The following is a 57,671-nucleotide window of genomic DNA, read 5'->3' as shown; positions in this document are numbered from 1 at the left end:
CGACGCCAGGTTCAACAGCCTCTCGAAACCCTGCGCCAGCTCTCGCGACCCGCGACCACGCACGCCGAACTGGCTCACCCTCCTCGGATCAAAATTCATTCCCGCCGCGGCATCAAAGCCCCGCCACTCCGCCTGAAAGTCCGTGAAGTCGTCCTTTCTAACAAACTCACCCCCACCTCCTTTTCGCGAAGCCCAGATCCCCTCGCCCTGCACTGCCGCACAAACAAAGGCCATCTCGGAAACGCAGCCCTGCTCGACACCCGCCATCATCAGCCGCGCAAACCTCGGTTCCAGAGGCAGCGCCGCCATCGCCTTTCCTTCCTCGGTGATGTTCCCCTCCGCATCAGTGGCTCCAAGGTCATGCAGCAAGCCAAGCGCCCGCTCCAAACCCTCTTTCGAAGGTGTCTCCAACCAGCGGAACTCCGCGACGTCCTCGACCCCGCAAGCCAGCAACAGCAGCACCACCTCCGACAAATCCACCCGACGCACCTCGGGCACTTCGAAGCCTTCGCGCCGCGCATGCTCGCTTTCACTCCACAGTCGGATGCAACGTCCCGCCGCGGTTCGTCCCGCCCGGCCGGCGCGCTGATCCGCTGCCGCTCGCGAGATTTTCTGCACCAGCAGCGTCGAAATCCCGCGCCTCGGATCAAAGCCCGACACCCGCGCCAGGCCCGCGTCGATCACCGTCCTCACCCCATCGATCGTCAGCGACGTCTCAGCCACATTCGTCGAAACAATGATCTTCCCCCGTCTGCAAGGTCCCACCGCCGCCTCCTGCGCCGCCGGTGGCAATCCCGAATACAAGGGGAACACCTGACGTTCCCTCGCCCAGCCCGCATTTTCTAACAACTCCACCGTCCGACGGATCTCGTGTGTCCCCGGCAGGAAACAAAGCACGTCGCCACAATCAGGATCTGTTAGAGCCTCCCGACAGGCTGCCGCCACCTGCTCCCAGACCGGCGCCTCCGCCATCCGTCCGCTGCGGTCCCTCACGGGTTTTGACGCCCGATAGGAAATCTCTACCGGGAAGGTCCGCCCCCCTGCTTCCAACAGAACTGCAGGTTCCAGAAACTTCGCAAGTCCACCCGTCTCCAGCGTTGCCGACATCACCACCACCCGCAGATCCGGGCGGGCGCTTTCCTGCAAATCCAGGCAGCGCCCCAATGCCACATCCACCGCCAGCCTGCGCTCGTGAAATTCATCAAAAACCACCGCCGACACCCCACTCAGCTCCGGGTCGTCCTGAAGCCACCTTTGAAACAAGCCATCGGTCAGATAAATGACCTTTGTTTCGCGACCATAGCGCGAATCGAATCTCACCGCATACCCGACCTCGGCACCGACGGTTCCCCCCCTCTGTCGAGCCACCCAACCCGCCAACATGCGTGCCGCCATGCGCCGCGGCTCGATCACCAGAATCCGACCCTCCAGCCCCGCATCCCGCAACATTCCCGGAACCGCCGTCGATTTCCCTGAACCCGTCGGAGCCTTCAGCAGCACCCGCGCGCCCTCAGAAGCCACCGCAGCCCGTAAATCCTCCTCAATCTCATGAACTGGCAAGCGCACGGCCTCATCCAGTGACGGCAGAAACCATCCGCCAAGTCGAATATTCTCCAATTTCCCGTCAGAAATCGGCCGATTCGTGACAAATCCGCCTTTCCGCTGCCGTTATTCCCGTTGCTAAGCCCGGTCAACGGACCTAGCCTCTCTCCATGAATCCAATCCTAGCTTTTATGAATCTCGGCGGCCCTGAAATGATAGCGATCTTCGTGATCATTCTTCTCCTCTTTGGAGCCAAGAAAATTCCAGAACTCGCACGCGGCCTCGGCAAGAGCATGGGTGAGTTCAAGAAAGCGCGCGAAGAGTTCGAACACGAAATCACTCGCTCAGCGGACGAAGTCACCAAGAAGGACGACGATGTGAAAATCAAGGAAGTCGCCGGTAAGGAACCCCGCGAAATCTGAGACATGCGCTTCGGCATCTTCCCCCGCAACGCTCCGAGATTCCTCGGGGCGTTTCTTTTGCCCGCCCTGCTCACCCTTTCCGGATGTGAAAAGAAGAGCAGCACCCCACCCTGGGAAGGTCAGACCGTCGCGGTCGAAACCGAGGCGAAGGAAGCCGAAGTCCAGGGGGCGGATCCCAAGAAGGAGGATGGCGCACGCGCGGCAAGTCCCAAGGAAACCACGACAGGTTCGCTTCGTTTCGTCGCCTACAACCTCAAGAACTGGCTGACCATGGATCGCTACGTCGACCGCAAGCCGGTCGGCTCCACTCCCAAGCCCGAGGATGAGCGCCAAGCCATCATCGAGATTCTCAAGGAAGCCCAGCCCGACATTCTGGGCGTTTGTGAAATCGGCACCAAGGATGACCTCGCCGATCTTCAGAATGATCTCAGGAACGTCGGCATCGACCTGCCCCACCGTTTCCACTCCGGTGGTGTCGACGACACCCGCCGCCTTGCCTTGCTGTCCCGCTTTCCGATCACCGCGAGCCGCGTCCCCAAGGACCTCACCTACAAACTCGGAGATCGCGAACGCGGCATGAGCCGAGGCATCCTCGATGCGACGGTCGACTCTCCCGCAGGCGAACTTCGTTTCCTCGGTGTCCACCTGAAGTCCAAGCGCGAGATTCCCGACGGCGATCAGGAAATGATGCGGCGCGCCGAAGCCCACCTCCTCCGCCGCGAAGCCGATCGCATCCTCTCCGACCAGCCGGACACTCAATTGATCGTCTACGGTGACATGAATGACACCCGTCAGGCTTCCGCCCTGCGCACCATCCAGGGCCCGCGCAACGGCCCAACCTCGCTCAAAATGGCCTACCTCCGCGACTCACGCGGAGAATCCTGGACTCACTTCTGGTCATACCAGGATGTCTACTCCCGTTTCGACTACATCCTCATGTCGCCGCCCCTCGTTTCGAAAATCGCCTGGGATGACTGCCGTGTCCTCGATAGCGAATCCTGGAGCGACGCCAGCGACCACCGGGCCCTGCTCCTCGTGATCGAGTAATACGGAGACGGACTTTGTAAGTCCGTCATGCGCTAACCAGCCTACCCGATCTCCATCATCCTCGCCGACAAAGGCTGGAGACTTGGTAGATTCACTCCTTCCCCTGTTAGGCTTTCTACGGGAACTGACGTGTTCCACTCGTCCACCAATCGCTCGTTGAATCCGAGCTCTGCTTTCGAAGCACCCAGCCAGCGCAGGGCATCCTCAGGGATGACCACCCGCACGCCTTCAAGCGTCCGGCTACCGTGAAAATTCGCCACCACGAGAAATGCCTGCCCCGAATCCTGATCGCGACGCAGGTAGGCATAGAGCCAGTGACCACTCACTGACTCACCGTCGACCCGACCAAATGCCGGATTCTCCTTGTTGGCATGATTCAGCCCATAGAAGTCACCCTTAGTGAAAGCCGGCTGCTTCACCCCTTCTAACAACTTCGCGTACCACCCGCGGAGTTCCTTCTGCTCATCCGACAGGCGCCCGCCATCGAATTTCCCGCCATTCACCCATTTTTGAAACTCCGGCATCGCCCAGTAGTCGAAAATCGAGGTGCGTCCATCATCACCCGCGAAGCCTTCGGCACCGTTCGCTGGTTCACCGACTTCTTGTCCGTGATAGATCATCACCGGCCCACGCCCCATTCCGAACATCACCGCACTCACCGGCCGGCCCACCATCATCCCCAGCGCCGCCCACTCCCGCGGAGTCGCCAGACGCACTTCGTCATGGTTCTCGGCATAGCGCAGCGAGGCATGAAAGCGATCGCCGGTAAACGTCAAGCCATCGAGATCGTTCGCCCACTTGTAGCCGCCCGCGAAATCATCATAGAGCCCCATGCAGGCATCATAAACCGGATCATCGTAAACGGCATCGAAGCCCGCATCGAGCAGGGCATCCAACACATTTCCCTCGGTCAGCTTCGCCGGGTCGCCATCATAGGCTTCGCCGAAAATGTAAGTCTCCGCGTCCCGCTCACGAGCCCGCGTGATCATCCACTTCCAGAACTCCATCGGCACCATGTGCGCCATGTCCACGCGGAACCCCGCCACTCCCATCGCCTGCCAGTGGGCAAACACCTCATCCATTTTCCGCCAGGTATCCGGCACCTCGTCGGGTTTCGCCGAGGGCCCCGGCAGGCTCGAGGTGTCCCGACCCTGCGTGAAATCGTGTCCGTAGTTCAGCTTCACCGTCTCATACCAGTCATGGATGCCCGGTGAAAAACGGATCGAGTTATTGCCCGTCACCCGCACGAACTCGGTCTCCGCTTCGAACAAACCACTGCATCCCTCCATCCCCGATGTTGGCAACTTCAAGGGCGGCCCACCCTCTGCCTGGCCTTCCTGGACGTAGAAGAAGTTGTTGTCCCACTTGAAAAAGCACGCAGGATCGTCGTCGTTACCGAAACTCAGTTCCGGTCGCACGTCCGATGCGTAGCTGCGCGCGACATGGTTCGGCACGAAGTCGATCACCACCTTCAGGCCATGCGCTTCACAGCGCTCAAGCAAGGCCTTGAACTCATCGATCCGCTTCGCTGGATCCACCGCGTAATCCGGACACACATCGAAGTAATCCCGGATCGCATACGGGCTTCCCGCCTTGCCCTTCAAGATATCGGCCGGGTCCGCCGGCCGCCCCGGATAGGCCGTCCCACTCGCCTGCTCATGAACTCCAGTGAGCCACAGGTGCGTCACCCCGAACTTCTTCAGTTCGCCCAGCGCCCGATCATTGAAATCGGCAAACTTTCCGCAGCCATTCTCCTCGATCGTTCCGCCGTGCTTTCGGGTTTCATTCGTATTTCCGAACAGGCGCGGCAGCACCTGATAGATCACCGGACGTATGGCCTCACTCATGATGCTGCCAGTCAATCAAAGCCGGATGACGACCGCAAACCCGATTCCTCAGTACGCACCGCCCAGCATCATCTGCCAATCGCCTGAGTTTCCCTGTAGCAGACCGTTCAGGGGACAGCTTTGCAAATAGGCAGGATCCCAGAAGCCTCTCCCCATTCTCCATCAGTCATTTGTGAAGATGGTGCGCGGTACTGGGTTCGAACCAGTGACCCCATCGGTGTGAACGATGTGCTCTACCACTGAGCTAACCGCGCGTTGCCGTAAGGCGGGGCGCAGGAATTAGGCAAATCCTGCGCGCCATGCAAGCCCGGAGTGAGCGGAGTGCTCCGAAGGAGGACTTTCCAGCCGCCCGAAGCTTCAGAATTCCACGATTTTCCCCAGTTCCGCCACTTCCACATCGCCCTTGTGAATGGCCCTCAGGGCACCGCAGAGTGCCTCCGATCGGGTCGGTTCCCCATGCACCAGCCAGACCTTTTTCTTCGGTCCCGTCATCGCCTGAAAGTAGTCCAGAAGCTCCGAGTGATCCGCGTGGCCGGAGAAGGAATCCACGATCTCGACCGCCGCCTTCACCTTGAACGGCTTGCCGAAAATATTCACCACCTCGTTGCCATCGCGGATGAATCGTCCCAGCGTATTGTCCGCACAGTAGCCGACAAAGAAGATCGTATTTCTCGGGTTCTCGATTCCATTCTTCAGGTGATGCCGGATCCGTCCCGCCTCACACATTCCGGATGCCGAGATGATGATGCATTGCTCGTGCTTTTCATTGAGCTTCTTCGACTCATTGACCGCACGTATCAACCTAAGCCCTTCAAACAGGAAGGGATCCTTGCCTTCCTCAAAGAGGAAATCATAAACCTCTTGATTGAAGCACTCCGGGTGCAGGCGAAAGATCTCCGTCGCCCCCACTGCCAGCGGACTGTCCACATAGACAGGCACCTTTGGCAACTTTCCCTCTTCGAAAAGACGGTTGAGCACATAGAGAATCTGCTGGGTCCGCTCGACGGCAAAGGCCGGAATCAGCACCTTGCCACCGCGCTTCAAGGAGCGATCTAACACCTCCGCCACCTCGTCCAGCGCACCCGTCGGCAGTTCATGTTCACGCCCCCCGTAAGTCGATTCCATCAGCAGATAATCGACATCCTCCACGGCCACCGGATTATTGAGCACTTCATTATCTCCACGCCCGATGTCACCGGAGAACAGCAGACGTTTCCTCTTCCCGCCGTCCTCCTTGTCCTCGATTTCCAGAAGCACCTGCGCCGCCCCGAGAATGTGGCCGGCATCGAAAAATGTCATCGTCACCCCATCAGAAATCAGCATCGGACGGTCGTAGCCCGAGGTCACGAACTGCCTCAGACAGCGCTCGGCATCCTCCTTGCGGTAGAGCGGCTCCACCGGAGGCTTTCCTTCCTTCAGCAACCTCTTGTTCAGCCACTGGACGTCGTATTCCTGAATGTGGGCACTGTCAGCCAGCATGATCGTGCACAGATCGCGGGTCGCGAATGTCGCGTGGATATTTCCCGTGAAACCACTCTTCGTCAGGTTCGGAAGATTGCCACTGTGATCGATGTGCGCATGGGAAAGCACCACCACATCGATTTCCTGAGGATCAAAGTGGGGAAAACAGCAGTTCACCTGGTAGGCATCCTGACGGCGTCCTTGGTAGAGCCCGCAATCGAGCAGGATCTTCTTTCCGTTCACTTCCAGCAGATGCTGGGAACCCGTCGTCGTGCCGGCAGCACCGCAGAATTTCAGTTTCATGGGATTTGTTAGTTCCCATACTCGACCGATCTCCGCTCAACGCAACCTAGAAACGAATCAGGTGCGAGGGTTTGTCACCCCCCACTACAGTCTTGCCCGAAAACCTTCTCAAAAACCAATGAACCCCGACCGCTGTCTTCGAGTTGTTTGCGACGGCTCGCAGGAAGGATCTCCTTCCCCTTCTCCACATACGCCATCCGCTCCCGGAAAAAGTCCGCCGCCCGGTTGGTCAGGGCAAACAACTTGCCGATGCCTTTTGAAACCGCGATCTCTTCGGCATACCTGACGAGATCCGCACCATAGCCGCGCGCTTCGTGCGAGAGCTTCACGTACAGACAGGCCACCTCAGCCGTTTCGTCTTCCGGATACTCGTGCAGCGCCACGCAACCAACCACGTTGTCATCGATCGCCATCACATGATAATCGCCGATCTTTTCCAGGATGTCCTCGTAGTTCCGCGGCACCAGTTTCGTCCGTCGCACCGAACGACCGATCATACCTAACAGCTCGGGAATATCCTCCTCACGCAGCGGGCGGATCTCGCGATACGAGTCGGCGTGAACCATCGTTCCCACCCCTTCGTTGGAGAACAACTCATCGACCAGCACCCCCTGCCGACGCCCGTTGAGCACGTGCACCCGGGGAACGCCGCGACGGCAAGCTTCTGCTGCCGACTTCAACAAGTTGCCACCCGTCACCGATCCCGAATCCGCAAGCTCCACCGCATCCGCCGCTCTAACAGCGGGCACCGGCTCACCATCGATCAGAATTGCCTGCTCCAGAAGCGCGATCAGTTTCACCGCCCCCATTCCGAGCGCGAACTCCACCACCTGAGGGTCGAGTGGATCATTCGATGAAGCATCCGCCACCACCGTCTGCCCCCGCGCCAGAATCGCCTGGGCCTCCTTCACCGCCTGCGGGTCACCGAGTGGCCTTGATAGCCGCGCTGCCTTGATCTCACATTCGAGCGTCCAGTCGTAGAGGTCCTTCAAATCCCCCCCGAGCACCCCGAGCACCAGCTTCACGCCAACATCTTCCAAGGTCGCCAGATCCAGCAAGGTTTCGGCCACCGCCGGCTCCGGCAATAGCCCGGCCTCAATCAGCACGACAAAGGTCTTCCCCTTGAACTGGGGAACATACTGAAGAACGGCCCTGACGTCACTCTGCGCTGCCACGCCCGACTTCTAGCAGCCCGCACGCCCCACGCAATGCCGATATCATGCTCTGCTTCCCGGCACCGCCTTCACTGATCCCACCGAGATCCCTCCATCCACCAGCAAGGTCTGCCCGGTAATGTAGCCACTCGCATCCGAAGCCAGAAATACCACCGGCCCATCCAGATCACCCGAGGCTCCCGGACGACGCAGCGGAATCCGCTCACACAGCGAACTCACCCACTCCACATCCTCATACATCACCGCATTCTGTCGCGTCTTGAACCATCCCGGAGCCAGACAATTCACCGTCACTCCGTGCGGCCCCCAGTCATCCGCCAGACTCATCGTCAACTGCTTCGTCCCACCCCGACTCGCCCCATAGGGTCCGAGTCCCGCGTAACCACTCACGCAGGTTACCGAACCAATATTGATGATCCGTCCGTAGCCACGCTCGACCATCTGCCGCCCGACTTCCTGAGCGACAAAAAACACCCCGCGAAGATTCGTATCCAGCACCGTGTTCCAATCCTCCCAAGTCACATCCGCCGCCGGCTTGCGAACATTGCAGCCCGCATTGTTCACGAGGATGTCGATCTTACCCGCCGCACTCCACGCAGTTTCGATGGCTTTCTTGATGCTCTCATGATCGCGCACTTCGAGCGAAACCATGTGCACCTTCCGACCAAGCGCCTCGACCTCCGCCGCCGTCTCCGCCAGATCATTCACATCCCGCGCCGTGATCACCAGATCCGCCCCCGCCCGAGCCAGCGCCAGACTGAATTGCTTCCCAAGTCCACGACTCGCACCCGTAACGAGTGCCGTTTTTCCGCTGAGATCAAATAAGTTCATCAAATGGTTAGATTAAAAATTCAGGGCTTAAGCAGCACCTTGAGAAGCGGCTCTTTTCCCGACGCCAATCGCGCAAACCAATCCGCGCCTTCTTTAAGAGGCACCACCGCCGATGTCAGCGAAGCCACATTGATCTCGCCCTTCGCGATCGCATCCAGCGCTTCCGGATACTCGCCGGCAATCGCACAGGAGCCGAAGATGCTCAGCTCCCGCGTCACCGCCGCCTGTAGTGGAAACGTCACCTCGGGCGCCAGATTCCCGACAAGCCCCACTTTCCCTCCTTTGCGCACTGACTTCACCGCAAGATTCACCGTCGGACTCGCCCCCACCACTTCCATCGCGATATCGACACCCTTCCCTTCAGTCGCCGCCAATATCTTCTCCGCTACTTCATCATCCGCCAGCCACCCCGCACTCGCGCCCAGCTCCTCCGCCAACTTCAATCGTCCCGCATCACGATCCACTGCATAGACCTCCGCACAGCCCGCCCGCTTCAGCGACTGCACAACTAACAGCCCAATTAACCCCGCCCCAATCACCACCGCCGAATCTCCCTTTTCAGGAGCCACGCGATTCACCGCATGCAAGGCAACGCCCACCGGTTCGGCAAAGGCAGCCTCTTCAAAAGTAATCCCATCCGGCAATCGATGCAGCACCCGCGCCGGCACGGCAACGAACTCCGCAAAGGCCCCGTCCCGACGAAACTCCTGACAACTCACCCCGAGCACCTGACGCGCATCACAAAGATTGATCTGCCCCTTTTGGCAATAACCGCACTCCCCACAGAAAACCGTCGAGTCAAAGGTCACCCGATCACCCTCGATCCATCCTTCAAGCCCAGCCCCCACTTCCACAATCGTCCCGCTCCCCTCGTGCCCCATCACCAGCGGCGGGATCCGGCGACCGCTGCTGCCGTCCATCCCATGAATGTCGCTTCCGCAAATCCCGCAAGCCGCCACCTTCACCAACACCTCGTCCTTCCCGATCACCGGACGCTCCAAATCGCAGTAGGAAAAGGTCGAGGGTCCGATGAGTTGCAGGGCTTTCATGTCTTGAACGGCGGAGATTCCACCTTGTTAGGGGAGCTCCAAGAGATCAGCTTGATCGAAGCATGCGATCCGTCAACCTCCTGATGACCATCCCGAGCCAGACCTACGCGCTGACCGGAGTGCTTCTAGCGGCCATCGCCCTGATTCTTTTCCTGATCCTCAAACTCCGGATCCAGGCCTTCGTCGCGCTGCTCATCGCCAGCGTCTTCGTCGGCATCGCCTCGGGAACCATGCCGCTCACCGAGGTCGGCGGCACCATCGTCGAGGGCATGGGCTCCAGCCTTGGCTTCATCGCCGCGGTCGTCGGCCTCGGCGCGATCTTCGGCCAACTCGTCGAACATTCCGGCGGCGCGCAATCGCTCGCCCAAGGCCTCCTCAAGGTCTTCGGAGAAAAGCGCGCGTCCTGGGCCATGATGCTCACCGGCTTCCTCATCTCGATCCCCGTCTTCCTCGATGTCGGCATCGTCATCCTCGCCCCGATCGTCTACGCGCTCGCCCGCCGCACCGGGAAATCTCTGCTCAACTACGGTCTCCCGCTCGCCGCTGGCATGGCTGTCACCCACGCCTTCGTCCCGCCAACTCCCGGCCCGGTCGCCGTCGCCTACATCCTCGGCGTCCCGCTCGGTCAGGTCATCCTCTACGGCTGCCTCGTCGGCCTCCCCGCCGCCATCATCTCCGGCCCGATCCTTTGCCCGATGCTCGCCAGACGCGTCCACGTCGATCCCCCACCGCTCGATGTCAGCGAGGGCAAAGCGATGACCCTTCCCAGCGCCCTCGCCATCATTTCCATCCTATCCCTCCCCATCGTCCTGATCATCGGAGCCGGCATCGTCGAACAACTCGCTCTCGCCGCCCTACCCGCTGGCCTCGATAAATCCGAGCAAGCCGCCGCCCTGGCCGAGTCCCTCAAAACCGCAGCCCTTCCCCAACAGATCCTCACCTTCATCGGCCACCCGGTCATCGCCCTGCTGATCGCCACCTGCGCCGCGCTCTACTTCCTCGGTCGAAAACGCGGCGTCTCCGGCGAGGAACTCATGACGCTTTCCACCAAAGCCCTCGGCCCCGCCGGCATCATCATCCTCGTCACCGGTGCCGGTGGCGTGTTCAAGAAAATGCTTGGAAGCAGCGGTGTCGGCGACGCCCTGGCAAACCTGTTAGAAGGTGCCGGACTCAGCGCCATCCTGCTCGCCTGGCTCTTCTCCACCATTCTGCGCGTCACCCAAGGCTCCGCCACCGTCGCCATGCTCGGAGCCGCCGCCCTGATGGGCAGCATCGTCGCCGCCGCCGACTTCACCCACGGCCAACTCGCCCTGATCGTCGTCTCCATCGCCGCCGGCGCCACTGGCTTTTCCCACGTCAACGACTCCGGCTTCTGGATCATCAGCCGCTACTTCTGCATGAGCGAAAAGGAAACCCTCAAGACCTGGTTCTTCGTCGGCACCACGATCTCCATCGTCGGCCTGCTCATGTGCCTCGCCCTCTGGTCCATCGCTTGATCAGGACCCGCTCCGTTCAATAAGCATCAGAGTTTCAAAAGCGCGCTCATGTGTTTGTCCGCATGGCAAAGTTCAGCACCATGCCGGAGCGCACAGGCGACAACCAGGACATCCGTCAGCGGACAATTCAGCCCCTTTCGAATCGCCTTCCTTCGCAAGTCGTAACTGCGCTCCCAGCACTCCTGATCACAATCAAGCCACTGGCAGCTCGCCTTCAGTCCGTTAAGAAAACCGTCCTCCCGCTTGGAACTCGAACCACTCCAGAGCTCCGCCCACACCGGCTCGATCAGCCGACTCATGACTTCCGATTCCAGAGTTTTCGCATCTTCTCTTCCTGCGGCTGATCCAGAGCCTCGATCTCATCATTGGTGGGAAAATCAGGAAAGGAACCCGCCAGCTCCTTGCAGACCTTCTTGATCGATTCGATCTCCTTGGGATCCAGATCGGGACCGGGCCTCGTGAGGATGCCGAAGATGGCGAGTTGTTCTTCGCTCACGTTCTCGCGGACGTGGCGTTGCTCTTCTTCGTTGAGGTCCTTGGAAATGTTCACCAACTCCTCGAAGAGCTGCTCGATGCTCATCGCGCCGTTGTTGTATTCCTCGATCATCTTCTGGAAGCGGTCGAGGAAGTCGTAGCGGCTGGCGTTCATGCGGATCATGTTGTCGAGCTTCCGCTCGATCAAAGCACGCAGTTGCTGAGCTTCGATGTTCTTCGTTTTGCTCTTCGCGAACTTCTTCTCCAGCACCGCAAAGTCGACTTGGCTCAGATCCACCGTCTTGGCCTTCGCTCCGGGTTCAACGTGGGGATCGGCGATGATTGGGTCGGGCATCTGGTATTCGCCGTGAAACCATTTGGCGAGCATGCGCGTGGAAATAGTTGTCATGCCGTTTCCAAAATCTCCACGACGTTCGCCGCGATCCTTTCCTCCAACTCCCGAGCTATGGCGTGGACAGATCTGACCATCTTGTTGGCGTCAACAATATGGTCGGAGGCGGAGGGGTTCCGCCCCTTCAGGGCTCGGATTTCTCTGCGGGTGGTGATCCCAGGGCGATGCCCTGGGCTGACGAGTTGGGCACCTTTGGTGCGGCGATTACTGGCGATCCCGGGGCGTTGCTCAGGGCTGACGGGTTGGCTCCTTTGGTGCTGGGATTCCTGGTGACCCCGAGGCGTTGCCCTGGGCTGACGGGTTGGGCACCTTTGGTGCTGGGATTACTGGTGATCCCGAGGCGTTGCCTTGGGCTGACGGTTTGGCTCCTTTGGTGCTGGGATTCCTGGTGACCCCGGGACATTGCCTTGGGCTGACGGGTTGGGCTCCGTTGGTGCTGGGATTACTGGTGATCCCGGGGCGTTGCCCTGGGCTGACGGGTTGGGCACCTTTGGTGCGTGCACTCTTACGCGCCAAAGGCGCATCGACCCACAAGCCCAGGGCAACGCCCTGGGTCTGAATCGTAAAATATTGAAAGCCCTGAAAGGGCGTCACCCCCTCCACTCCGGCCCCTCGTTCCGCATGCTCAATCCCAAACATACCTCTCATCGTATTCCACATGATGTCGTTCCAAAAATGTTCGGTATTCCTCCTGAAACGTCAGCTTCCGGTGATGCTCCTCCTGATTCTTGATGTAATTCACCACGGCCTCCAACTGTGACTCGCTCACCGAAAATGCGCCATATCCCGCCTGCCACGAAAACCCCGGACATCCGCCCTCATTCTTCATCCATTTGGAAGATGACTTCTTAAGCTCCTCAACCACCTGCGCCTGCGTCACCGTGCGACCGAGGGCAAAGCAAATGTGGACATGATCATGAACACCGCCGGTCTGAATCGATGGCGATTGAAGATTTTTCAAGATCCCAACCATATAACCATGAAGCTTCGGCAAGACCTCGGAACCGATCATCGGCTCACGATGTTTGGTGCTGAAAATCAGATGAACAAGAACTCTGGAAAGGGATTGCGGCATGGGGTATTCTAACAAATGACCATTTTCCCAGCATCAGGAAAATGGTCGGCACTGTGATTACATCTCTCGCTCATGCTGTTCGGGCCGATCTTGCCGCGTCCGGTGGACGGGCCGATTTCTTCGGCAGCCGCCGCAAAGCGGGTCTCGGCGTAGCGCAGGAAGATGAGCCCGAGCACGATGGGCGAGAACTCGGAGGGCTTGAGCGCGGCATTGGCCCAGAGGCTGTTGGCAGCGTCCCAGAGGCGCTTTTCAAGTTCGGCGTGGGAGTCGTCGGAGGAGGCGGGTTCGGTCCAGTGCATGAGGTGAAGAAAGGAGTCTCGTCGGCAAGCACCAACGAGGGCCTATTCCCTAACAACTTCAAACTATCTCTGACAAGAAGAAGAACCACCGAAACCAGCCTGAAGCGGCTCGGCTGAACCGCCCCCCTCCCCATCATCCCTCAGGAACCAAGCCTCTCGAGCAAAACATAGTAAGCCCCCCAAATCTGTCCGTCATCGGCGATCATATCGGCCTGCAATCTCGCGGGCCCCTTCTTCAGATCGACTTCAAAGCGGATCACCTTGTCGCTTGGCGTTACTTGCTCAGAAAGATCATGCCCGCCGATCCGCAGACGGGCTTGGGAAATCGGCAGAGCCAGCCCGGCAGGACGAGCATCCGTCAGTCGCTTCCCCTTTCCTTCCACAATCGCCGGCAAGCCCGCACGAATCGCCGTGTCCGCCTCCTTCGGCCAGCGACGCAGCTCGATCCGATACCTTCCCGCCTTCTCCACTTCCACCGGCCAATACGCATCGGAAATCTTCACCCCTTGCCGGATGTGATCCTGATCGTAGCACAAGTCCCTCTGATCGCTGCGCCAGCTATGCGCTGTTAGACGCACCGGATTTTCTTCATCCGAGCCGATCACAAAGGCCGCCACCCGCGCATAGGACGGCTGCATCTCCTCCCACCAATCATCGTAGGCCGCGAGCATCGTCTGAATCCGTTCCGGGTGCTGCGCCGCCACGTCCTTCACTTGCTCCGGATCCTCATCGAGATTGAAAAGCTGGGCATGTGGTTTCCCGTCGCGACCACGGCTGACCAGTCGCCAGCGGTCGTCGAGCACGGCGAAATCCTTGTACTTGATCGGCTTCACCACCTGCATGTTCTGCACCACCATCATCCGCTCCGGCGCCTTGACGGCATCCCCTTTCAACTGCGGCAGCAAGCTCACGCCATCGAGCGGATTCCGCGCCTTCGGCAAGGCGCACCATTCGATCAAAGTCGGCAGCAAGTCCACGTGTGCCGTCACCCCTCGAACCTCGCGACCGCCCGTGACGCCCGACTTCGGATGACGAATGAAGCAGGCATTCCGATGCCCCCCATCGTAGACCCAGGTCTTCTTCCCGCGCATCCCCGCGTTGAAGCCGTCGGTAACAACCCCGTCCGGCCCGAGGTCAAAACCATGGGAGCTTCCGTTATCCCCCATGAAAATCAGAATGGTGTCTTCTGTTAGACTCTTCTCATCGAGGAAGTCCATCAGCCGACCGAGATTCCGATCGAAGTTCGCCACCATCCCTTGAAAGCGCGCCCGCATTTCCGGCTGATCGGCCGCCAAATAGGGAGCTGCATCCCCGGCCGGAACATTGAAGGGCGAGTGCACCGCATTCGTCGCCAGATAGCAAAAGAACGGCCGCTTGTCCGCCTTCCCGATGAAGCCCATCGCCTCGTCGAAAAACACGTCCGTGCAGTAGCCCTCGAAGGCCCTCCACTCGCCGTTCACCAGGTAGTGATCGTCGAAGTAGTCGTTGTTCCACCAATCGGGAATCTCGCCGACCACTCCCGCCTCGTGCCTTACCACATGCTCGAAGCCGCGATGCTCCGCCGCGTAGGGAAAGGTATCGCCGAGATGCCATTTCCCAAACATGCCCGTGCGATAGCCACCCGCTTTAAAGATCGCCGCCATGCTCTGCTCATCGCTGCGCGGAATGTAGCAGCCATTCAAGGTGCTCCACACGCCCGTCCGCGCCGCGTAGCGACCCATCATCAGCGCGGCCCGGGTCGGCGCGCACATCGGGTCCACGTGATAGTCCGCCAGCCGCACCCCTTCATCATGCAGACGGTCCAGATTCGGTGTCTTCAGCAAGGGATGCCCATGGCAGCCCATGTCGCCGTAACCCTGATCGTCGGTGACGATCAGAATAACATTCGGCGCGCCGGAGACCAGCGCCTGACACAGCAGGAAGACCGCCAGGATTTGCCGATGGAATACAATATTCAACACGGTCGAAACCATGCATCCATCGACTCAGGCGATCAAGCTCTTCTCTGGCGCCTCTTATCCGAGTTGCAGATTCGTGGTCGCTTTCGCTGAAACCTCGCGGAAATAGCCAGCGTTCTCCGGCTTGCGGATATCGATGTCGTAAGTCGGAATCATTTCCTTCATCCGCGCCGCCCCCTCCGGGGTTTCAAGCAGTTGAGGGAAGCACTTCTTCAGAACTTCCAACACGATGTGCACCGAAACCGAGGCTCCAGGCGAGGCACCTAACAGCGCCGAGATCGTCTTGTCCTCGTTGGTGATGACTTCCGTGCCGTAGTGCACGATCCCTGCCTCCCCATCGGTCTTCTTGATCGCCTGCACCCGGATGCCGGCATCGATGAGCTTCCAGTCCTTTGCTTCCGCAGCGGGATAGAACACGCGCATCACTTCCATCCGGTCGTTCATGCTCTGGGTGCCCTGTTGGACGAGGTACTTTACCAGATCCAGGTTATGGATCCCGATCTTGATCAGCGTCGCGATGTTGTCCGGCTTCACCGAAAGCGGCAGATCCATGACGCTGCCCTTCTTGTGAAGGAACTTCGTGGTCCACGCGGCGAAGGGCCCGAAAAGAAGCGTCTTTTTGCCGTCGAGAATTCGCGTATCGAGGTGCGGCACCGCCATCGTCGGCGCCGCATCAAGCGGCTGGCCGTAAACCTTCGCCTTGTGGCTTTCGACGATCTCAGGATCCTCGCAGATCAGCCACTGACCACCGATCGGGAAACCACCGAGGCCCTTGGCTTCGGGAATGCCGCTCTTCTGGAGCAGCGAGAGACTTCCTCCGCCCGCGCCCACGAACACGAACTTGGCGGTGTTCCTGCGCGTCTTGCCGGTCTCGACATCCTTGATCTCGAGATCCCAGCCCTTGCCGTTCTTTGTTAGATTCGTCACGCGATGTCCGGTTGCCATGCCGCAGCCGTCCTGTTTCTCAAGCCAATCGAGCAACTTGCGCGAAATGTTTCCGAAATTCACGTCGGTTCCCGAGTCCATCTTGGTCGCCGCAATCGGCACATCACCACGGCCCTTTACGAGCAAGGGAGCCCATGATCCGATGGTTTCACGATCGGTCGAGTATTCCATCTCCGAGAAGAAATGGTGCGCCGCCATCCCTTTGTGACGGGCGTCGAGGAACTTCACCATCTTCTCGCCGTGGACGAAGCTGAGATGCGGCACGGGATTGATGAACTCCTTCGGATGATCGATCATCCCCTCGGACACGGCATAACCCCAGAACTGACGCGATTTCTCGAACTGCTCGAAGATATTAATCACGTTGGAGACATCACAAGTCCCGTCGGGTTCGAGGTGCGGCGTGTAACTCAGTTCGCAAATACCCGCGTGACCGGTGCCTGCGTTGTTCCATCCGTTGGAGCTTTCTTCAGCGACATCATCGGTGACTTCGTAGACCTGGATCTTCAGTTCGGGTGACAAGCGCTTCAAAAGAGCACCCAAATTCGATGACATGATACCGGTGCCGATGAGCACGACATCGGGGTTCTCGATATGGCTGGAATATTTCATACTTAAAATTAGGTTGTTTTTCTAACCGTGGCTCAGGCGCTCTGGGTGATGGCTGCAAATTTCTCGCGAGCCAAAGCCCACACTTCATCGTCGACGTGCTCGAAGTCCTCGACCTCGAACGAGGCCGCAACAATCTCCCGGCCCTCCGCCAACGAGGAGATCGCTCCGTCCGCCAGCATCTGAGCAAGGATGTTGCCAAGGCCCGTCGCCTCAACCGGCCCGGCCTTGACCGTCACTCCGATGGCATTCGCGGTGAATTGGTTGAGCAGTCGATCCTGGCAGCCGCCACCGACCACATGCAGCACTTCCGGTTTCTGATCCGTGTAAGTCATCAGCCGGTCCCAGACTTCCGCGTAGCGCATCGCCAGGCTCTCATTGATACAGCGAACGATCTCACCCGGTGTCTCGGGAACCGCCTGTCCGGTCTCCCGACAGAACTCTTGGATCTTTTCCGGCATCCTGCCGGCGGTCGAAAAGCGCGGGTCATCGGGATTGATCAACGAGCGGAACGGCTCGGCCTCACCCGCGAGTGCGGCGAGCTCACCGAATTCATATTTCTCGCCCTTGCTGAGCCAGAAGCGGCGCGATTCCTGCACCAGCCACAAACCACAGATGTTTTTCAAGAAGCGCACGCTGTTGTTGATCCCGATCTCGTTCGTAAAGGCATCGTCGAACGACTGATCCGAGATCACCGGCTCCGGCAACTCCAGTCCCATCAGCGACCAGGTGCCGCTACTGATATACGCCGGTACGGGAGCATCGCTGGGCACGGCGGCCACGGCGCTTGCCGTATCATGACCGGCGACCGTTACCACTTTCAGGTTTTTGAAACCCGTCAGTTCCGCGACGTTCGGACGCAAGGTCCCCAGTTCCGTTCCAGGCTCCTTGATCTTCTTGAACAGGTGCTTTGGAAGCCCAAGCTTCTCGATCAAATCAAAGTCCCAATCCTTCTTCACCGGATTGTAGAGCTGCGTGGTGCTCACAATACTCCGCTCCTGCGACTTCTCACCGGAGAGCCAGTAGGCCACCAGGTCCGGCATGAAGAGAATATCTTCCGCCTGATCGATCGCGCCATTTCCACCTTCAACTTCTGAAAGCAACTGGAAGATCGAATTGAAAAACATGAACTGGATGCCAGTCGCCTCGTAGATCTCCTTCTTCGGCACCTTGGCGTAAGCCGTCTCCATCATCTCATCCGTTCGGCTGTCACGATACTGATAGGGTAGTCCGAGCATCCCACCCTTCTTGTCGATCAAGGCGTAGTCCACGCCCCAGGTGTCCACCCCCACACTCACCGCCGCGTCGCCATATTCCTTTGCCGCAATCTTAAGTCCTTCGAGAATATTCTGATAGAGGCTGGTGATATTCCAGTGCCAGCCATCAGGAAGCTCCACCGGCGTGTTTTCGAAACGATTCAGCTCACGCAATTCAATCCGCGATCCGTCGAACTCCCCTGCCAGGACCCGACCACTTCCAGCTCCGAGATCCACCGCGAGATAAACTTTTTTCTGACTCATGATTCTAAAATTCTAATGCCGTCGCCCTTCATTATCAGGCCAGTGTGATCTCGCAACCTTCATTCCGCAGTTCATCCAGGATCACGGGATCCGCCGCCTTGTCCGTGATCACTTTGGTGATCGATCTCGTTTCGGCGAAGAAATACTCGGCTCGCTGATTGAGCTTTTTCGAGTCCACCAAAAGCACCACTTCTTCGGCCAGATCGACCAACACCTCCTTGAAGCCTGCCTGTTCCTCAAAGCTCTCGCTCGCACCACGGTTCACGTCCATTCCCACACAGGAGACGAAGGCCACATTGATCTTGTGACGGCGCAGCGCAGCACCGCTGTCGCTACCCACGAAAGTCTGCGACTTCGGTTGATACTTCCCGCCCGTAAAAACCAACTCCATGTGATCCATGCGAATCAGATGATCCATGACCGCATACGCATTCGTCACCACCCGATAGGGCAGATCCGGAAGCATCAGCACCAACTCGAAGGCCGTCGTGCTACTATCAAAGGCGTAGGTCATTCCCGGCTCGATCAACTTGAGGGCCGCCGAAGCAATCGCCCGCTTTTCATCAACCCGAATCGCGCGGCGCTCGGTAAAGGACTGGAGCTTCGGACGACCACTGAGACTCGTCGCTCCGCCATGGGTGCGGGTCAGCTGGTGGGCTTCGGCGAGCGCCTGAAAATCCCGCCTCACCGTTTCATCGGTCACCGCCAGCTCGGCCGCCAGATCGGCGGTGCGCAGAGAGCCCCTTTCATCGAGGAGCTTTAAAATGAGCTGGTGTCGTTCGGAAGCTAGCATGGCTTGGCGATGTGGGTTTTTCTTCGTTTTTCTGGTTTTTCGCAACATTTTTCTTGGACATTCTCCAAATCCGGACGTAAACCCACATCGAACACACAAGAAACCAACATTTACCCAACGAAATGTCCGCACAATATTCCGAATACAAGTTCGTCGACGCCCTCTGGGACGACGCCACCGCCAACGCCCTCAGCCCGGTCGAACGATTGGTCTACCGTTCCAACATCCTCGGTTCGGACCAGCGCATTACCAATACCGGCGGCGGCAACACCTCGGCCAAGATCATGGAAACCGACCCCCTCACCGGCGAAAAGGTCGAAGTCCTCTGGGTCAAAGGCTCCGGCGGCGACCTCCGCACCTCGAAAGTGGAGAACTTTTCCTCGCTCTATCAGGACAAGTTGATCGGTCTTCAGAAAATCTATGCGGACACCACTCCCAATGGTCCCAAGACCGCGATCGAGGATGAAATGGTGAACATGTATCCTCACAGCACCTTCAATCTCAACCCCCGCCCCTCGTCGATCGATACCCCGCTTCACAGCTTCATCGGCGCCAAGCATGTCGACCACATGCACCCGATCGCGTTCATCGCGCTCGCTGCCTGCAAGAACTCGGAAGCCCTCACCAGGGAAATCTACGGCGACGAGCTGGCTTACCTTCCCTGGCAGCGACCCGGCTTCGATCTCGGCCTGAAAATGCAGGCGATCTATCAGACCAACAAGAAGGCCCGCGGCATCAACATGGGCCAACACGGCCTGATCAACTGGGCCGACGACGACAAGGAGTGCTACCAGCTTACCCTCGACCTGATTGAAAAGGCCGGACGCTTCATCGAGACCAAGGACCGCGGTGCGGATACCTTCGGTGGACAGAAATACGGCAAGCTCGACGAAGACACCGCCCGCCGACTGACCATCGAGTTGCTTCCATTCCTCCGCGGACAGGTTTCGCAGCAGACCCGCTTCATCGGAACGGTTCACCGCACCGACGAAGCCCTCGAATTCATCAACTCGAACGACGCCAAGCGCCTGGCCGAGATCGGAACCTCCTGTCCGGATCACTTTCTGCGGACCAAAATCAAACCGCTTTACGTCGAGTGGGATCCCACGACTGGAGACGTCGACTCCCTCAAGGAGCTCATCGTCAGCTCGCTCGAGCAGTACCGCGCCGACTACAGGGAATACTACGAGGCCTGCAAGCACGACAACTCCCCCGCCATGCGCGACCCGAATCCCACGGTGATCCTTATTCCTGGCCTGGGCATGATCGCCTTCGGCAAAAACAAATCTGAGTCACGCGTCACCGCCGAGTTCTACAACTGCGCGATCGGGGTGATGCGCGGCGCAGAAGCGATCGATGAATACATCGGCCTGCCCCGCCAGGAAGCCTTCGACATCGAATACTGGCTTCTCGAAGAAGCAAAGCTCCAGCGCATGCCGAAAGAGCAGGAGTTCGCCCGCAAGGTCGTGGTTGTTGTCGGCGCTGGCTCCGGCATCGGCAAGGAAACCGCCATCCGCTTCGCCACTGAAGGCGCGCACATCGTTTGCGCCGACCTCGATGAAGAAGCCGCCAGGACCACCGCCACGGAAATCGCATCGAAGTTTGGCAAAGGCATCGGCGTCGCCGGCACCGGCATCTCAAGCTGCGGCATGGCGATCGGCTGCCGCATGGACATCACCGACTCCGCCAGCATCGAGGCTTGCTACAATGAAGTCATCTACGCCTACGGAGGCATCGACGTGGTCGCCCTAACAGCCGGCATCTTCCTCGCCCCCACCGCTAACGGCGAGTTCTCCACCAAGCAAATGGAGCTCGTCTTCAAGATCAATGCGATCGGCCCCTACCTCATCGGTCACACCGCCAAACCGATCTTCGAAGCCCAGGGAGCGCACCTGAAAAGCGCCGTGGTCATCACCACTTCGGTGAATGGCGTGGTTTCCAAAAAGGGCTCCGTCGCCTACGACTCCTCGAAGGCCGCGACCAACCACGTCGTCCGCGAACTCGCCGTCGAACTCGCCCCCTTCGCCCGCGTCAATGCCGTGGCTCCCGCCACCGTCGTCAAGGGCTCGCTGATGTTCCCACGCGACCGAGTGATCGCCTCCCTCAGCAAGTACGATATCGCTTTTTCGGAGGACGAGGACACCGAAGCCCTGCGTCTGAAGCTCGCCGAATTCTACGCTCAGCGAACCCTCACCAAGGAGCCAATCACCCCCGAAGACCAGGCCAACGCGATCTTCTTCATGGCCAGCGACAAGGCATCCAAGACCACCGGACAGGTCATCAATGTCGACGGAGGGCTTTACGAAGCGTTTCTTAGGTGATTTCCTAGCGGCCGAAAGGCCATGAAATCATCACAACCTCTGGGTTCTCTCACGAAGTTCATCACGATCGCACTCGTTTGCTGCACGGGTCTTTCTGCCTCGGCGGAAAGGCCTCCCAACATCGTCTTCTTCCTCACCGACGACCAAGGCGTCAGCACCATCGGGTGCTACGGCAACGAAGTCGTCCGGACCCCGAACATCGATCGGCTCGCCGACCAGGGCACTCGCTTCGAGAACGCCTTCGTCAGCCAGCCGATCTGCTGGGTCAGCCGTACCACTATCCTGACCGGCCTAACAGGTCGCAGCTACGGCACACCTAGTAATCCCGACGTCGCACGCCCCGACGCCGTCGAGACACTCTACACCGACATCCTCCGCGAGAATGGCTACCGCACCGCCCACATCGGGAAATGGCACGCCAAGATGCCGAAGGGCTGGAAGGCTCAGGATCACTTCGATGAGTACGACGCCATCGGACGCGATCCCTTTTACAAGACGCTCCCCGACGGAAGCCTCCGCCACGAGACCGACCTGATCGTCGACCGCGGCATCGATTTCATCAAGAGGCAAGGCAAGGACAAGCCCTTCTCCCTCAACCTCTGGTTCAACGCCTGTCACGCCGAAGACAGCGACCGTCGCCCCGGCATCGGCCAGTTCCCCTGGCCGGAGTCCACCAATGGCATGTACGAGGACATCACCATCGCGCCCCCGCGCCTGGGTGATCCCGAGATCTTCGAAAAACTCCCGGAGTTCCTCCAAACCTCCATCACCCGCGAACGCTACTTCTGGCGCTGGAACACCCCGGAAAAGTATCAGACCAACATCCGCGCCTACTACCGCATGGTCACCGGCATCGACAATGCCATCGGCCGATTCCTCAGCGCACTCGATGAAGCCGATCTAACAGACAACACGATCATCGTTTACTCCGCCGACAACGGTTACCTGATGGGAAACCGCGGACTCGCCGGAAAGTGGTCGCATTACGAGGAGTCCACCCACGTTCCCCTGATCATTCGCGACCCTCGTGTTTCAACAGACCATCAAGGGCAGGTCACCGATGCCATTGCGCTCAATCTCGACCTTCCCTCGACCTTCCTCGACTGGGCCGGGATCAAGCCGCCCGAGCGCTACCAGGGCACAAGTCTGAAGCCGATCGTCGATGGGAAGAAACCCGAGGACTGGCGCACCGAGACCTTCCACGAGCACTTCGCCGTTCGCGACCGCATCCCGGCTTTTGAGGGCATCCGCAACGAGCGCTTCAAGTACGACCGCTACATCGATCACGACCAGGAATTCCTCCATGATCTCGAAAAGGATCCCGACGAACTCATCAACCTCGCCAACGATCCCGAGTATGCCGCCATTCTGAAATCCATGCGCGAACGCACCAACGCCGAGGTCGACAGACTCGGTGGTCCCCTCGATCCCCTCAAGGGAGGCTTCAAAGCATCCACCGCCGCCCATCCGGAATCCACCGCCTCGGTCAGCTTCAAGGCCGGCAAGGATGGCTTCGTCCGACTTTTCAATGGCAAGAATCTCAACGGCTGGACCGGCGAGCCGAAGTACTGGTCCGTCAGGAACGGTGCCATCACCGGCGTCACCGACGGAAAGCTGAAACGCAATCATTTCATCTCCTGGGAAGGCTCCACGATCCGGAACTTTGACCTCCGAATGAAGGTCAAAATCAGCAACGGCGGCAACAGCGGCATCCAGTACCGCAGCACCCCCCGTCCGGAGATCGGACTCGATGTCGTCTCCGGCTACCAGTGTGATGTCGTTTCTAACAACTCCAACTACAACGGCATGGTCTACGAGGAAAGACAGCGCCGGATCCTCTCCCACGCCGGCGAGAAAGTGATCGTCGACCCCAAAGGGCAGCCATGGGTTGTTGGCAAGTTCACCACCAAAGACCCCGCTCCCGACAAGTGGCACGACTTCCGGATCCTCGCTCAGGGCAACCGCATCCAGCATTGGATCGACGGCCACCCCACTGCCGAGCTCATCGATCTCGATGAAAAGGGCCGCTCGCTCGATGGAGTGCTCGCCATGCAGGTCCACGTTGGCCCCGCGATGGAGGTTCAGTTCAAGGACATCCGCATCAAGCACCTCCCTGACAATCTTCCTCTCATCACTCCCGACAAGGCTCCGATCCCCGCAACGGCCTACGGCGTCCGCCCGCAAGCAAAGCTCCCGAAAGATTGGAAACCACCCGTCTACGGCGAGCAGTGAGAGGTCCGACAAAAGCCCAGCAAGAACCGTTTCTTTTTATTGTAAGATGACGGTCCTCGAGGCGTATTCGCCTCATCTTGATCAGACTCATCTTCATCCTTCTCGCGACCCTGTCCGCCCTCACATACGGGCAGGGTTTCACGCTCCGCATTCATTCGGAAACTCCCAACGATCCTCGGGTGAAAATCGAGGAGAGAGGAACCGTTATCATCTCCGAAGGGGGGCCCATTTCCCTGCGATTCGTCCCCTCTTCTTCGTTCCAGCCCAAGGCGAGCGTTCTCGAATTTGAAGTCTTCTCACTCGGTGGCTGCGAGAACATCACCGCCACCAAAATCCTCCATTCGGGTTCTTCAAAGGATCACGCCCTTCCAGCCATTGATCACAGCGAAGCCTGGACGCGCTATTCCGCCCCGCTCGAAAAAGACCCATCGAACCCGGCACCTTGGAAATCCCTCACGCTCCACTTGCCTCTCGCCAAAGGCGCCACACTCAACATCCGCAACGCCCGTGTCCGCCCCCCGAATGCGAATGATTTCGCCTCCACCCATCACCCGACGGTCGCCAAGCGAAACGAGCTGATCAGGCACTATCTCGGATCCTCGCCCGAGGCCCGCATCGACGAAGTGGCCCTCAGCGAGTCCGAAGTCAGCATCACCTTCACCGCAGGCAGCGATGTGGAAAATCTCTTCCTCGCCGAACTCCCCATCCACCGGAGCATCGATGAGCCGACCCGCTTCGAGTTCATGCAAGCGCTCACCGTTGAGCCGGGGAGCAGCGCGACCCTCAGCTTCCCCCGCATTCGTGAGCGGCTGGGTCGAGACTACGACCGACTCACCTCACGTTGGCAACTTGTCAAAGTCGACGATGGCGAGCGACTCGCCCATTCCCACGCGCGCTATCCGGATCGTTTTCCCAGCGCTCACCCCGAGCTCCCCGCCGCGAAGCCGCGGACAAAAAAAGGCCTCGGCGGTTGGGCGGCCCACCGTCAGCCACAAGGCGACCTTGAGAAACTCGACATTGCCGCCGTCACCGTGAACGTCATCGTCGACAGCCTGATCTCGACCGTCCCCGGCAAGAACACCTCACCGATCCAATGGCAAGGGCGAAGCTTTCACGCCAATCAGAACGCGCTCGCCAACTTCGACAGAACCTTCCTTGAAGCCGCGAAGAACGACGCCGTTGTCAGCGTCGTCCTGCTCATCTCAAACGCCAACAAATCACGTGTTAGTAACCCTGACAGAAAGCCATCGCCAAGCGCCGAACTCATTGGCCATCCGGACGCCGATCCCTCCGGCGTCTATGCCATGCCCGCCATGGATAGTGAGGAGGGCGTCGCCGCCTATGGAGCCGCGCTTCATCTCCTTGCCACCCGTTACTCGCGCCCTGACGGAAAATACGGCCGCATCCACCACTACATCGTCCACAACGAAGTCGACGCGGGTTGGACCTGGACAAACTGCGGCGTGAAACCCCTGGCGTACTTCTTCGACCTCTATCATCGATCGATGCGTCTCGTTGATCTCATCACCCGCAGTCAGGACCCGCACGCCCGTCCCTTCATCACCCTCACCCATCATTGGGCGGATCCTGGCAATCCGAAATTTTACGGGTCCAAGTTCATGCTTCTTGAACTCGCCAAATGGACGAAGGTCGAAGGTGACTTCCCCTGGGCCCTCGCCCATCACCCCTACCCCGCATCGCTCAGGAAACCCCGCACCTGGGAAGACAAGGTCAGCTTTGACTTCGACAGTGATCGCATCACTCCGAAGAACATCGAAGTCCTCGACGCTTGGATGAAGCGCCCCGACATGCTCGATGGCCAAGGCCGGACCCGCCCGATTCACCTTTCCGAAAATGGATTCAATTCTCCTGACTACACCGCCAAGTCTCTAACAGACCAAGCCGCCGGCATGGCCTACGCGTGGAAAAAGATCGCAGCTCTCGATAGCATCGAAGTCTGGCACTACCACAACTGGATCGACAACCGCCACGAAGGTGGCCTGCGCATCGGCCTGCGGAAATTCCCGGATGAAGCGAATGATCCTCTTGGCGAGAAGCCCATCTTCAAGCTCTACCGCGAACTTGGAACCGAAGGGGAAGACGCCGCGTGCGCGCCCTATCTTCCCGTCGTCGGACTACCCGACTGGTCGAAAGTGATTCATACGGGCCCGATCCACTGAGCACTCAAGGATCAGCCGCCTGATCCCAGTTGCGGGAATGATTGACCGTGGAGCAAGGAGCGGTTGCTTGCAGCTACCGGACAAGCCCGGCGAAGCACTCTCGATTTCTCACCATCGAAGGACGCGAAGCCATCAACCCTCGGGGATTGCCTATTTCGCTGAAGCTACGGAGGCCAAGGTAAGTCCCCGCTCCTTGCTCACTTCCCGGCAACCTTGGCGAGCATCTCTTTGAGCGCCTTGGCAGATGCCTTGAGTGCTTGTTCTTCCTTCGGCCAGAGCTTCAGCTCGATGTGCTTTTCGGCACCGCCGCGACCGACGATGGTCGGCACGCTAAGGCAAACATTCTTCAGGCCGTAGCAGCCGTCCTGAAGCGAGGAAACCGGCAGGAGTTGCTTGCGATCCAGAGCAATGGCGTGAACCACTTCCGCAATCGTCGCACCGACCGCCCATCCGGCACCACCCTTGCGGCTGATGACTTCCGCGCCGCTCTTCTTCGTGCGTTCGAAGATCTGACGCTGGTAGTTGGCATCGCAGCCGGGAATTTCTGTTAGAGGAAGTCCACCAACGGTGGCGGATGACCAGACGGGAAGCATGGTGTCACCGTGCTCACCGAGAATCAGCGCACGCACCTGAGTCGGCGCGAGATTGAGGTCGTTCGCCATCAGCGAACGGAAACGCGCGGTGTCAAGCATCGTGCCGAGGCCGATGACCTGATTCGTCGGCAGTCCGAGGAAGCTGGCGGCAAGATGGGTCAGGATATCAACCGGATTGGAGACCACGAAAACGATCGCGTCCTTCTTCATTCCGGCCTTTTTCACATCACTGATGATCTGGGAAAAGAGACCGACGTTGCGGTTCACCAGATCAAGGCGGCTTTCATCCGGCTTGCGACGCAGGCCGGCGGTGATCACGAAAATGTCGGAGTCCTTGGCACGAGCATAGTCGCCCGAGTAGATCCGCTGGTCGGCCAGTGCCGCCGCACCATGAAGCAGGTCCAGCGCCTCGCCATCGGCGAGGTCCTGATTGTTGTCGAGGATCTGAATCTCCGAAACAATCCCCGCGCATTGAAGACAGAAGGCTGCGTTTGAACCCACCCGTCCGCCGCCGCCAATGATCGTGACTTTCATGGTCGTTGTTAGAGCTTGAGTTGCTTGAGGACTTCCGCGGTCACCGCATCGACAACCTTTTCCGCATCAGGGTTACGCGCCGCACCTGTGGGAGCGGAGGCGGTTTCCTTGGGAACCTGACAAACAACGCCTGGCTGGAAGTCCGAGTTGTCGCAAAGTTCGCATTCCTTCCAGTTCTCACGCTTGTCCTGCATGCCGAGCACGCCGCGAAGCTTGATGAGTTCCTTGGCCTGACCACCGGTGATGGTCAGAAGATCCGTGCCCTTCAACTGAGTGGCGAGCAGCACCGTTTTGCAGTAGGCATCGGTGTTCTCCATTTTCCAATAGGCATCCTCGATGTCCTTGCCCCAGGTGATCACCCCGTGGTTGAGCATCAGCACCGCCATGTGATCCACGGCAGCGTCACCAACGACCTTCGCATTCTCCGGAGTTCCAGGAGTCTGATACTGGGCCATGCCGATCTGACCAAGGAAGACCTCGGCTTCAGGAATCATGCAGGTAGGAGGCTGAACGCCAGCTACGGCAAATGCCGTAGCATTCGGCGGGTGAGCGTGACAGCAGGCCTTGGCCTTGGGCTGGCGCTTCATGATGGCAAGGTGGGTCATGCACTCGCTGGTGCGCTTGTACTTGCCCGCAAGCTGAACGCCTTCCATGTCGACCAGGCACATCTGCTCCGGCTGCATGAAGCCTTTCGAAATCAGTGTCGGTGTGCAGAGCACGAGATTGTCACCCACGCGGACGGTCAGGTTGCCGCCGTTGCCGTCGGTGTAATCCTTCGCCCACATCCGGCGTCCCATATCGCACATGCGCTCCTTGATCGCCTCGATCTCGGGAGAGTGGAAGAAAGCCTGGATTTCCGCCGGAGTCTTCGGGTCGTTGCCGGACTTCCAGTGAAACTCGTAGTCGGGAATGATCGGCTCGCCGAAAGCCTCAGGAGCAGGAGCCGCATTTGCCGAAGTGGTCGCTGAAAATCCGCCTTTGAGGAGATCCTTGGCCGAGGGAGTCAGAAGCACGTCCTTGGGAATCGCTGACGCGCCCTTTCCCTGTTTGATCAGGGCTTCCACATCTTTTGCGGTGAATACTTTCTTCATGAGTTTGAGTGGTTTCAGCCCTTGTAAGGCTGGTAGTTGATTTGATCGAAAAGTGCGACGGTGATGGCGTCGATAGGAGTGGGCTCGTCGAAGGGAGCGGTGGCTTCCGCACCTTCCACAAAACCGACAATGTCATGGGTGCCTGCGCCAAGCCGGTCGTAAACGACCACGGAAGGCTCCTTACTCAAGCGTGGCGCCTTGTTGCAACAGGTATTGAGGTCCTGGGCCTCCACGGGACTAACCATCAACCAGCGCGCCGCCTTGAAAGCGGGATCCTGCCGGCTCATGGTGATTTTCCCGATGACTTGCCCGATTCTCATTAGTCGTCGAGAGCCCCCTGAATGTAGTTTCTAACGGGTGAGTGATCGTCGTGAACGATGCCGCGTGCGCCGATGCCATCCGTGCTGACGAAAACCCGCTGATGCATGCCTGCCCCGAAGAGATCAATCGCGATGAAAGGCGCCTCCGAAGTGGCGTTTCCCTCGTTATCTTCTCTCTGACAAAGCAGCATCTTGAATCCTTTCAAACTTGGATGAGCGCAGGTCGCGACTGCATTTCCCACGACACGGCACAGCAACATGACCTCAGACGATTCGGAGGTTTTCGACCATCACGCAGCGGCGGATGCGCGTGAAGGTCTTTGGAGTGGTGATTCCTTCGCCAGTCGTCGTCGCGATGGAGTAACTGAGGTAACCTTCGCCACCGAGACCGAGACCAGTCACGCAGGCGCCGTTCTTGACGAAGAGCGTGGTGTCCATCTCGCGACCCATGTGAGTCATGTGGGCGACGTTGGTCGAGTGAATGATCGCCGAGTGGCGGTAGCCGTGTTCGGCCTGCTTCGCGAGTTGCACACCGGTTTCGAAGTCGGGCACGGAAACGATCGGCATCATCGGCATCATCTGTTCTTCCTGCACGAATGGATGGTCCGCATCGGTCTCGGCAAAGAGCAGTTCGCAACCCGCAGGGATTGAGGCTCCGGCATGCTGGGCAAGCACCGCGGCATCGGCACCGATAAGCGCGCGGTTGACTGCAGGATGCGAGCAACCTCCATCGTCTTCCTTGTAGGTAAAGGCGGCCTTGGTGAGCTGCTCGAGCTGTGAGGAGTTCAAGCGACCGGCTCCGGCGCGCTCCATTTCGGTGAGGAACTTGCCGTAGACCGAACCAACGACGAACACGACCTTCTCGCCAATGCAGAGAAGGTTGTTGTCGAAGGCACCCCCTTCGATGATCGAACGGGCGGCCTTAGCGAGGTCGGCGGTTTCATCGATGACGACCACAGGGTTTCCTGGGCCGGCGCAGATCGAACGCTTGCCGGACTTCATGGCGGCTTTCACCACGGCCGGGCCGCCGGTGATCGCCATGATGGCAACTTGTTCGTTGCTGCAGATTTGATTGAAGGACTCGATGGACGGCTCCTCGATGGTGCAGATCAGGTTCTCGATGCCGAGCTCGCGCTTGATCGCGCGGTTGTATTCCCTAACCGCCATGGCTGCGCTTCTCGCACCGCCAGGATGGGGATTGAAGAGCACGGAGTTTCCGGCTGCGACCATGTTGATGACGTTGCCGGTCAGCGTGGGAACCGAGTGAGTCACCGGCAGGATCGCGCCAACCACACCATAGGGAGCGAATTCTTCGAGCGTGATGCCGAAGTCGCCGCTCATCGCATCCGGACGGAGCCACTCCACACCCGGAACACGGTCCATGATGTCGAGCTTGCCGATCTTGTGGTCGAGACGACCAATCTTGGTCTCCTCGAGCTCGAACTTGCCCCAGGCTTCCTTGTTCGCGGCGCAGAGTCCCTTGACGATGTCGATCGCCCGCTTTCTGCCATCGACACCGAGTGCCTTGAGCTGATGGAAAGCGTGATCGGCAGCTTCGGCGGCCTTGTCCACACAGGTGAAGACGCCTTCCTTGCCGGTGCCCGATCCATTGCAGGAACAGCCACAATTTTTCTTTTCCGCTGGAGGAGCAGCCGCCGCAGGAGCGGCCGCCGTGGTCTTGCCCAGTTCCGCAAGAACCCTTTCCACCACCCCCTGAAGGGCTGCCTGGTCGAGTGTCGTCATATTATTTGATCAGCTAGCTTATCCGTGGATTCGTTTCCCAAGAATGTCCACGCTGTCGACGATCGCCACGACGGCGGCATCGACCGGGAGCATCTTCATTCCCTGCGCCTGACGCGCCGAGCTGCCTTGTGCAAACATCACAAGCTCTCCCTCGCCTGCTCCGACCGTATCGACAGCCACAATCGTGTTGCTGCCGTTGCGGAACTTCGCGGGGTTGGCCTCGTCCACCAACTGCGGACGGAGAATCAGAAGCTTCTGCCCCCGCATGCTCTCGTCCTTCTTGGTGGCCACGACCTGGCCGATGACTACTGCCAAAAACATCTCGGTGAGTGCTTGAGCAGAATTATTTCCTCGCAGCCGGAGCCTTTGCCTTCGGGCTGGAAATCACCGCATCGATCGCTTCGTCGGGACGGGCGATGACGTGAGCGCTGACCACTTCTCCCAACTGGGATGCGGCTTCAGCGGCGGCGTCGATTCCGGCCTTCACGGCGGCGACATCACCGACGATGACGGCGTTGCACAGAGCGCTGCCGACGTTCTTCATCGGGCCTGCGAGTTTCACGTTAGCCGACTTGAGAGCGGCATCGATGCCCGCAACGAGACAGCAAAGTCCGCGCGTTTCGAGTAGTCCTACTGCTTGTTTTGACATGGTTGTAGTTGGTTGATTTTGAATTAACTGAGAGATGAGATCTTGCGAGTCACTTCGCGCGCCAGCACGAGTTCCTCATTTGCAGGAATCACGAAGACTTTCACGGTCGAGTCCGCCGTACTGATCTCCGTTTCCTCGCCCTTGCAGGCGGCATTCTTTTCAGGGTCGATCTTCAAGCCGAAGCCTTCGAGGCCCTCGCAAACCGCAGCACGAAGCTCCGCTCCATTTTCGCCGATGCCGGCGGTGAAGACAAAGCCATCGAGTCCTCCGAGATCAAAGAGGAAGGATGATGCCCAACGGCGGGTTTCGTGAATGAGCATGTCGATCGCCAGCTGGGCGTTCGCGTTGCCATTGTCCGCGGCTTCCTTCACATCGCGGAGGTCATTGCTGACACCCGAGACGCCGAGCAAACCACCTTCCTTGGTGAGTTGGCGTTCGATTTCGGGAAGCTCCAAACCGAGCGCTTTCGCCGCATAGGGAATGGCTCCGGAATCAAGGTCACCGACCCGATTGTTTTGCGGGAGTCCGCTCTGCGGCGAGAATCCCATGCTGGTTCCGATCGCGACACCGTTGCGGATGCCGGTCACCGAGCTGCTGCCACCGAGATGGCAGGAGATCACGCGCAGCGGCTTATCAACCGCCTGCGGACCGTTCTGATAGAGTCCCCTCACCACTTCTGCGACGTCTTCACGACCGAGAAGTTCTGCGGAACGCTCCGCCACGAACTTGTGGCTGGCTCCATGAAACCCGTAGCGACGGATGCCCGCCGCGTGCCAGCTTTCAGGGACTGCATAACGGGATGCCGCTTCCGGCACCCATTGGTAAAAGGCCGTTTCGAAAAGAGCAATCAAGCGCGCGTCAGGCAGGATCCGGGCGAACTGCCGGATACCCGCCGCGTACGGAGGATTGTGGGCCGGTGCCACTTCGGCAAAGCCCTCGAGCGCGGCAAGCGCCCGCTCATCCGCCACCACACAGCCACTCAGGTCCCGCCCGAGCACCGTCTTGAAGCCCACTGCGTCGATCTCTTTCCGCGAACCAACAGCACCCGATTTCTCGAGTTCCGCCAGCGCATCCTCAATCACGACTCCGTGGTCCTCGACCCGTTCATATCCACCTTTCGCGAGTACACGATCTTCACCCGCCGCCATGTTGTACAGGCGGTATTTGAAGGAGGTGGAGCCGAGATTGGCGATGAGAACGAGCATGGCAGGGATGATTCGATTTGATCAGAGTTCGACCAGACCTTCGAGTTCGTCGTGCGGACGTGGGATCACGTGAACCGCGCTGACCTGACCGACCTGGGAAGCGGCATCAGCGGCCGCATCGATGCCAGCCTTGAGGGAAGCCACGTCGCCAGTGAAGAAGCCCGTCACGAGTCCGGAACCGATTTTTGACCAGCCGACCATTTGAAGGTCTGCCGCCTTGAGCGCTGCATCAGAAGCTTCGACCAGTGCGACCAGTCCTTTGACCTCAATGATTCCAAGTGCTTGTTGTGCCATGGTATTAGTTAGTTGTAAGTTGTTAAATTAGGTTTCAAGCGAGGCCAAATTGCTTGAGCAATTGGTCATGCGGGCGGGCGATCACGTGAGCGCTGACCAGCTCGCCGACTCGGCTAGCGGCTTCGGCTCCGGCATCGACGGCAGATTTGACGCTTCCCACGTCACCCTGCACGAGGATGGTGAGGAATCCGCCTCCGCTTTGAATTTGCTTCACCAGTTCCACGTTGGCGGCTTTGGACATCGCATCTGCGGCCTCCACATTGCCTACGTAGCCTTTCGTTTCAATCAGTCCAAGGGCTTGGCTCATCTTATTGTATTGTTATTGGATTGTCGTTGTTTGCTTACTTGATTAGCTCGCAGAAAGTGTCGGATTTCAGTCCGCAGGCATTGCCCTCATCGGTATCGATGTGCACTTCCAGCTTAAAACTCTTGTCGACGCGGACAAGGATGCCGTCGAAGGTCACCGGGCACACACCGTGGACTTTCATCTTCATGATGTCCTGGTGCTTCACCCCGTAATAGTCCGCATCATCGGGATGCATGTGCACGTGGGGCATGGCGCGGATCACACCGTTGGGCATCTCGAAGAAACCGTTAGGTCCCATCAGCATGGCACCAGGCGTTCCTTCAATGTCGCCGGATGCCCTCACCGGAATATCGAAACCGAGCGAAATCGCATCGGTATAGGCCAACTCCACCTGATCGAAATCACGCGAAGGACCGAGGATTCTCAAATTGGAAATCACACGGCTGCGAGGGCCCACCAAGGTCACCGTTTCCTTCGCCGCATACTGGCCGTCCATATAAAGCGACTTCATGGGCGTCAGCTTGTGACCCTTGCCAAAAAGTATTTCCACGGTGGCCTGTGACAAATGGCAGTGACGGGCACTCACATTAACAACCAGAGGGTTCGGAGCGGCGGCTGTGGCAGGAAGCGGAAGACCCATCGATTGATAGACCTGCTCTCGTACAAGGTGCTCAACGACCGCACGGGGAATATTGGGTTTCGTCAACATTTTTGGTGGGAACGCCTTTGTTTTGCTTGGTTTTGATTGGGAAGTCAACTAATTTGCGAAAAATCCCAGAAACTCCCAAGCGCCTCCATGCTCCCTCCCGAACGCCAATCGATCATTCTCGAGCACCTCGCCGCCCAAGGCTCGGTCCGAACCATCGAGCTCGCCTCCGCGCTCGAAGTGACGGATGAAACCATCCGCAAGGACTTCGAGGCACTGGAAATCCGCGGCAAGCTCCAGCGGATCCATGGTGGAGCCATCAAGCCCGACCCAAGTCGGGTCGAACTCACGTTGACCGAACGCCAGATGGTCAACCGTGAGTCAAAGCGCGCGATCGCCCGCGCCGCCGCCGAGCGCATTCAGCCGAATGAAACGATTTTCATCGATGCCTCCTCGACGGCTCTGACCCTGATCGAATTCCTTCCCGACTTCCCCATCACGATTTTGACTAACGCCCACAACGTGGTCACTGCCCTAGCCGGACGCGAGGGCGACATCTTCTGCACGGGTGGTCTTTACGAGCAGCGGTCCCGCTCTTATATCGGACTCTCCGCCGCGGCCGCGCTCCAGAAGCACAACATCCACCGGATGTTCTTCTCCGGAAGCGCCTTCGATCTTGATCGTGGGGTCTCGGAAACGAACTCCCGCCAGGCCTCTTTCAAGGAACGGGTGATCGCCTACTCGGAAGAGGTCTGCCTGCTGGCCGACTCCAGCAAACTCGGCCAAAGAGCCTCCTTTTTCTTCGCCCAACCGATGGAGATCAGCACCCTGATCACCAATGACGACGCGGATGGCTCCTTCCTTCAGAGTGCTGCGAGTCTGAACATTCAAGTCGTCCAGGCACCCGCCCTCTGAGGCCTCACTCCTCGAGCTCAGCTCTCCTATTGGCATGCGCCCCCTAGAACCCACATAGCTTCATGAAACCCGGAATAAGAATCCTTTCTTTATACGATTGCCAGCTCTGCCTGACCGCCTACTTTCGTCCCGAGATGAGAGTCCTTCTTCCCATGATCATCACGCTACTGACTGGACTGGCGCTCGCTGCTCCAGCGCCACCCCGAGATCTCAGCGTCAATGAGGGTCGGATCAATCCGATTGGCTTTCACGACGCCACTCCGAGCTTTTCCTGGAAGCTTGATGATCCAAGACAAGGGGCCAAGCAAAGCGCCTATCAGATCCTCGTCACCCACACCGGCAGCGAGCATCCCGAAACACTCTGGGACAGCGGAAAGGTCGTATCCGATCAATCGGTCTACGTGCCCTACTCCGGCCCCGCTCTAACATCCCGACAGCGTATCGCATGGCGCGTGCGCTACTGGGATCAGGAATCCGCTGAATCGGACTGGTCGACCTGGAGCCATCTTGAACTGGGACTTCTGGAAAACAGCGACTGGAAAGGTTCGTGGATCCACCTCCCGAAAGACGACTTCAAGGCGCCCGAGGAACTCGGCAGTCCCGTCGTCCATCTGCGCAAAAGCTTTTCCATCGAGCAAGTTCCCGAGATGGCCCGCCTCTATCTAACAGCCAAGGGTATTGTGGATTTCCGAATCAACGGTCAGCTCGTCACTCCCGATGCCTTCGTGCCCGGTTGGACGGACTACACTCAGAAGATCGAAACGCTCACTTACGACGTCGGCCCCCTTCTTCGAAAGGGCGAAAATGTCCTCGCCGCACGCATTTCCGACGGATGGTATGCCGGAACCATTTCAAAGCGCTTCTATGGGAGCATGCCCGAGCTCCTCGCTCAGCTCGAACTAAAGTCACCCGAGGGCAAGGTGCTTGAATTGATCGCGACCGATCAAAGCTGGAGCTATTCAATCGACGGCCCGATCACCATGGCCGACATCTGGCATGGCGAAGACTACGACGCCCGCAAGGAACTCACTGGCTGGGATCTCCCTGACTACCCATCCGCCGATCGCTTCAAGCCCGTATCCACCACGCCGATCGATCCAAAGGTCAGGCTCAGTCCCAAGCGTTTCCAAAGCACTCGGGTGATCGAATCCATCAAACCCGTGACCCTGCGCAAGTTCGGCGAGGGCAAAGTCATCTTCGACCTCGGCCAGAACATGGTCGGCTGGATTCACCTGCAGCTTCCCGCGAGAAAGGGTCAGACCGTCACCATCCGGATGGCGGAGATGCTCAACGACGATGGCACGCTTTACCGGGGCAACTACCGCACCGCCCGCTCACTCGCCAACTACATCCCTGCCAAAGACGGCATCGCCGACTACACCCAGACCTTCACGTTCTTCGGATTCCGCTATGTTGAAATCAGCGGCTTTGATCAGACGGCCGAGCCATCGCTCGACTGGGTGAGCGGCGAGGTCCTCCACACCGACTTCGCTCGCACCGGCAGCTTCGATTCATCCCATGAAAAGCTCAACAAGCTCCAGAGCAACATCGTCTGGAGCCAGCGCGGCAACTTCCTCGATATCCCCACCGACTGCCCTCAGCGCAACGAGCGCTACGGTTGGACCGGCGACGCCCAGGTCTTCACGCCCGTCTCGCTTTTCAATTACGACACTCATGCCTTCCTGATGAGCTACCTCGAAAGCATCAAGCAGGAGATGAAGCCGGACGGAGGAGTGCCCAACATCATTCCCTCCAACCAATATCGAGGATGGGTGAATTCCGCAGGCTGGGGCGATGCCGCCTTCGTCATACCATGGGAACTTTATCTTCGCACCGGCGACATCGAGGTCCTCCGGGAATTCTATCCGATGATGAAAAAGCGCGTCGGCTACTATACGAACAAAGCCAAAGACGGCATCGTCGATGAGCCGAAAAGCTTCGGCGACTGGCTTCAGCCGAAAAGCTACGGCACGAAACCCGTAGGCACCGATGACCGCAGCGGTGAGACTTCGACGCGTTTGCTCACGACCTGCTACTACGCCTACGGTGCGAAACTTTGTGCGCAAGCCGCCGAGGCCCTGGGAAAAAGCGATGAAGCAGCCAAATACAAGGCGCTGGTCGACGAGATCAAGACAGCCGCGTCTAACAAGTTCTTCGACAATGACGGTCGCGTCATCGAAGGGACCGCTACGCAGAGCGCCTATGTGCTGCCCCTCGCATTCGGCCTGATCGACGGCGAACTGGCAGACAAGGCAACCGGTCACCTCTCGGAAAAAATCGAGGAGTTCGGCAACCTGCTCAACACCGGATTCATCGGCACCTCGGTGCTGATCCCGACCTTGGAAAAGCATGGTCTCCGCGAGCAGGCACTCAACATTCTTTTCACCTCAGATTACCCAAGCTGGTTCTACTCCATCGTTCAGGGAGCCACCTCCATCTGGGAGCGCTGGAACAGCTACACCAAAAAGGATGGATTCGGCGACGATTCGATGAACTCCTTCAATCACTACGCCTACGGAGCCGTGGGTGGGTTCTTCTATGAGAAGCTGGCAGGTCTCGCGCCCTCGGCGAATGCTCCTGGCTATTCTGAAATCCTGGTCGCCCCCATTCTCGACGACCGCGTGCCTCTTGACCACGCCGAGGCCAGCCTCATCACGCGTTACGGTGTCGCATCTAACAAGTGGGAGAAATCAAACTCCGCATGGCAGATGGAAACCATCATTCCACCCAACACGACGGGGCGCCTCACCCTCCCCTTCAAGCCCGAGGAAATCCATGTGCTGAAGGGAAGCGCAGACTTCAAAGCCTCAGGCGACGGATCCACCGCCTCCGTCCCTGCGGGAAGCTACCACTTCAAGATCACCCGCTAGAATCATGAAACGACCCACCCTGCTCCTCTTGTTCACTCTTTGCCTCTCAGGAATGAGCGCGGCGGACGCACGTCCTAACATCCTTCTTATCTCCATCGATGATCTGAATGACTGGGTCGGCTGCCTCGCAGGACACCCGCAGGCCAGGACACCGAATATCGATGCCTTGGCGGAGCGCGGCGTGCTCTTCTCCAATGCCCACTGTCAGGCACCGGTCTGCAATCCGTCGCGTGCCAGCCTGATGACCTCACTCTACCCGGAGACCAGCGGCATCTATTTCCTCGACCCCGAAATCTCCGCCTCACCGGTCGCGAAGAGCGCCATCACCTTGCCGAAGCGATTCGCGAAGGAAGGATATCATGTCAGTGGCGCAGGCAAGCTCTTCCACAACACCGAGAACAAACGCTACATCGACAGTTACGCCGGCAGCTTCGGCGGCTTTGGCCCGATGCCGGAAAAGAAGATCAGCCAACCCCACGGTCACCTTCTTTGGGACTGGGGTTCCTTTCCTGACACGGACGAGACGATGCCCGATCACAAGATCGCCAACTGGGCCGCCAAACAACTTGCACAACTCGGCACTGACGAACCCTTCCTCCTCGCTGTTGGCTTCTACCGCCCCCACGTCCCGATGTTCGTGCCACAAAAGTGGTATGACCTCCACCCTGTCGATGAAATCCAGCTACCGAAGATCAAGGAGGATGAGCTCGCCGATCTTTCCGATTACGCCATCAACATCACTCGCCTCGAACATGTCGCGCCGACTCAAGAGTGGATCGAAAGCAGCGATGAATGGAAGCACGCCGTCCAATCCTACCTCGCCTGCATCAGCTTCGTGGATTCATGCGTCGGCACCGTGATCAAGGCTCTCGACGAGAGCCCTCACAAGGACAACACCATCATCGCCCTCTTCTCCGATCACGGTTTCCACCTCGGTGAGAAGGAACGCTGGGCGAAGCGCTCGCTTTGGGAAGACGGCACCCGCGTGCCCGTGATCATCGCCGGTCCTGATATCGCAGGAGGACAAGTCAGCGGGAAACCCGTCGGATTGATTGATCTCTATCCGACCTTGCTCGATCTAACAGGCTCCGCCCCCGACCCCGTGCACGAAGGCCACAGCCTTGCCCCGCTGCTGCGGAATCCTGAGAGCGAGTGGCCTCATTTTACCCGCACCAGCTTTGGCCCCGGAAACGTCGCGATCCGCTCCGAACGTTTCCGCTACATCCATTACTTCGATGGCTCCGAGGAATTCTACGATCACCGCAAGGACCCAAACGAATGGAACAACCTCGCCAGGAACCCGGAGTATCAGGCCTCCAAGCAACGACTTGCCTCACAGCTCCCGAAGAATTTCGCGCCGCTTCTCGGGGCCGACTCCACCGGCCACTTGTCCTATGCCTCCTCGAACGCCGCCATCGGCAGGGCACCCGAGGATGAGGAAGGCGATTAGATGGGCGGTCTGCGGCCTTACGAACGAACCGGCCCGATCGATTCCCGGGCAATGAATTCAGTGGGGAACTCAGCGCGTTGCTGCGGCTGATCCTCTTCCCCGTCGATTCTCGCGATGAGCATCTCAACCGTCTTCGCCGCCATCTTTTCCAATGGCTGCGCTACGGTTGAAAGCGAGACCATCAACTGAGCTCCAAGCGGCACGCCATCGATTCCCACCACCGAGAGATCACCGGGAATGCTAAGCTTCAGCTCGGTTGCCGCACGCATGATCCCCACCGCCGTGAAGTCATTCAGTGCCACCACCGCTGTCGGACGATTCTCACCGGCGAGAACCCGAAGACCAACCTCACGCGCATTTTCCATGGAAGGCCCGCAGGCGATCACCTCGACCTCGCTGCCCGCATCAAGACTCGCGATCGCATCGCGGAACAAGGCCGGACGCATCCCGACCCGCTGGCCTTCCGAGCGAGCGGAAAGGAAGACGAATTTGCGGTGCCCGAGCTCGTGAAGTTTTTCCGCAGCCTGCCTCAAGCCCATTTCGAAATTGGGAATCACCAGGTCCACATGGGCCAGACCCGCACCTGGCATCGCGTAAGCCACGATCGGAAATCCCAGCTTGCTCTGATGCTCTAGAAATTCCTGATGCGTCCCCACGTCGCTGACAAACGCGGCAACGCCATCGACGTCCCGATGGACAAAGTCTTCCAGCAACTTCTTTTCCCGTTCGAGATCGTTGCGCCAGTTCTCGATGACCAGGTTATATCCCTTCTCTTCCAGTGCCGCTCCCATCAAGGAAGCAAACTGAGTGAAGTAGGGATTCTTCAAATCCGCGATGAGCAGCCCAATGGTGCTGAAGCGGCCAGCCTGGAGAGCCACCGCCGCCCGGTTCGGCCGGTAGCCAAGCACCTTCGCCGCCTCAAAGACCCGCTCCTCGGTCTCTTTCGAGGCCCAGGAATTCGGACGCCGATTCAGGATCGTCGAAGCCGTATTGACTGCCACTCCAGCCTTCTCGGCCACATCCTTCAATCGCACCTTCTTCCTTGCCATCTCGGCGAATTGATTAGCGATAGGAATTTTTCTTAGCAACCTAATCTTTTATCGATGCCATCCTTCCCCATCGATGTTTCCCCCTAAAAGGGGAGCGCAATTTGATCGTTCGAAAGGGATGCGGGCTCAGACTGAGACATCCAATTGACCACCTGTCCCTCAAGGCTCATGAGCCCAAGCAAAAATCCTTTCCACAAAATCCTCGGTCGAATCGCGCTGGCGGCATCGCTCGTCCTGAGCGCTTTCGCCTCTGCGGAAATCCCCGACCATCAGCGCATCTTCGACGTCGATGGGCGCCAGATCATTCCCGGCGGATTCGTCACCTTGGAGAAGCTCCCCTATACTCCTGATGACTATCAGAAGATGGTTCGAATGGGTGCGAGCTTTCAGGTGATTCGGGTCCCGGTCATTTTGATCGGAGCCTGGCCAGGGACCTCTCCCGACGAAGCGGCGCTGGAGCATTTCGACGAACTCGTCCGCATGGGCAGGGAAGTCGGCATTCACACGATCTTCAAACTCGTCAGCTACGGAGCAAAGCCGCGCGGCGATGCCTTTTGGGAAATGCTCTGGAGTGATTCCGATGCCCAAGCCCAGCTCATGGAGGGATGGACCCGCTTGTGGACCCGCTACCAGAACGAACCGGCCGTATTTGGCTACGACCTTCTCAATGAACCCACCCGGGGGAAATCGAAGAACTACGAGAAGACGCAGCAGGAACAGCTTCTGCCGCTTCTTCGCCGCATGACCGACACCATGCGCGCCATCAGTCCGGAGAAGTGGGTTCTCTATCAACCTCTGCTCCGCAAACCCGAAGATCAGACCGGCCCCGGTCGTGACCCGGTGGTTCCCATTGAAGAACCCTTCGGAAGAAGAAAGGCCATCTACGCGCCTCACCTTTACCAAATGAACCCAGAGGTCATTGCTCCGATGCTCGACGATCTTGAGCGGCAGGCGGCCATTTCGAATGTCCCTTTGCTCCTCGGAGAATGGGGATCGCCCACCTATTCAAGTACCGACAACAACCCGAGCCAGCAGAAGCGGTACACCAGGGTCTATCAGCTCACGGTCAATGAAATGGACCAACGCGGTATTGGCGGCATCAAAGCCTGGTTCTGCGGCGGACGCCGGGAAATCCCGGTTTCCAACGGCAAGGACGACTGGATGACCTGGGCGATCTTCTCCGACCCCTCGCCGACCGGGAAGGTCGAGCGTGACTACATTACCAATGTCATTGTTCGCCCCCGCCCGGTCATCATCGCGGGAACAGTGGACGGCTATCACAACGATTTCGAAACCCGACAATTCGCGACGGAAATCCGCACCAATCCCTCACTTGGTTCCAGTGAGTTCTTCATTCCGGCAGATCGTCACTACAAGAACGGCTTCACCATCCAGTTTGGCGATGATCTGAAGCTGGAATTCGATCCATCCTCATCCGACCCCCGACAAGTCCACGCCAAAGGCCCCGCTGAACGCGCTCAAGCCCAATTGGTGCGGTGGCACCGAGCGACACAGAAAGTGGTGGTCAAACGATGGATCGGAGAATCTACCAAACTGTTAGTTAAGGTAGTCCCACGGACCAAGACGTAGGATTGGCTAGCCGCTGGTCACCGGAGAAATACCATCTTCGGGCAGACCGACACGAATACGGACGAAATGAGGGATGGTCCCAGCCCCGTAGAGAAGGTAGTGATTTGCATTCGTCCATGTTTTTAAGGCTGATACTTCTTTCCTTCTGCCTGTTCTCCCCTGCTCTGACATCACTCTGCGCAGCGGAGGCAGAGTCGAGCAACTGGTTCTATCGTGCCTGGCAAACCGAGGACGGCTTGCCCGACAACAGCATTTCGGACCTCGCCCAGTCACCGGACGGGTACCTTTGGGTCGCCACCAAGGGCGGACTCATGCGCTTCAATGGGGCGGAATTCGCGACGATGCCCCTTCACCGCCTTCCGGGTCTTCCCAGTCGGGCTGTTAGAGCCATGTTCCTCGATAGCAGGGGTCGCGTGTGGTTTGCCATGGAACGCGGCCCGCTGATCCGAGCTGGTGTTGATTCCGTTCACCCCTTCTTTCCGGCTGATGGCCTTCCTACCCAGCGGGTGATCGGCATCACGGAGGATGGCCAAGGAACCATCTGGGCCTGCTTCTCAGGCGAAGTATGCTACATCGAAGGAGACTCGATCACGACATTAGGTGAAGCCGAGGGCCTTCTGAGAGGAGGAAGTCCGAGTCTTGCCAGCGATTCGTTTGGGAATGTCTGGCTATCGATTGGCGGCATGCTTGGACAGCTCAGCAAGGAAGGATTCTCGCCGCTTTACCCATTGGGAGACCTGCGTGCCACCATCGCCCCCGCCGGCGACGGTGGCCTATGGATCACTGCGAACTCGAAGTTGATGCGACTCCCGGTGAATGGGGATCCCGCTAGCGTCACGTCCCTGCCCGATGACTCGCGCGCAAACGTGATCTACGAGGATCCTAGTGGAACCGTTTGGATCGGAACTTCAGGGCATGGATTGTTCCGCTTTGATGGCGGTGTCCTGAAGGCCATCCCGACTTCTCACCCGGATATCGAATGCATCACGGAAGACAGGGAGGGAAACATCTGGGCGGGAACCAGCGGAGGCGGCTTGAACCTCATCAAACCACTCAGCGTCGAACTCATCGAAGAACCGAACCAAGCATTCCTCACCTCGGCACAGTCCGTATCCATCGGATCCAATGGGAGAATTTGGGCCGTAACCGAACGTGGCGGCCTCGTCTCAGGTTCGAATGGGCGATGGCGCTCCGAATCTGGTGGCCAAGTCTGGTCGGGAACTCTCGCGTCATGCGTCGCGGCCGACCAAAACGGACGAGTCTGGGTAGGCACTCGAGACAAGGGAATCCTTGTTCATCACCAGGACAAGTGGCAGGTTTTCCCGCTGGATCACAAACTCAAGCATCGGGTCGTCCGCTCGCTCCTCGCCGCTTCCAACGGAGACATCTGGGCTGCTTTCGATACCCCCTTTCAGGTCCATCGGATTCGCAACGGTCAAGCCACCAACTTCCCGATCGACGGCCCCATCGAGTTCATCCGCGCCATGACGGAGGGGCCCGGAGGAACGATCTGGATAGGCTCGTCCGACGGCCGGGTTCTTCGGGCCACCGATGATCGCCTGGTTGATGAAACAGCGATTACCGAACCCTTGCCCCTATCGGTTAGAACGCTCCAGGCAAGCCCCGACGGCAGCCTTTGGATCGGCTACGCAGGCGAGGGCTTGGGGCATTTGAAGGACGGTCGATACACCCGCCTCACCAAGGCCGACGGGCTCTACGACGATTACATCTCCCAAATCATCGATGATCATCAGGGCTCTCTCTGGATCACCGCCAATCGTGGACTCTTCCAGTTGGACTATCGGGAGGTGATCGATCGGATCAAAGGTGGCACGAACCACCTGCGGCCCCGCACCTTTGGTCGCAACGACGGTCTACCCAGCCTCCAACCGGTTCGGAACTTCTCTCCCTCTGCGGCACGTGCGCCGGACGGTACCCTGTGGTTTTCGATGAGTCGCGGGTTACTGAAGGTTCAGCCGGATCAGATCAAGTCGAACCCCATTCCTCCACCAGTCGTTCTTGAGCAAGTTATCCTCGATGACGAGGTGGTGGCCTTCTACCAAACCCGCTCGCTCGATCCCAACGCCCACGAGGAATCCCGATTGGATCTCAGCAAGCCTGAGCCCAGGCTCCGGATCGATCCCGGACACGACAAGATGGAGATTCGCTATGCCGCGCTCAGTCTAACATCTCCTGAAAACATCCACTTTCTCCATCGGCTGAAACCCTTCGACCGCAACTGGGTTCAGACCACATCCGGCCAAAGCGCGACCTATCCCCGGCTCCCGGCCGGCCGCTATGAATTTCAAGTGCTGGCCTGCAACAACGTCGGAGTCTGGAACGAGCACGGTGCCACCCTCGAAATCACCGTCGACCCGTATTTCTGGGAAACCTGGTGGTTCAAGATCGGCGGAGGAATCGGAACGGCTCTCGCGGCGGGCGGACTTGTCTTCCTGTGGCTCCGATGGCGGCACAAGCGGCAGCTTCAGCAGATTGCTGAGAAGCGGGCGCTCGAGCAGGAACGCAGCCGGATTGCCAGAGACATTCACGATGACCTCGGCGCCAGCCTCACCCACATCACGCTGCTGAGTCAATCAACGCCCACTCCTGATACCCAATTGACTCAGGAAGTCCTCGACCAAATTCACGCGACCGCCCGGCACCTGATGCGCTCGATGGAAGAAGTCGTTTGGGCGGTCAACCCGGACCATGACACCTTTGACGCCTTGGCCAACTACATCAGCAACTACGGGCAGGGTTTCCTGAGCATCGCCGGGGTTCGCTGCCGACTGGAAATGCCGATGGTTCTCCCTGAACGACCGCTCTCCGCCCAAGTCCGTCACAATCTGTTCCTCGCCTTCAAGGAGGCCCTCAACAACTCGGTGAAATACTCGGAAGCCACCGAAGTCCGAATTTCCCTGAGACCGGACGACACCCACTTTGTTCTGAGAATCGCCGACAACGGCCGAGGTTTTGATTTGAATTCACCCTCGGACCCGACGCGAAACCTGCCGGGCAATGGTTTGGCCAACATGAAAACCCGCATGGCGGAAATTGGCGGCACCTGCACCCTGAGCAGCTCGGACGAAGAGGGAACGAGCGTCGAATTCGAGGTCCCCTTCAGAATGAACCCGTAGTCCCCGCTTCGACTGTCACGAATACACGTGACTCACCAATTCGGAAAATCAAAGATAGCATCATCCTGTGAGTGAAGCCGAGCAACCCACCATCGCGGTGACCATCGTAGAAGACGACACGTCGTTGAGGTCGATCTACGCGGATTGGATCGAGAAAGCCGACGGATTCCGCCTCGTCAGCCAGTATGGTGACGGCCAACAGGCCTACGAGTCGATCCCTCAGGACAAGCCCGATGTCGCCCTGATGGACATCAACCTTCCGGGCCGAAACGGTGTCGAGTGTGTCCGTGAACTGAAGCTCAAGCTCCCCAGAATCCAGTTCGTGATGATCACGGTCTACGAGGACTCGGACAGGATCTTTAAGGCGCTGGAGGCAGGCGCCACCGGATACCTGCTCAAGCAGACCCCCCGGGACGAACTGCTCGCATCCTTGAGGGAGGTCTACAATGGAGGGTCGCCCATGAGCAGCGGCATCGCCCGCAAGGTCGTGCAGTGTTTTCGCAAACCTGCTGCGGAAGCGCCTCAAAACGAACTCAGCCAACTTTCAAAAAGGGAAGAAGAAGTTCTCGAACTCCTCGCTCAAGGCTACCTCTACAAGGAGATCTCCAGCGAATTGGAGCTGAGCAAACACACTGTAGATACCTACCTCAGGAGGATCTACGAAAAGCTCCACGTCCATTCGCGAGCTCAGGCCACCGCGATCTACACGCAGCTCAAGCCACCCAAAAGCGCCCTACGAAGTCGAGGCTGATCCGTCCATTATTTGCTCTTTCCCATGGCCCATTTCCGCCCCGTATCCGCCCTTCTTGCCGCGCTCTTCATCGCAGCCTCCTCCGCTCTCCCCGCGGCGCCGACAAAACTCGTCGATCAGCCGCCGGTCAAAATTTCCGAGCCTGACAACAAGACCATTCTTATCGACTTCGGGAAGGTCGCCTTCGGCAATCTCAGACTCAGCTGTCCATCGGATAACACCGGGCCCATCACCTTCCACTTTGGCGAAGCCCAAAAGAACGGCCGCGTCGACCGCAAACCGCCAGGCACCGTCCGCTACGCCAGAACCAAGGCAAGCCTTGAGCCGGGACAAGCTACGATCGTCGCTCCACCGGCCGACAAACGAAATACCAAGAAAACCAACGACGCCCACCCACCGGCCATTCTAACACCTGACGAGTGGGGCGTCATCCTCCCCTTCCGCTGGGTCGAGATCGAAGGCTGGCCAGGCGAACTGAAGCCGGAGCAAATCGTTCGCCAAGCCGCCTTTTCAGCGAATTGGGATGACGACGCGGCGGCATTCGAGTGCTCCGATGAAACCCTCAACCGCATCTGGGAACTCTGTCGCTACTCAATCAAGGCCACCACATTCGCCGGCGTCTACGTGGATGGCGATAGAGAGCGGATTCCCTATGAAGCGGATTCCTATCTCAACCAGCTGAGCCACTACTACACCGATCGTGACATCCAGATGGCACGCGATACCTATGATCGCCTGATCAACTTTGCCACCTGGCCCACCGAGTGGGCTCCTCACATGATTTTCATCGCCCATGCGGACTGGATGAGAACGGGCGACAAGGACTGGATTGCGCCCCGTTACAACCGACTCAAAACCAAAACCCTGCTTGAGCGCGCGGCTCCGGATGGGCTCATTGCCAGCAATGCCCAGCAAATCAAGAGAACCGACATCGTCGACTGGCCGACAACCGAGCGCGATGGCTACGTTTTCACTGAGCGAAACACGGTCGTCAATGCCTTCCACCTCGCGGCCATCCAACGAATGGCCGAGCTCGCCCGCGCGATCGGAAAAGAGGATGAAGCCAAAGACTTCGAAGCGCGATTCAAGAAGACCCACGCAGAGTTTCAAAAGCAGTTGTTCGACTCGAAGCGTGGAATCTACCGCGACGGCGTGGGCACCAGGCATGCGTCCCATCATGCCAACTTCTTCCCTCTCGCATTCGGATTGGTCCCGGCGGACAAGCAACCCGGAGTATTGGAATTCCTGCGTGGCAAGGAGATGGATTGTTCCGTCTATGCTGCCCAGTATCTGCTCGAAGGGCTCTTCAATCATGGCGCCGCCGACAAAGCGCTTTCGCTGATCACCGCCGACAACGACCGAAGCTGGAAGCACATGGTCGACAGCGGCACCACCATCACCTGGGAAGCCTGGGATCAGAAATACAAACCCAATCAGGATTGGAATCACGCCTGGGGTGCCGCCCCAGCCAATCTCCTACCGCGCTTCGTCCTCGGTGCCGAAGCTTTGGAGCCCGGCTGGAAGACTGTTTCCATCCGCCCCCACACGGGATCTCTACAATTTGCCCGAGGCAAGGTTCCCTCTCCGCGGGGACCGGTCCTTATCGATTGGACCAACGATCGGACCTTCAGCCTGACGGTCGAACTTCCGGAGGGCATGTCAGCCCAGATCGACGTCCCTGCTGCCAAGGCCACCGCTTCGGTTTTCGTCAACGGCAAAGCCACGGCCGCCGAACGCAAGGGCGAGCGATGGATCCTCGACGAGAAGCTCAGCGGAGCTTTCAAAATCGAAGTCAAATAGGGATCGGCTACCTTCGCGTGATATCTCCGTGATTCCTCGTCATCACCCGGCACCATTCGGATAGGGCGCCCAAAAAACTCACTTTTCACCGTCATCTCCATGAAGCCAATCCGCCGAGTCATTCGCTTGATCACAGCAGCTCTGGGCATTTGGGCCTCGACCAGCCTGCTCAGCGCCGCTGACAGACCCAATATCATTTTCATCCTAACAGACGACCTTGGCTTCAATCAGCTCGGTGCCTACGGAAACACACGGATCCAAACTCCGAACCTCGACAAGCTCGCCGCCAACGGGATCCGGTTCACTCAAGCCTACTCGGGAAGCACCGTTTGTTCCCCGTCAAGAGTCTCGCTCTTCACCGGTCGCGATGGCCGGATTCTGCGAAACAACAGCAACTCGGCCCAGCTCGGCGAGCTCGACGTGACCATGGCTCACGTTCTCAAACAGGGCGGCTATGACACCGCCCTGTTCGGCAAGTACTCGATCGGATCCCAGATGGGCGTGACCGATCCCCTCGCCATGGGATTCGACACTTGGTTCGGCATGTATGCGATCATCGAAGGGCACCGCCAGTACCCGACGGTCCTCTGGCGCGATGGCAAGAAGCTGCGCATCGAAGCCAACGAAAGCGGAAAGAAGGAAGTCTACGCGCAGCAGGCATTCACCGAAGAAGCCATCGATTACATCAATCAAGACCACCAGAATCCGTTCTTCGTGATGCTGGCATTTTCCTCGCCCCACGCAGAGCTCGCCGTGCCGGAAAAGTATCTTGAGCCCTACAAGGGAAAGTTTGAAGAAGTCCCCTATCTTGGGATGTCCACGGATACGAATCGTGACAAGTATGCCTGGTATTACCCGGAACAGGTCGATGAACCCTTCGCCACTACGGCAGGCATGATCACCGCGCTCGATGACTACGTCGGACAGCTCTACGCCGCCTTGGAGAAAAAAGGCATTGCCGAGAACACCCTGATCTTCTTCACCTCGGACAATGGCCCTCATGATGAAGGAGGCGCCAGCCCTGCCTACTTCGAGGCATCCGCTCCTTACAAGGGAATGAAAAGAGACCTCTACGACGGAGGGATTCACGTCCCGATGATCGCCCACTGGCCGGCGAACATCACCAAGGGCCGGGTCGATGCCACGCCATGGGTATTCGCCGACGTACTCCCCACCTTCGCCGAGCTGGCCGGTGTCGACCTGAGACAGGTCCCGCGCGTCGAGACCAACGGGTCATCCATTGCCGGCCTCCTCAAGGACGGGCCCGAGGCCCTTCCCGAACGCACACTTTACTGGGAGTTCGGAAAGTTCACGGGAGATCCGAATTCCGGGATCGTCGGAGACACCTTTCAAGCTGCCCGTCGCGGCAAATGGAAGGCGGTTCGCTATGGAAAGGAGCGCAAGATCGAGCTCTACGACATCGAATCAGATCCCGGCGAATCCCAGGAACTCTCCGCCAAAGAACCCGAAATCCATCGGGAGTTCACCAAACTCTTCGAGACGTATCAGGACTGAGTGCCGTCGCTTGATCGCCTCGGAAATCAGAGACTTCAGTCCAAGAAAGACATCACGAGGACCACCTCCGGCAATGTCATCGCTCGCTTCATCCCTCTCCTTCTGCTTGAATTGGTCCCGTGTCACATCGCCCATTTATTGCCATCATTGCCCTCATTTTCCTACTTCTCCCGCTGGTAGGACAGTCTGATGTCACACCCTACATCCCCGACGCTCACACGCTCCATCTTTGGCATCTGGATGAAGCCGGGCCACCATTCACCGATGCCGGTCTTTCGCCGACACCCTTGCTCGGACTACTGAACGGTGCCGAGGCCGGACTGCCATCCCTGCCGCACCTGGGAAGCTCCATCTCCTTCGATCACGATGCGGGAGGAAGGCCGGGATCTCCCGAATTCAAAGGGGCGATCCTCATCGCAAGCCCGCAACTGCACGCCGGAAGAAGAGACAACGCACCACGATCCCTCCGCTACTTCGGCCACGATGGAGCCTTCACCTACGAAGCTCTGGTGAAGTTCGACAAGCTGCCTGACGAAACCAAACAAAGCGGCTTCACCATCCTGTCCATGGATGACGAAACGAATTGCCGGATCTTCAGCCTGCGGCTCGACCGCCAGAGCATTCTAACATTCGCCCCCTTGCCCGATAGCGGATCACAAGGTGGCGCAGTGGCCCACCTCCCCAAAGATGGAGACCACGCCATCAACACCGAAGACTGGTTCCACGTCGCAATCGCCTACAATGGCATCGAAAACCTCTCTAACAACATCCAGATCTACTGGACCCGAGTCAAACCGAATACCCGGAGAGCCAACCGCATCGGCAGTGGCACCCTGACCTCGGATTTCAACGGTCGACTCGGAGATTTTGCCATTGGCAACGAAGCTCGCCAGTCCGATCCGAAAAATGCCGAGTCGCAGCCATTTCCAGGCCGCATCGATGAGGTGCGAATCAGCTCAATCGCGAGAAACCCGAGCGACTTCATCTTTATACCCGCAGCCGACCGACTTCCCTCGAGCACCGTCGAGAACGCCCACACTCCGTTCCCCGGAGTCGACGAGCTGCCCCTCTTCCTTGCCAATATCCTGGTCGATGGGTCACCCGCCGACTTTCGACACAAGGCCGGTGAGGAGTTGACCCTTGAGCCGGGACTTCATCGGCTCGACTTCGACTTCAGCTATCCTACCGGTCCGCTCAATGAAGCGGTCCAGTTCCGCTGCCAACTTGAAGGCATCGACGAGCGATGGATTGATAGCACCCGGGGAATGACGATCCTCTGTCAGGTGCGGGATGATCAAAATAATATCATTTCCGAAGCCAGATTCGACGCGGTAGGCACCAGCAAGGGCTGGGGAAACAGCCCCGGAGAGTCCGAACTAACCGCTCGCTCCGAACCGCTTTTCATTCCTCCTGCCGGCAGACATGTCTATATTGCGATCGAATCCGGTTCTCCCGACACCACCGGAACCCTGATCATCGACAACCTCGACATCAGTCTTCCTGGGAAGGATCCCATTTCCCTGTGGCAGAATGGCGACTTCAGTCGAGGGATCGATCTTGACCTACCTCAGGGAATCCCCAACCGCTGGAGTCGGCGTGGCAGTGACCCGACGATCGCCCAGGTTACAAGCGAAGGATCGAAGTTCGCCCTCATGCTCGCTGATGGTGACCAGACCCACTTTGCCACATGGGCCTGCCGTCAGTCGTTCGACCCCGTCATTTTCGGAGGAAGGACAGTCATCATCTCATGGGACGAAGCCTACAACATCATCGGCGGAAGTCTTCATCGAGCCACCTACGTCAACGTCCCGCCCGGTCGCTACCATTTCCGGGCGATTGGTCTGAGCGCGGGCGAGAGGCCGACCACGGCCAGTCTCTCGCTTCCAATCAACATCCGCCTCCCCTACTGGCAGCGCCCCTGGTTTCCACCCGCTGTTACCGCATCCTGCGTCGCCCTTCTCGCCATCTACTTCATCCGTGCTGCCCGCCGCAGAGCTCGCCGACGCCTGCGTGAGCTCGCATTCCAGAATGCGCTTGAGCGTGACCGCACCCGCATCGCACGAGACATGCACGACGACCTCGGCACCCGCATCACCGTGCTCAACCTCTCCGCCTCACTCGCCCTTCGCGAGCTCGATCAAAACCCCGAAAGCTCGCGCCGCCACCTCGGCAAGCTCAACCAATCCGCTCGCGATCTCGTCGTCGCTATGGACGATCTCGTTTGGGCCGTCGATCCCGCCCACGACAGCCTCGACCAGCTCGCCTCCCACCTCACCCGCCTCTCCGAGGAAATTTTCCGCGACAGCCCTGTCCGCTGCCGGCTCGACATTCCCTCGATCCTCCCGGCACGGGAACTGGGATCCGATTTCAGACATCAGCTCAGTCTCGCGGTGAAAGAGGCCCTTCACAATGTGCTCCGCCATGCAGGGCCATGCGAAGTCCACTTATCACTCCGCTACGACGGGTCCCGCATCTTGATTGAGATTCGTGACAATGGCGTCGGTTTCGAAAGCAAATCGGAGTCCTCCCGGCATGGCCTCGAGTATCTCTCCAAGCGTCTCCATGAAATCGGCGGCACCTGTATTATCAACTCAATCCCCGACGGCGGCACCCAAGTTGTTTTCGACTGCCCACTTCAAGACCGCAGCAACCTGACCAAACCATGAGCAAACCCATCCACACCATCGCGATTATCGAAGACGACCCGAGCTTGAGGGAAACCTTGTCCGATCTGGTATCGACAGCCAAGTCGCTCAAACTCACCGGCACCTACCCTTCGGCAGAAACCGCCCTTGAAGCGATCGCCGACAGCGCTCCGGCTGTGGTCCTCATGGACATCCAACTTCCCGGCATGTCGGGAATCGAATGCGCCGCACGCCTCAAGGAAAAGTTCCCTGAAATCCAAATTATGATGGTCACCGTCTACGACAACAATGACCGTATCTTCGACGCCCTCGCAGCAGGTGCTTCAGGATACCTGCTGAAGCGGGATGCCCCCGACAAGCTCCTCGAATCCCTCGAAGACCTGATGGCCGGTGGCTCTCCGATGTCCAGCGCCATCGCCCGGAAGGTGGTTCAGAATTTCCGGACTCCGGTAAAAACCAAGGGCAAGGATCTCGATCTAACACCTCGTGAAACCGAGATCCTCGACCTGCTTGTCAAAGGCTCACTCTACAAGGAGATCGCCTGGGATCTTGGCATCGGTGTGGAGACCGTGCGCACCCACCTGCACAATATTTACTCAAAACTCCACGTCCGCACCCGGACTGAAGCCGTTGTCAAATATCTCGGACACTAATGAAAACCGTCGCATTTAAAATGAAGCTCAAGCCCGGCAAGGTGGCTGAGTACAAGAAGCGCCACGACGAGATCTGGCCGGAACTCGCCGCAGCCATCCGCGCCGCGGGCATCTCCGATTACTCCATCTTTCTCGACGAAGAGTCACTGACCCTCTTTGCCGTTCAGAAACAGTCCGATCCGGACAAACCCAAAGATCTTCCAAATCAGGAGATTGTTAGAAAATGGTGGGACTCAATGGCTCCCCTGATGGAAGTCAACCCCGACAACTCCCCCGTCTGCTCGGACCTTCTCCCTGTGTTCCATTTGGCCTGATCCCAAGCACAGACAAGACAGGCTAAGCGCTGAATATCAGACGCCTACACACCCTTTCAAAAGCTCTTAAGAATCGTTTCTTCTATTTTCTTGACCTAGCTCAGGCGGATGAAGAGCATCCCAGCCAGCAAACGTCTAAACCCGCAAAAATCCCAATGTCCGATCAGGAAGACCATAGTAGTAATGAGTACGAGCGTACACCCGTACCCGCAAAGGCCCTTAAAGGACCCGGAAAATTCTGGGGAATGTATGCCGGCGAACACGCCGCCGGTACCGAGTTCATGATCGGGCCGCTTTTCCTGCTCGCCGGAGTGGCCCTGAAAGACATTTTTCTGGGTCTTCTCGTCGGGAACCTGCTCGCCGTTCTCAGCTGGCGCTACATCTGCGCCCCGATTGCGGTTCGCTGTCGCATGACCCTCTACTACCAGTTGGAGAAAATTGCGGGCGGCAAGCTTGTGAAGTTCTACAACCTCGCGAACGGCATCTTGTTCTGCTTTCTCGCGGGAGCGATGATCACGGTCTCCGCAACAGCGGTAGGCATCCCCTTCAACATGGAAATGCCCACCATCGACGCCGTTTATCCTAACAGTGCTGCCTTCGTGGTCATCGTTCTCCTCGTGGGTGCTGTCATCGCCATCGTCGCCGCCAAGGGCTATGACACCGTCGCACGTTTCGCGAACGTGGCCTCTCCCTGGATGGTTCTCGTCTTCCTCGCTTGCGGCTTTGTCGCTCTCAAGCAGATCGGCGCGGCCGACTGGGAAGGGCTGAAGGCCGTCTGGACCAACTCCATCGACTTCTCTCAAACCCTGAGCGCAAAACCTTTCGAGAAGTCCTCGATCACCGATCTTCTGGAGCTTCTCAAGCAGCAACCTGAGCTTGTCCCCGCGGCACTTGAAGCCTTCAAGGTTCCCGATCTTGAGGCGTTGGCGAATGTCACCTCGGAGAACTTCGCCGGTGGTTCCGCAACCTCGACCATGGGTTTCTGGTCCGTCGCTCTCTTTGCCTGGTTCTGCAACTCCGCCATGCACATCGGCATGGCCGACCTTTCAGTGTTCCGTTACGCTAAGAAGGCCTCATCCGGCTGGGCCGCGACCGGAGGCATGTTCGTCGGTCACTACATGGCATGGATCGCCGCAGCCTTCATGCTGGCCGCACAAATCCAGGCCACCGGCAGCTCCAACCCGGTCCCCGGACCGATGGCGGCCAACGTTGCCGGTCTCGCCGGTATCGTCTGCGTGATCGTCGCAGGCTGGACCACCGCGAACCCAACCATCTACCGAGCCGGACTCGCCTTCCAGGCCATGATTCCCGGTTCCTCCCGAACAGCCATGACCTTGCTCGCAGGTGCCGTGGCCACCATCGCAGGTGTCTTCCCCGCCTTCGCATGGAAGCTCCTCGGCTTCGTAGGCTTCTACGGCACGGTTCTCGCCCCGATGGGTGCGGTGATCTTTGCCGACTGGTATTTCGCGAAAAAAGCTGGCTTCCGCCAATTCGCCGCAGAAGGCCTCGGAAAAAGCATCAACCTGGCCGTCGCCCTCGCATGGCTTATCCCTGTCGCCATCGCCACCTATCTCATCAAGATCGTCGGAATCCAATCATGGTTCTGCATTCTTCCTTGCTGGATCGCCACCGCAATCCTCCACGTCATCTTCAGCAAATTCATGCACAAGCAAGCCCACTGATTTCATGAAAGCACTCTTTCCTATCATCGCTCTCGTCGGTCTCGCACTGACAATCGTTCCCTCAATGATTCACCTGTTTGGCAATCTCGATCTGAAAACCACCTTCAATCTCATGACTGCCGGAATGATCCTCTGGATTATTGGAGGGACACCTTGGTTGGCATTCAAAAAGGACGAACTCGATAAGTCCACTCAGGATCAAATCTGAAGCAATCACCATCTAACATGTCCACCTACGACACCGCCCGCGAACAGTACGCGGCCCTTGGCGTTGACACCGAAGTCGCGCTCGACCGCCTTTCCAAAATCCCCGTATCCATCCACTGCTGGCAAGGCGACGATGTGGGCGGGTTCGAATCCTCAGATGGAGAACTTGGTTCAGGGCTTGCCGTCACCGGCAACTATCCTGGCAAGGCCCGCACCCCTGACGAACTCCGCCAGGACCTCGAAAAGGCACTCAGCCTGATTCCCGGCCATCATCGCCTGAACCTCCATGCCATCTATCTGGAGTCCGACACCCCCGTCGAACGTGACGCCATCGAGACCCGCCATTTCCAAGGCTGGATCGACTGGTGCAAGGCCAACAAGCTCGGACTCGACTTCAACCCCTCCTGCTTCTCGCACCCGAAGGCTGACGACGGCTTCACGCTTTCCTCGGCAGACGACGGGATCCGCCAGTTCTGGATTGATCACTGCAAAGCCAGCCGTGCCATCGCCAACGACATGGGCGAGCAACTTGGATCCAAAGCCGTCACCAACATCTGGGTTCCCGATGGCTACAAGGACACCCCCGCCGACCGCATGGCACCACGCCAACGCCTCAAGGCCTCGCTTGATGAGATCCTTTCAAGCCCGACCCCTCACAACATCGACGCCGTCGAATCGAAGCTTTTCGGCATCGGCTCCGAAGCCTTCGTTGTCGGCTCGCATGAGTTCTACATGGGCTATGCGATGGAGAAACAGATCGCCCTCTGCCTCGATGCCGGTCACTTCCACCCCACCGAGGTGATCTCTGAAAAGATCTCTTCCTGCCTGCTGTATGTGCCGGAACTTCTACTCCACGTCTCGCGCGGCGTGCGCTGGGATTCCGATCACGTGGTCACGCTCAATGACGAGCTGCTCGCCATCACCCGCGAAATCGTCGCCAACAAGATCGAAGACCGGGTCCATGTCGGACTCGACTTCTTCGATGCCTCGATCAACCGAGTCGCCGCCTGGACCATTGGTGTCCGCAACACCTTGCGAGGTCTTCTCATCGGACTCCTCGAGCCCACCGACAAGCTCCGGGCTGCGGAGCTCGATGGTGACTACACGACGCGCCTCGCCCTTCAGGAAGAAGCCAAGACCTTCCCGATCGGAGCCGTCTGGGACGAATTCTGCAAGCGCAATGATTCGCCGGTCGGTCCCGCCTGGCTTGATGAAATTGGAACCTACGAAAGGGACGTTCTCTCAAATCGTAGCTAACTCTCCCCACGATTCGACTCATTACCCCACAACGCATCACGGCTCGTTCGTGGTGCGTTTTTACTAGACCCGATAGACTCATGATATTCCGCCTCGCCCTGATCCCCATCCTCGCGACCTCACTCAACGCCTTCACCGTCACCGGACTGCAAGTCGAACACCAAAGCAATCCCGTCGGACTGGATGACAGCCACCCGCGCTTTCAGTGGCAGATCGCCGGCGAGACACCCGGGCTCTCCCAGTCGGCCTATCAGATCGTCGTCGGTACATCTGCTGAATCCATTTCAGGCGATAGTGGTGACCTTTGGGATAGCGGCAAAGTCGCATCCTCAGCTTCCCACGTCACCTACGCCGGCAAAGACCTTCCTTCGACCGCCTACATTTTCTGGAAAGTCCGAACCTGGAATACCTCCGACGAGGTTTCGCCCTGGAGCGAGACTCAGAAATATATCACTGCCCTCATTGGGTCCGATCCGACCGCTCCGTGGATCTCCTTCAAGGATGACATCCCTTTCCACAAGGAAGCCAAGAAACTCCACCTCCCGGCCCCACGCTACTATCGCAAGTCGGTTAAAACCGACAGGAAGATCACCAAAGCCATTGCCTACGCCTCGGCTCTCGGCATCTACGAACTTCATCTCAACGGCAAGCGGGTCGGCGACACCTACTTCGCCCCCGGTTGGACGAACTACCACAAACGGGCTTACTACAACACCTATGATCTAACATCCCAGCTCCAAGGCAACACCAACACCCTCGGTGCGATCGTCGCCGACGGCTGGTATGCAGGTTACGTCGCCTACGGAAAACTCGTCGGCTACGGCCCCTACAAAACCGGTCGCAACACCTACGGGAAAACTCCGGCACTGATGGTGCAGCTGGAACTCACCTACGACGATGGATCGAAAGAAACCGTTACCACCGACCCGACATGGAAGGTCACCACCGGCCCCGAATACGAAGCTGATTTCCTGATGGGTGAAAGCTACGACGCGCGCAAGGAACTCGGCGCATGGTCAACGAATGGCTACGATGACAGCGCGTGGCAAAGCGCGATTCTTGCTAAAGACAACGGCTCTCACAAACACGTCTTCATCGACCGCTTCAGCAAAGAGGAAAAGGAGTTCGGCTTCGTCAAGCCACCCGTCCTCCAAGCCTACCCGGCACAACCGGTTCGCATCACGGAGGAACTGCCGTCAAAGTCCGTCACCAAACGAGAAGACGGCAAGTATATCTTCGATCTCGGCCAGAACATCGCCGGCTTGATCCGACTCAAGGTCACCGGCGAGTCCGGCCAAAAACTCACCATTCGCTACGGCGAAGTCCTTCATCCCGACGGTCGACTGATGACCGAGAACCTCCGCCAGGCGCGGTCGACCGATACCTATATCTGCAAAGGAGATCCTAAAGGTGAAACCTGGACTCCCCGCTTCACTTCCCACGGCTTCCGCTACATCGAAGTCTCGGGCCTGACCGAGAAACCATCCACCTCGATGGTCACCGGTCTCGTCATGCACTCCGACACGCCCTTCTCCTCAGGCTTCGAATGCTCCGACCCAAGCGTCACCCAGGTTTACAAGAACGCCGTCTGGACCCAGCGAGGTAACTGGATCGATCTACCGACCGACTGCCCGCAGCGCGACGAGCGCATGGGCTGGACTGGCGACGCTCAGATCTACGCCGCCTCCGCCGCCTACCACGCCGACGTCGCCGCATTTTTTAAGAAGTGGCTGCGCGAGCTTGAGGACGACATGACACCCGAAGGCTACTACCCGAGCTACGCGCCCTACCCTGTCGGCCACGGCGGCGCAATACACGGGACCGCCTGGTCAGACGCCGGGATCATCGTTCCCCACTCGATTTGGAAAGCGACCGGTAATCCTGACTTCTTCGTCAATCACTGGCCCGCCATGACCCAGTACATGGAGGCCCGCAAAAAGCACGACCCCGAGCTGCAAGGCACCGCCTTCGGCGCGCCGTGGGGCGACTGGCTCAACGTCAATGATCCTACCCCACACGAATACGTCGACCTCTGTTATTTCGCCCTCGTTTGCAAACAAATGGCAGCCATGGCCGAGGCCCAATCGCTCAACAACGAAGCTCAAAAATACACCGACTGGCTCGAAACCTTGCGCAAGAATTTCCGAGCCAATCACCTTCAGGCTGATGGTTCGATCAAGCCAACATCCCAATCCGCCTACGTCCTCGCCCTGGACTGCGGCCTTCTAACAGACGAGCAGGAACGCAAGACCGCCGGTGCCCACCTCGCCAAACATCTCCAGTCCAAGTCCGGCCCGACGAACACCGGCATGACGACAGGTTTCCTTGGAACCAAGCCTCTCCTTCCAGTCCTCACCGACACCGGCAACCTTGATCTTGCGGTCAAACTCATCCAATCGCGCAAGTTCCCTTCCTGGGGATACGAAGTCAAAAACGGAGCCACCACCATTTGGGAACGCTGGA

At 58.5% G+C, this 57,671-nt stretch carries 47 protein-coding genes and 1 tRNA gene (2 of these 48 cut by a window edge); 21 read left to right on the top strand and 27 right to left on the bottom strand.

Annotation, left to right across the window (positions count from 1 at the left end):
* Positions 1-1,617 carry the 5' portion of an ATP-dependent helicase HrpB gene (gene hrpB, locus ACFQY0_RS00705; protein ID WP_379708034.1) on the bottom strand. It extends 990 nt beyond the left edge of the window, so only the first 1,617 of its 2,607 coding nucleotides appear in the window; its start codon is at positions 1,615-1,617; the stop codon falls past the left edge of the window.
* A 95-nt stretch (positions 1,618-1,712) separates the two neighbouring features.
* Between hrpB and ACFQY0_RS00700 the strand changes: the two genes are divergently transcribed.
* Both ACFQY0_RS00700 and ACFQY0_RS00695 read left to right on the top strand, forming a co-directional pair.
* Entirely contained in the window at positions 1,713-1,964 is a 252-nt protein-coding gene (locus ACFQY0_RS00700; protein WP_379708032.1) for a Sec-independent protein translocase subunit TatA/TatB, read from the top strand.
* A gap of 3 nt (positions 1,965-1,967) precedes the next feature.
* Positions 1,968-3,011 (top strand): endonuclease/exonuclease/phosphatase family protein, encoded by a 1,044-nt coding sequence (locus ACFQY0_RS00695; RefSeq protein WP_379708029.1) that lies wholly within the window; start codon positions 1,968-1,970, stop codon positions 3,009-3,011.
* Positions 3,012-3,052: 41 nt separating this feature from the next.
* On the opposite strand, the gene ACFQY0_RS00690 is transcribed toward ACFQY0_RS00695, so the two are convergent.
* The 6 genes from ACFQY0_RS00690 to ACFQY0_RS00665 form a co-directional block, all read right to left on the bottom strand.
* Positions 3,053-4,858, bottom strand: a complete 1,806-nt coding sequence (locus ACFQY0_RS00690; protein ID WP_379708027.1) for an alpha-amylase family glycosyl hydrolase — start codon at positions 4,856-4,858, stop codon at positions 3,053-3,055.
* A 179-nt stretch (positions 4,859-5,037) separates the two neighbouring features.
* Positions 5,038-5,112, bottom strand: a tRNA-Val gene (locus tag ACFQY0_RS00685).
* Positions 5,113-5,215: 103 nt separating this feature from the next.
* Positions 5,216-6,622 carry an MBL fold metallo-hydrolase RNA specificity domain-containing protein gene (locus ACFQY0_RS00680; RefSeq protein WP_379708024.1) on the bottom strand — a complete coding sequence of 469 codons (1,407 nt, stop codon included), beginning with the start codon at positions 6,620-6,622 and terminating at the stop codon, positions 5,216-5,218.
* A 74-nt stretch (positions 6,623-6,696) separates the two neighbouring features.
* A complete protein-coding gene (locus tag ACFQY0_RS00675) occupies positions 6,697-7,797 on the bottom strand; it encodes a GNAT family N-acetyltransferase (RefSeq protein ID WP_379708022.1) in 1,101 nt (366 codons plus the stop codon).
* A gap of 42 nt (positions 7,798-7,839) precedes the next feature.
* Complete coding sequence (locus tag ACFQY0_RS00670) at positions 7,840-8,628, bottom strand: SDR family NAD(P)-dependent oxidoreductase (RefSeq protein ID WP_379708019.1); 789 nt, start codon at positions 8,626-8,628, stop codon at positions 7,840-7,842.
* A gap of 20 nt (positions 8,629-8,648) precedes the next feature.
* Positions 8,649-9,677, bottom strand: a complete 1,029-nt coding sequence (locus ACFQY0_RS00665) for a galactitol-1-phosphate 5-dehydrogenase (RefSeq protein WP_379708017.1) — start codon at positions 9,675-9,677, stop codon at positions 8,649-8,651.
* A 62-nt stretch (positions 9,678-9,739) separates the two neighbouring features.
* On the opposite strand from ACFQY0_RS00665, the gene ACFQY0_RS00660 reads away from it, so the two are divergent.
* On the top strand, positions 9,740-11,173 hold the full coding sequence (locus tag ACFQY0_RS00660) for a GntP family permease (RefSeq protein ID WP_379708015.1): 1,434 nt from the start codon (positions 9,740-9,742) through the stop codon (positions 11,171-11,173).
* A 26-nt stretch (positions 11,174-11,199) separates the two neighbouring features.
* On the opposite strand, the gene ACFQY0_RS00655 is transcribed toward ACFQY0_RS00660, so the two are convergent.
* The 8 genes from ACFQY0_RS00655 to ACFQY0_RS00620 form a co-directional block, all read right to left on the bottom strand.
* Positions 11,200-11,472 carry a PIN domain-containing protein gene (locus ACFQY0_RS00655; RefSeq protein ID WP_379708013.1) on the bottom strand — a complete coding sequence of 91 codons (273 nt, stop codon included), beginning with the start codon at positions 11,470-11,472 and terminating at the stop codon, positions 11,200-11,202.
* Complete coding sequence (locus tag ACFQY0_RS00650) at positions 11,469-12,056, bottom strand: type I restriction enzyme endonuclease domain-containing protein (protein ID WP_379708011.1); 588 nt, start codon at positions 12,054-12,056, stop codon at positions 11,469-11,471. The genes ACFQY0_RS00655 and ACFQY0_RS00650 overlap by 4 nt, the downstream gene beginning before the upstream one ends.
* A gap of 628 nt (positions 12,057-12,684) precedes the next feature.
* Entirely contained in the window at positions 12,685-13,134 is a 450-nt protein-coding gene (locus ACFQY0_RS00645; protein ID WP_379708009.1) for a transposase, read from the bottom strand.
* A gap of 8 nt (positions 13,135-13,142) precedes the next feature.
* Positions 13,143-13,433 (bottom strand): type I restriction-modification system subunit M N-terminal domain-containing protein, encoded by a 291-nt coding sequence (locus ACFQY0_RS00640; protein WP_379708007.1) that lies wholly within the window; start codon positions 13,431-13,433, stop codon positions 13,143-13,145.
* Positions 13,434-13,573: 140 nt separating this feature from the next.
* Positions 13,574-15,391, bottom strand: coding sequence for an arylsulfatase (locus ACFQY0_RS00635; RefSeq protein WP_379708005.1), 1,818 nt, complete (start codon positions 15,389-15,391; stop codon positions 13,574-13,576).
* 57 nt (positions 15,392-15,448) lie between these two features.
* Positions 15,449-16,948 (bottom strand): malate dehydrogenase (quinone), encoded by a 1,500-nt coding sequence (mqo, locus tag ACFQY0_RS00630; RefSeq protein WP_379708003.1) that lies wholly within the window; start codon positions 16,946-16,948, stop codon positions 15,449-15,451.
* Between the two features lie 32 nt (positions 16,949-16,980).
* Positions 16,981-18,465, bottom strand: coding sequence for a rhamnulokinase (locus ACFQY0_RS00625; protein ID WP_379708001.1), 1,485 nt, complete (start codon positions 18,463-18,465; stop codon positions 16,981-16,983).
* A gap of 34 nt (positions 18,466-18,499) precedes the next feature.
* The gene (locus ACFQY0_RS00620) at positions 18,500-19,258 is read right to left on the bottom strand and encodes a DeoR/GlpR family DNA-binding transcription regulator (RefSeq protein WP_379707999.1); all 759 of its coding nucleotides are present in this window, start codon (positions 19,256-19,258) and stop codon (positions 18,500-18,502) included.
* A gap of 122 nt (positions 19,259-19,380) precedes the next feature.
* Here ACFQY0_RS00620 and ACFQY0_RS00615 point away from each other — a divergent pair, with 122 nt between their 5' ends.
* The 3 genes from ACFQY0_RS00615 (at position 19,381) to ACFQY0_RS00605 (ending at position 25,991) form a co-directional block, all read left to right on the top strand.
* The gene (locus ACFQY0_RS00615) at positions 19,381-21,579 is read left to right on the top strand and encodes a bifunctional rhamnulose-1-phosphate aldolase/short-chain dehydrogenase (protein ID WP_379707997.1); all 2,199 of its coding nucleotides are present in this window, start codon (positions 19,381-19,383) and stop codon (positions 21,577-21,579) included.
* A 21-nt stretch (positions 21,580-21,600) separates the two neighbouring features.
* Positions 21,601-23,811, top strand: coding sequence for a sulfatase-like hydrolase/transferase (locus ACFQY0_RS00610; RefSeq protein ID WP_379707995.1), 2,211 nt, complete (start codon positions 21,601-21,603; stop codon positions 23,809-23,811).
* Between the two features lie 77 nt (positions 23,812-23,888).
* Entirely contained in the window at positions 23,889-25,991 is a 2,103-nt protein-coding gene (locus ACFQY0_RS00605; protein ID WP_379707993.1) for a DUF5722 domain-containing protein, read from the top strand.
* Positions 25,992-26,188: 197 nt separating this feature from the next.
* Here ACFQY0_RS00605 and ACFQY0_RS00600 read toward each other — a convergent pair whose 3' ends face one another.
* Genes ACFQY0_RS00600 through pduL form a run of 11 tightly spaced genes read right to left on the bottom strand, consistent with a single transcriptional unit; the run spans position 26,189 to position 33,436 of the window.
* Positions 26,189-27,118, bottom strand: a complete 930-nt coding sequence (locus ACFQY0_RS00600) for an L-lactate dehydrogenase (RefSeq protein WP_379707991.1) — start codon at positions 27,116-27,118, stop codon at positions 26,189-26,191.
* A gap of 8 nt (positions 27,119-27,126) precedes the next feature.
* Complete coding sequence (locus ACFQY0_RS00595) at positions 27,127-28,209, bottom strand: class II aldolase/adducin family protein (RefSeq protein ID WP_379707989.1); 1,083 nt, start codon at positions 28,207-28,209, stop codon at positions 27,127-27,129.
* A 14-nt stretch (positions 28,210-28,223) separates the two neighbouring features.
* Complete coding sequence (locus ACFQY0_RS00590; protein ID WP_379707987.1) at positions 28,224-28,529, bottom strand: EutN/CcmL family microcompartment protein; 306 nt, start codon at positions 28,527-28,529, stop codon at positions 28,224-28,226.
* On the bottom strand, positions 28,529-28,789 hold the full coding sequence (locus tag ACFQY0_RS00585; RefSeq protein ID WP_379707985.1) for a EutN/CcmL family microcompartment protein: 261 nt from the start codon (positions 28,787-28,789) through the stop codon (positions 28,529-28,531). The genes ACFQY0_RS00590 and ACFQY0_RS00585 overlap by 1 nt, the downstream gene beginning before the upstream one ends.
* 4 nt (positions 28,790-28,793) lie before the next feature.
* Complete coding sequence (locus tag ACFQY0_RS00580) at positions 28,794-30,272, bottom strand: aldehyde dehydrogenase family protein (protein WP_379707983.1); 1,479 nt, start codon at positions 30,270-30,272, stop codon at positions 28,794-28,796.
* Positions 30,273-30,290: 18 nt separating this feature from the next.
* The gene (locus tag ACFQY0_RS00575) at positions 30,291-30,593 is read right to left on the bottom strand and encodes a EutN/CcmL family microcompartment protein (RefSeq protein WP_379707981.1); all 303 of its coding nucleotides are present in this window, start codon (positions 30,591-30,593) and stop codon (positions 30,291-30,293) included.
* A 22-nt stretch (positions 30,594-30,615) separates the two neighbouring features.
* Positions 30,616-30,921 carry a BMC domain-containing protein gene (locus ACFQY0_RS00570; protein ID WP_379707979.1) on the bottom strand — a complete coding sequence of 102 codons (306 nt, stop codon included), beginning with the start codon at positions 30,919-30,921 and terminating at the stop codon, positions 30,616-30,618.
* A gap of 23 nt (positions 30,922-30,944) precedes the next feature.
* The gene (locus ACFQY0_RS00565; protein WP_379707977.1) at positions 30,945-32,126 is read right to left on the bottom strand and encodes an acetate/propionate family kinase; all 1,182 of its coding nucleotides are present in this window, start codon (positions 32,124-32,126) and stop codon (positions 30,945-30,947) included.
* 21 nt (positions 32,127-32,147) lie between these two features.
* Positions 32,148-32,420: a BMC domain-containing protein gene (locus ACFQY0_RS00560; RefSeq protein WP_379707975.1), complete on the bottom strand. Its 273-nt coding sequence runs from the start codon at positions 32,418-32,420 to the stop codon at positions 32,148-32,150.
* Positions 32,421-32,454: 34 nt separating this feature from the next.
* The gene (locus ACFQY0_RS00555) at positions 32,455-32,727 is read right to left on the bottom strand and encodes a BMC domain-containing protein (RefSeq protein ID WP_379707973.1); all 273 of its coding nucleotides are present in this window, start codon (positions 32,725-32,727) and stop codon (positions 32,455-32,457) included.
* A 34-nt stretch (positions 32,728-32,761) separates the two neighbouring features.
* Positions 32,762-33,436, bottom strand: coding sequence for a phosphate propanoyltransferase (gene pduL, locus ACFQY0_RS00550; RefSeq protein WP_379707971.1), 675 nt, complete (start codon positions 33,434-33,436; stop codon positions 32,762-32,764).
* A gap of 87 nt (positions 33,437-33,523) precedes the next feature.
* Here pduL and ACFQY0_RS00545 point away from each other — a divergent pair, with 87 nt between their 5' ends.
* The 3 genes from ACFQY0_RS00545 to ACFQY0_RS00535 all read left to right on the top strand — a co-directional run bounded on the left by ACFQY0_RS00545 (position 33,524) and on the right by ACFQY0_RS00535 (position 38,608).
* Positions 33,524-34,288, top strand: a complete 765-nt coding sequence (locus tag ACFQY0_RS00545) for a DeoR/GlpR family DNA-binding transcription regulator (RefSeq protein WP_379707969.1) — start codon at positions 33,524-33,526, stop codon at positions 34,286-34,288.
* Between the two features lie 62 nt (positions 34,289-34,350).
* A complete protein-coding gene (locus ACFQY0_RS00540) occupies positions 34,351-37,158 on the top strand; it encodes a family 78 glycoside hydrolase catalytic domain (RefSeq protein WP_379707967.1) in 2,808 nt (935 codons plus the stop codon).
* A 4-nt stretch (positions 37,159-37,162) separates the two neighbouring features.
* Positions 37,163-38,608, top strand: a complete 1,446-nt coding sequence (locus ACFQY0_RS00535) for a sulfatase (protein ID WP_379707965.1) — start codon at positions 37,163-37,165, stop codon at positions 38,606-38,608.
* Between the two features lie 17 nt (positions 38,609-38,625).
* On the opposite strand, the gene ACFQY0_RS00530 is transcribed toward ACFQY0_RS00535, so the two are convergent.
* Positions 38,626-39,657, bottom strand: a complete 1,032-nt coding sequence (locus tag ACFQY0_RS00530; protein WP_379707963.1) for a LacI family DNA-binding transcriptional regulator — start codon at positions 39,655-39,657, stop codon at positions 38,626-38,628.
* Positions 39,658-39,825: 168 nt separating this feature from the next.
* On the opposite strand from ACFQY0_RS00530, the gene ACFQY0_RS00525 reads away from it, so the two are divergent.
* The 12 genes from ACFQY0_RS00525 to ACFQY0_RS00470 form a co-directional block, all read left to right on the top strand.
* Positions 39,826-41,247, top strand: a complete 1,422-nt coding sequence (locus ACFQY0_RS00525) for a glycoside hydrolase family 5 protein (RefSeq protein WP_379707961.1) — start codon at positions 39,826-39,828, stop codon at positions 41,245-41,247.
* A gap of 116 nt (positions 41,248-41,363) precedes the next feature.
* Positions 41,364-44,384 carry a sensor histidine kinase gene (locus tag ACFQY0_RS00520; protein ID WP_379707958.1) on the top strand — a complete coding sequence of 1,007 codons (3,021 nt, stop codon included), beginning with the start codon at positions 41,364-41,366 and terminating at the stop codon, positions 44,382-44,384.
* 67 nt (positions 44,385-44,451) lie between these two features.
* A complete protein-coding gene (locus ACFQY0_RS00515; RefSeq protein WP_379707957.1) occupies positions 44,452-45,135 on the top strand; it encodes a response regulator transcription factor in 684 nt (227 codons plus the stop codon).
* Positions 45,136-45,159: 24 nt separating this feature from the next.
* A complete protein-coding gene (locus ACFQY0_RS00510; RefSeq protein ID WP_379707955.1) occupies positions 45,160-46,935 on the top strand; it encodes an alpha-L-rhamnosidase-related protein in 1,776 nt (591 codons plus the stop codon).
* Between the two features lie 99 nt (positions 46,936-47,034).
* Entirely contained in the window at positions 47,035-48,450 is a 1,416-nt protein-coding gene (locus tag ACFQY0_RS00505) for a sulfatase-like hydrolase/transferase (RefSeq protein ID WP_379707953.1), read from the top strand.
* A gap of 119 nt (positions 48,451-48,569) precedes the next feature.
* Positions 48,570-51,116 (top strand): histidine kinase, encoded by a 2,547-nt coding sequence (locus ACFQY0_RS00500; protein ID WP_379707951.1) that lies wholly within the window; start codon positions 48,570-48,572, stop codon positions 51,114-51,116.
* Positions 51,113-51,748 carry a response regulator gene (locus ACFQY0_RS00495; protein WP_379707949.1) on the top strand — a complete coding sequence of 212 codons (636 nt, stop codon included), beginning with the start codon at positions 51,113-51,115 and terminating at the stop codon, positions 51,746-51,748. The genes ACFQY0_RS00500 and ACFQY0_RS00495 overlap by 4 nt, the downstream gene beginning before the upstream one ends.
* Positions 51,748-52,062, top strand: coding sequence for an L-rhamnose mutarotase (gene rhaM / locus ACFQY0_RS00490; RefSeq protein ID WP_379707947.1), 315 nt, complete (start codon positions 51,748-51,750; stop codon positions 52,060-52,062). Before ACFQY0_RS00495 ends, rhaM begins: the two co-directional genes overlap by 1 nt.
* A 155-nt stretch (positions 52,063-52,217) precedes the next feature.
* Positions 52,218-53,744 (top strand): purine-cytosine permease family protein, encoded by a 1,527-nt coding sequence (locus tag ACFQY0_RS00485; RefSeq protein WP_379707945.1) that lies wholly within the window; start codon positions 52,218-52,220, stop codon positions 53,742-53,744.
* A gap of 4 nt (positions 53,745-53,748) precedes the next feature.
* Entirely contained in the window at positions 53,749-53,952 is a 204-nt protein-coding gene (locus tag ACFQY0_RS00480) for a hypothetical protein (RefSeq protein ID WP_379707943.1), read from the top strand.
* A 17-nt stretch (positions 53,953-53,969) separates the two neighbouring features.
* Positions 53,970-55,208, top strand: coding sequence for an L-rhamnose isomerase (locus ACFQY0_RS00475; protein ID WP_379707941.1), 1,239 nt, complete (start codon positions 53,970-53,972; stop codon positions 55,206-55,208).
* 80 nt (positions 55,209-55,288) lie between these two features.
* Positions 55,289-57,671, top strand: partial view of a family 78 glycoside hydrolase catalytic domain gene (locus ACFQY0_RS00470; RefSeq protein WP_379707939.1) — the 5' portion only. It continues 422 nt past the right edge of the window; 2,383 of the gene's 2,805 nt are visible here — the first part of the coding sequence; the start codon lies at positions 55,289-55,291; its stop codon lies beyond the right edge, outside the window.

Source organism: Haloferula chungangensis (assembly GCF_042664875.1).
GTDB classification, from domain to species: domain Bacteria; phylum Verrucomicrobiota; class Verrucomicrobiia; order Verrucomicrobiales; family Akkermansiaceae; genus Haloferula; species Haloferula chungangensis.
This window is presented reverse-complemented; position numbering and strand designations above follow the sequence as displayed.

Bases quoted from the DNA above. Each gene is read 5' to 3' on its own strand.
- ACFQY0_RS00700 (WP_379708032.1), top strand. From the start codon at position 1,713: ATGAATCCAATCCTAGCTTTTATGAATCTCGGCGGCCCTGAAATGATA.
- ACFQY0_RS00695 (WP_379708029.1), top strand. From the start codon at position 1,968: ATGCGCTTCGGCATCTTCCCCCGCAACGCTCCGAGATTCCTCGGGGCG.
- ACFQY0_RS00690 (WP_379708027.1), bottom strand. From the start codon at position 4,858: ATGAGTGAGGCCATACGTCCGGTGATCTATCAGGTGCTGCCGCGCCTG.
- ACFQY0_RS00680 (WP_379708024.1), bottom strand. From the start codon at position 6,622: ATGAAACTGAAATTCTGCGGTGCTGCCGGCACGACGACGGGTTCCCAG.
- ACFQY0_RS00670 (WP_379708019.1), bottom strand. From the start codon at position 8,628: ATGAACTTATTTGATCTCAGCGGAAAAACGGCACTCGTTACGGGTGCG.
- ACFQY0_RS00665 (WP_379708017.1), bottom strand. From the start codon at position 9,677: ATGAAAGCCCTGCAACTCATCGGACCCTCGACCTTTTCCTACTGCGAT.
- ACFQY0_RS00660 (WP_379708015.1), top strand. From the start codon at position 9,740: ATGCGATCCGTCAACCTCCTGATGACCATCCCGAGCCAGACCTACGCG.
- ACFQY0_RS00655 (WP_379708013.1), bottom strand. From the start codon at position 11,472: ATGAGTCGGCTGATCGAGCCGGTGTGGGCGGAGCTCTGGAGTGGTTCG.
- ACFQY0_RS00650 (WP_379708011.1), bottom strand. From the start codon at position 12,056: ATGACAACTATTTCCACGCGCATGCTCGCCAAATGGTTTCACGGCGAA.
- ACFQY0_RS00645 (WP_379708009.1), bottom strand. From the start codon at position 13,134: ATGCCGCAATCCCTTTCCAGAGTTCTTGTTCATCTGATTTTCAGCACC.
- ACFQY0_RS00640 (WP_379708007.1), bottom strand. From the start codon at position 13,433: ATGCACTGGACCGAACCCGCCTCCTCCGACGACTCCCACGCCGAACTT.
- mqo (WP_379708003.1), bottom strand. From the start codon at position 16,948: ATGAAATATTCCAGCCATATCGAGAACCCCGATGTCGTGCTCATCGGC.
- ACFQY0_RS00625 (WP_379708001.1), bottom strand. From the start codon at position 18,465: ATGAGTCAGAAAAAAGTTTATCTCGCGGTGGATCTCGGAGCTGGAAGT.
- ACFQY0_RS00620 (WP_379707999.1), bottom strand. From the start codon at position 19,258: ATGCTAGCTTCCGAACGACACCAGCTCATTTTAAAGCTCCTCGATGAA.
- ACFQY0_RS00615 (WP_379707997.1), top strand. From the start codon at position 19,381: ATGTCCGCACAATATTCCGAATACAAGTTCGTCGACGCCCTCTGGGAC.
- ACFQY0_RS00610 (WP_379707995.1), top strand. From the start codon at position 21,601: ATGAAATCATCACAACCTCTGGGTTCTCTCACGAAGTTCATCACGATC.
- ACFQY0_RS00600 (WP_379707991.1), bottom strand. From the start codon at position 27,118: ATGAAAGTCACGATCATTGGCGGCGGCGGACGGGTGGGTTCAAACGCA.
- ACFQY0_RS00595 (WP_379707989.1), bottom strand. From the start codon at position 28,209: ATGAAGAAAGTATTCACCGCAAAAGATGTGGAAGCCCTGATCAAACAG.
- ACFQY0_RS00590 (WP_379707987.1), bottom strand. From the start codon at position 28,529: ATGAGAATCGGGCAAGTCATCGGGAAAATCACCATGAGCCGGCAGGAT.
- ACFQY0_RS00585 (WP_379707985.1), bottom strand. From the start codon at position 28,789: ATGTTGCTGTGCCGTGTCGTGGGAAATGCAGTCGCGACCTGCGCTCAT.
- ACFQY0_RS00580 (WP_379707983.1), bottom strand. From the start codon at position 30,272: ATGACGACACTCGACCAGGCAGCCCTTCAGGGGGTGGTGGAAAGGGTT.
- ACFQY0_RS00575 (WP_379707981.1), bottom strand. From the start codon at position 30,593: ATGTTTTTGGCAGTAGTCATCGGCCAGGTCGTGGCCACCAAGAAGGAC.
- ACFQY0_RS00570 (WP_379707979.1), bottom strand. From the start codon at position 30,921: ATGTCAAAACAAGCAGTAGGACTACTCGAAACGCGCGGACTTTGCTGT.
- ACFQY0_RS00565 (WP_379707977.1), bottom strand. From the start codon at position 32,126: ATGCTCGTTCTCATCGCCAATCTCGGCTCCACCTCCTTCAAATACCGC.
- ACFQY0_RS00560 (WP_379707975.1), bottom strand. From the start codon at position 32,420: ATGGCACAACAAGCACTTGGAATCATTGAGGTCAAAGGACTGGTCGCA.
- ACFQY0_RS00555 (WP_379707973.1), bottom strand. From the start codon at position 32,727: ATGAGCCAAGCCCTTGGACTGATTGAAACGAAAGGCTACGTAGGCAAT.
- pduL (WP_379707971.1), bottom strand. From the start codon at position 33,436: ATGTTGACGAAACCCAATATTCCCCGTGCGGTCGTTGAGCACCTTGTA.
- ACFQY0_RS00545 (WP_379707969.1), top strand. From the start codon at position 33,524: ATGCTCCCTCCCGAACGCCAATCGATCATTCTCGAGCACCTCGCCGCC.
- ACFQY0_RS00540 (WP_379707967.1), top strand. From the start codon at position 34,351: ATGAAACCCGGAATAAGAATCCTTTCTTTATACGATTGCCAGCTCTGC.
- ACFQY0_RS00535 (WP_379707965.1), top strand. From the start codon at position 37,163: ATGAAACGACCCACCCTGCTCCTCTTGTTCACTCTTTGCCTCTCAGGA.
- ACFQY0_RS00530 (WP_379707963.1), bottom strand. From the start codon at position 39,657: ATGGCAAGGAAGAAGGTGCGATTGAAGGATGTGGCCGAGAAGGCTGGA.
- ACFQY0_RS00525 (WP_379707961.1), top strand. From the start codon at position 39,826: ATGAGCCCAAGCAAAAATCCTTTCCACAAAATCCTCGGTCGAATCGCG.
- ACFQY0_RS00520 (WP_379707958.1), top strand. From the start codon at position 41,364: ATGTTTTTAAGGCTGATACTTCTTTCCTTCTGCCTGTTCTCCCCTGCT.
- ACFQY0_RS00510 (WP_379707955.1), top strand. From the start codon at position 45,160: ATGGCCCATTTCCGCCCCGTATCCGCCCTTCTTGCCGCGCTCTTCATC.
- ACFQY0_RS00505 (WP_379707953.1), top strand. From the start codon at position 47,035: ATGAAGCCAATCCGCCGAGTCATTCGCTTGATCACAGCAGCTCTGGGC.
- ACFQY0_RS00495 (WP_379707949.1), top strand. From the start codon at position 51,113: ATGAGCAAACCCATCCACACCATCGCGATTATCGAAGACGACCCGAGC.
- rhaM (WP_379707947.1), top strand. From the start codon at position 51,748: ATGAAAACCGTCGCATTTAAAATGAAGCTCAAGCCCGGCAAGGTGGCT.
- ACFQY0_RS00485 (WP_379707945.1), top strand. From the start codon at position 52,218: ATGTCCGATCAGGAAGACCATAGTAGTAATGAGTACGAGCGTACACCC.
- ACFQY0_RS00480 (WP_379707943.1), top strand. From the start codon at position 53,749: ATGAAAGCACTCTTTCCTATCATCGCTCTCGTCGGTCTCGCACTGACA.
- ACFQY0_RS00475 (WP_379707941.1), top strand. From the start codon at position 53,970: ATGTCCACCTACGACACCGCCCGCGAACAGTACGCGGCCCTTGGCGTT.